This is a genomic window from Streptacidiphilus rugosus AM-16 (assembly GCF_000744655.1).
GTDB lineage: Bacteria > Actinomycetota > Actinomycetes > Streptomycetales > Streptomycetaceae > Streptacidiphilus > Streptacidiphilus rugosus.
Genome location: NZ_JQMJ01000004.1, coordinates 5,438,015 through 5,493,388 on the forward strand (window position 1 = coordinate 5,438,015; position 55,374 = coordinate 5,493,388).

Annotated in this window: 54 protein-coding genes (2 of these 54 only partly in view); 23 read left to right on the top strand and 31 right to left on the bottom strand. The window is 73.0% G+C overall.

What is annotated here, in order from left to right; all coding sequences use genetic code 11:
* The 4 genes in view from BS83_RS33870 to BS83_RS33885 are tightly spaced (each overlapping or abutting the next) and all read right to left on the bottom strand, a layout consistent with a single transcriptional unit that may run on beyond the window.
* Positions 1–370: the start of a glycosyltransferase family 2 protein gene (locus BS83_RS33870; protein WP_269664879.1), read on the bottom strand. 530 nt of this gene lie to the left of the window's left edge; only the first 370 of its 900 coding nucleotides appear in the window; the start codon lies at positions 368–370; its stop codon lies beyond the left edge, outside the window.
* Entirely contained in the window at positions 367–1,716 is a 1,350-nt protein-coding gene (locus tag BS83_RS33875) for an O-antigen ligase family protein (RefSeq protein ID WP_037607217.1), read from the bottom strand. The genes BS83_RS33870 and BS83_RS33875 overlap by 4 nt, the downstream gene beginning before the upstream one ends.
* Entirely contained in the window at positions 1,709–2,785 is a 1,077-nt protein-coding gene (locus BS83_RS33880; RefSeq protein WP_037607218.1) for a GNAT family N-acetyltransferase, read from the bottom strand. Before BS83_RS33880 ends, BS83_RS33875 begins: the two co-directional genes overlap by 8 nt.
* Positions 2,782–3,948, bottom strand: a complete 1,167-nt coding sequence (locus BS83_RS33885; RefSeq protein ID WP_198035365.1) for a glycosyltransferase family 4 protein — start codon at positions 3,946–3,948, stop codon at positions 2,782–2,784. Before BS83_RS33885 ends, BS83_RS33880 begins: the two co-directional genes overlap by 4 nt.
* 134 nt (positions 3,949–4,082) lie before the next feature.
* Here BS83_RS33885 and BS83_RS33890 point away from each other — a divergent pair, with 134 nt between their 5' ends.
* Together BS83_RS33890 and BS83_RS33895 are read left to right on the top strand one after the other, a co-directional pair.
* The gene (locus BS83_RS33890) at positions 4,083–4,937 is read left to right on the top strand and encodes a class I SAM-dependent methyltransferase (RefSeq protein ID WP_037607219.1); all 855 of its coding nucleotides are present in this window, start codon (positions 4,083–4,085) and stop codon (positions 4,935–4,937) included.
* Positions 4,934–5,938 carry a polysaccharide deacetylase family protein gene (locus BS83_RS33895; RefSeq protein WP_051944508.1) on the top strand — a complete coding sequence of 335 codons (1,005 nt, stop codon included), beginning with the start codon at positions 4,934–4,936 and terminating at the stop codon, positions 5,936–5,938. The genes BS83_RS33890 and BS83_RS33895 overlap by 4 nt, the downstream gene beginning before the upstream one ends.
* Before the next feature lie 27 nt (positions 5,939–5,965).
* On the opposite strand, the gene BS83_RS33900 is transcribed toward BS83_RS33895, so the two are convergent.
* From BS83_RS33900 to BS83_RS33910, 3 genes are all read right to left on the bottom strand, one after another.
* Positions 5,966–6,580, bottom strand: a complete 615-nt coding sequence (locus tag BS83_RS33900) for an arsenate-mycothiol transferase ArsC (protein ID WP_037607220.1) — start codon at positions 6,578–6,580, stop codon at positions 5,966–5,968.
* Positions 6,577–8,034: a polysaccharide biosynthesis tyrosine autokinase gene (locus tag BS83_RS33905; RefSeq protein WP_051944509.1), complete on the bottom strand. Its 1,458-nt coding sequence runs from the start codon at positions 8,032–8,034 to the stop codon at positions 6,577–6,579. Before BS83_RS33905 ends, BS83_RS33900 begins: the two co-directional genes overlap by 4 nt.
* 79 nt (positions 8,035–8,113) lie before the next feature.
* Entirely contained in the window at positions 8,114–9,124 is a 1,011-nt protein-coding gene (locus BS83_RS33910; RefSeq protein WP_051944510.1) for an LCP family protein, read from the bottom strand.
* Positions 9,125–9,318: 194 nt separating this feature from the next.
* Here BS83_RS33910 and BS83_RS33915 point away from each other — a divergent pair, with 194 nt between their 5' ends.
* Entirely contained in the window at positions 9,319–9,894 is a 576-nt protein-coding gene (locus BS83_RS33915) for a sugar transferase (protein ID WP_232248582.1), read from the top strand.
* A 2-nt stretch (positions 9,895–9,896) separates the two neighbouring features.
* Here the strand turns inward: BS83_RS33915 and BS83_RS33920 are convergent, their stop codons facing one another.
* The 4 genes from BS83_RS33920 to BS83_RS33935 form a co-directional block, all read right to left on the bottom strand.
* Entirely contained in the window at positions 9,897–11,069 is a 1,173-nt protein-coding gene (locus BS83_RS33920; protein ID WP_051944511.1) for a glycosyltransferase, read from the bottom strand.
* A complete protein-coding gene (locus BS83_RS33925; protein ID WP_051944512.1) occupies positions 11,066–11,836 on the bottom strand; it encodes a WecB/TagA/CpsF family glycosyltransferase in 771 nt (256 codons plus the stop codon). Before BS83_RS33925 ends, BS83_RS33920 begins: the two co-directional genes overlap by 4 nt.
* Complete coding sequence (locus BS83_RS33930) at positions 11,836–12,831, bottom strand: NAD-dependent epimerase/dehydratase family protein (protein WP_037607222.1); 996 nt, start codon at positions 12,829–12,831, stop codon at positions 11,836–11,838. Before BS83_RS33930 ends, BS83_RS33925 begins: the two co-directional genes overlap by 1 nt.
* 108 nt (positions 12,832–12,939) lie before the next feature.
* Positions 12,940–13,566, bottom strand: coding sequence for a TetR/AcrR family transcriptional regulator (locus BS83_RS33935; protein WP_232248583.1), 627 nt, complete (start codon positions 13,564–13,566; stop codon positions 12,940–12,942).
* Between the two features lie 198 nt (positions 13,567–13,764).
* On the opposite strand from BS83_RS33935, the gene BS83_RS42495 reads away from it, so the two are divergent.
* The 5 genes from BS83_RS42495 (at position 13,765) to BS83_RS33960 (ending at position 20,880) form a co-directional block, all read left to right on the top strand.
* The gene (locus BS83_RS42495; protein ID WP_051944514.1) at positions 13,765–15,684 is read left to right on the top strand and encodes an anti-sigma factor RsbA family regulatory protein; all 1,920 of its coding nucleotides are present in this window, start codon (positions 13,765–13,767) and stop codon (positions 15,682–15,684) included.
* A gap of 277 nt (positions 15,685–15,961) precedes the next feature.
* A complete protein-coding gene (locus BS83_RS33945; RefSeq protein WP_037607224.1) occupies positions 15,962–17,380 on the top strand; it encodes an aldehyde dehydrogenase family protein in 1,419 nt (472 codons plus the stop codon).
* A gap of 44 nt (positions 17,381–17,424) precedes the next feature.
* Positions 17,425–18,510, top strand: a complete 1,086-nt coding sequence (locus tag BS83_RS33950; protein WP_037607225.1) for a Zn-dependent alcohol dehydrogenase — start codon at positions 17,425–17,427, stop codon at positions 18,508–18,510.
* A 94-nt stretch (positions 18,511–18,604) separates the two neighbouring features.
* Positions 18,605–19,153 carry a hypothetical protein gene (locus BS83_RS33955; RefSeq protein ID WP_037607226.1) on the top strand — a complete coding sequence of 183 codons (549 nt, stop codon included), beginning with the start codon at positions 18,605–18,607 and terminating at the stop codon, positions 19,151–19,153.
* A gap of 113 nt (positions 19,154–19,266) precedes the next feature.
* The gene (locus BS83_RS33960) at positions 19,267–20,880 is read left to right on the top strand and encodes a peptide chain release factor 3 (RefSeq protein ID WP_037607227.1); all 1,614 of its coding nucleotides are present in this window, start codon (positions 19,267–19,269) and stop codon (positions 20,878–20,880) included.
* An 83-nt stretch (positions 20,881–20,963) separates the two neighbouring features.
* Here the strand turns inward: BS83_RS33960 and BS83_RS33965 are convergent, their stop codons facing one another.
* A complete protein-coding gene (locus tag BS83_RS33965; RefSeq protein WP_037607228.1) occupies positions 20,964–21,818 on the bottom strand; it encodes an alpha/beta fold hydrolase in 855 nt (284 codons plus the stop codon).
* A gap of 57 nt (positions 21,819–21,875) precedes the next feature.
* The gene (locus BS83_RS33970) at positions 21,876–22,247 is read right to left on the bottom strand and encodes an ArsC/Spx/MgsR family protein (protein WP_037607229.1); all 372 of its coding nucleotides are present in this window, start codon (positions 22,245–22,247) and stop codon (positions 21,876–21,878) included.
* Between the two features lie 70 nt (positions 22,248–22,317).
* Between BS83_RS33970 and pnuC the strand changes: the two genes are divergently transcribed.
* From pnuC to BS83_RS33985, 3 genes are all read left to right on the top strand, one after another.
* Positions 22,318–22,980 carry a nicotinamide riboside transporter PnuC gene (gene pnuC / locus BS83_RS33975; protein WP_408641103.1) on the top strand — a complete coding sequence of 221 codons (663 nt, stop codon included), beginning with the start codon at positions 22,318–22,320 and terminating at the stop codon, positions 22,978–22,980.
* Entirely contained in the window at positions 22,977–24,092 is a 1,116-nt protein-coding gene (locus tag BS83_RS33980) for an AAA family ATPase (protein ID WP_037607230.1), read from the top strand. Before pnuC ends, BS83_RS33980 begins: the two co-directional genes overlap by 4 nt.
* Before the next feature lie 87 nt (positions 24,093–24,179).
* Entirely contained in the window at positions 24,180–24,494 is a 315-nt protein-coding gene (locus BS83_RS33985; RefSeq protein WP_037607231.1) for a putative quinol monooxygenase, read from the top strand.
* A gap of 7 nt (positions 24,495–24,501) precedes the next feature.
* Here BS83_RS33985 and BS83_RS33990 read toward each other — a convergent pair whose 3' ends face one another.
* The gene (locus tag BS83_RS33990) at positions 24,502–25,389 is read right to left on the bottom strand and encodes a LysR family transcriptional regulator (protein WP_037607232.1); all 888 of its coding nucleotides are present in this window, start codon (positions 25,387–25,389) and stop codon (positions 24,502–24,504) included.
* A 103-nt stretch (positions 25,390–25,492) separates the two neighbouring features.
* Between BS83_RS33990 and BS83_RS33995 the strand changes: the two genes are divergently transcribed.
* Positions 25,493–25,858 (top strand): YybH family protein, encoded by a 366-nt coding sequence (locus BS83_RS33995; protein ID WP_037607233.1) that lies wholly within the window; start codon positions 25,493–25,495, stop codon positions 25,856–25,858.
* Here the strand turns inward: BS83_RS33995 and BS83_RS34000 are convergent.
* The 5 genes from BS83_RS34000 to BS83_RS34015 form a co-directional block, all read right to left on the bottom strand.
* Entirely contained in the window at positions 25,842–28,466 is a 2,625-nt protein-coding gene (locus BS83_RS34000) for a bifunctional lysylphosphatidylglycerol flippase/synthetase MprF (RefSeq protein WP_051944516.1), read from the bottom strand. The two genes, BS83_RS33995 and BS83_RS34000, sit on opposite strands and share 17 nt — an antisense overlap.
* Complete coding sequence (locus BS83_RS34005; RefSeq protein ID WP_051944517.1) at positions 28,463–29,815, bottom strand: alpha/beta hydrolase-fold protein; 1,353 nt, start codon at positions 29,813–29,815, stop codon at positions 28,463–28,465. The genes BS83_RS34000 and BS83_RS34005 overlap by 4 nt, the downstream gene beginning before the upstream one ends.
* 237 nt (positions 29,816–30,052) lie before the next feature.
* Complete coding sequence (locus tag BS83_RS34010) at positions 30,053–30,577, bottom strand: SixA phosphatase family protein (protein ID WP_037607234.1); 525 nt, start codon at positions 30,575–30,577, stop codon at positions 30,053–30,055.
* A 40-nt stretch (positions 30,578–30,617) separates the two neighbouring features.
* Entirely contained in the window at positions 30,618–30,740 is a 123-nt protein-coding gene (locus tag BS83_RS48450) for an SGM_5486 family transporter-associated protein (RefSeq protein ID WP_269664880.1), read from the bottom strand.
* A gap of 17 nt (positions 30,741–30,757) precedes the next feature.
* Positions 30,758–32,029 carry an MFS transporter gene (locus BS83_RS34015; RefSeq protein ID WP_037607235.1) on the bottom strand — a complete coding sequence of 424 codons (1,272 nt, stop codon included), beginning with the start codon at positions 32,027–32,029 and terminating at the stop codon, positions 30,758–30,760.
* A 104-nt stretch (positions 32,030–32,133) separates the two neighbouring features.
* Between BS83_RS34015 and BS83_RS34020 the strand changes: the two genes are divergently transcribed.
* Positions 32,134–32,799, top strand: coding sequence for a FadR/GntR family transcriptional regulator (locus BS83_RS34020; RefSeq protein ID WP_037607236.1), 666 nt, complete (start codon positions 32,134–32,136; stop codon positions 32,797–32,799).
* Positions 32,800–33,109: 310 nt separating this feature from the next.
* On the opposite strand, the gene fabI is transcribed toward BS83_RS34020, so the two are convergent.
* Together fabI and fabG are read right to left on the bottom strand one after the other, a co-directional pair.
* Entirely contained in the window at positions 33,110–33,877 is a 768-nt protein-coding gene (fabI, locus tag BS83_RS34025; RefSeq protein WP_037607237.1) for an enoyl-ACP reductase FabI, read from the bottom strand.
* 5 nt (positions 33,878–33,882) lie between these two features.
* The gene (gene fabG / locus BS83_RS34030; protein WP_037607238.1) at positions 33,883–34,587 is read right to left on the bottom strand and encodes a 3-oxoacyl-[acyl-carrier-protein] reductase; all 705 of its coding nucleotides are present in this window, start codon (positions 34,585–34,587) and stop codon (positions 33,883–33,885) included.
* Between the two features lie 201 nt (positions 34,588–34,788).
* Here fabG and BS83_RS34035 point away from each other — a divergent pair, with 201 nt between their 5' ends.
* Positions 34,789–36,309 (top strand): TldD/PmbA family protein, encoded by a 1,521-nt coding sequence (locus tag BS83_RS34035; RefSeq protein ID WP_037607239.1) that lies wholly within the window; start codon positions 34,789–34,791, stop codon positions 36,307–36,309.
* Positions 36,310–36,324: 15 nt separating this feature from the next.
* On the opposite strand, the gene BS83_RS34040 is transcribed toward BS83_RS34035, so the two are convergent.
* Genes BS83_RS34040 through BS83_RS34060 form a run of 5 tightly spaced genes read right to left on the bottom strand, consistent with a single transcriptional unit; the run spans position 36,325 to position 39,707 of the window.
* A complete protein-coding gene (locus tag BS83_RS34040) occupies positions 36,325–36,753 on the bottom strand; it encodes a hypothetical protein (protein WP_051944518.1) in 429 nt (142 codons plus the stop codon).
* Positions 36,750–37,499 (bottom strand): methyltransferase domain-containing protein, encoded by a 750-nt coding sequence (locus tag BS83_RS34045; RefSeq protein WP_198035366.1) that lies wholly within the window; start codon positions 37,497–37,499, stop codon positions 36,750–36,752. The genes BS83_RS34040 and BS83_RS34045 overlap by 4 nt, the downstream gene beginning before the upstream one ends.
* On the bottom strand, positions 37,496–38,356 hold the full coding sequence (locus tag BS83_RS34050; RefSeq protein WP_198035367.1) for a DUF2071 domain-containing protein: 861 nt from the start codon (positions 38,354–38,356) through the stop codon (positions 37,496–37,498). The genes BS83_RS34045 and BS83_RS34050 overlap by 4 nt, the downstream gene beginning before the upstream one ends.
* Positions 38,335–39,291, bottom strand: a complete 957-nt coding sequence (locus BS83_RS34055; RefSeq protein ID WP_051944519.1) for a hypothetical protein — start codon at positions 39,289–39,291, stop codon at positions 38,335–38,337. The genes BS83_RS34050 and BS83_RS34055 overlap by 22 nt, the downstream gene beginning before the upstream one ends.
* The gene (locus BS83_RS34060) at positions 39,288–39,707 is read right to left on the bottom strand and encodes a DoxX-like family protein (RefSeq protein ID WP_051944520.1); all 420 of its coding nucleotides are present in this window, start codon (positions 39,705–39,707) and stop codon (positions 39,288–39,290) included. The genes BS83_RS34055 and BS83_RS34060 overlap by 4 nt, the downstream gene beginning before the upstream one ends.
* A 313-nt stretch (positions 39,708–40,020) precedes the next feature.
* Here BS83_RS34060 and BS83_RS34065 point away from each other — a divergent pair, with 313 nt between their 5' ends.
* From BS83_RS34065 to BS83_RS34075, 3 genes are all read left to right on the top strand, one after another.
* The gene (locus tag BS83_RS34065; protein WP_037607240.1) at positions 40,021–41,427 is read left to right on the top strand and encodes a TldD/PmbA family protein; all 1,407 of its coding nucleotides are present in this window, start codon (positions 40,021–40,023) and stop codon (positions 41,425–41,427) included.
* Positions 41,428–41,537: 110 nt separating this feature from the next.
* On the top strand, positions 41,538–41,852 hold the full coding sequence (locus BS83_RS34070) for a DUF3099 domain-containing protein (RefSeq protein ID WP_037607241.1): 315 nt from the start codon (positions 41,538–41,540) through the stop codon (positions 41,850–41,852).
* Positions 41,853–42,056: 204 nt separating this feature from the next.
* The gene (locus tag BS83_RS34075; RefSeq protein WP_408641054.1) at positions 42,057–42,302 is read left to right on the top strand and encodes a hypothetical protein; all 246 of its coding nucleotides are present in this window, start codon (positions 42,057–42,059) and stop codon (positions 42,300–42,302) included.
* A gap of 33 nt (positions 42,303–42,335) precedes the next feature.
* Here BS83_RS34075 and moaA read toward each other — a convergent pair whose 3' ends face one another.
* Positions 42,336–43,397 carry a GTP 3',8-cyclase MoaA gene (gene moaA, locus BS83_RS34080; RefSeq protein WP_408641055.1) on the bottom strand — a complete coding sequence of 354 codons (1,062 nt, stop codon included), beginning with the start codon at positions 43,395–43,397 and terminating at the stop codon, positions 42,336–42,338.
* A gap of 152 nt (positions 43,398–43,549) precedes the next feature.
* Between moaA and BS83_RS34085 the strand changes: the two genes are divergently transcribed.
* Positions 43,550–44,758 carry a CaiB/BaiF CoA transferase family protein gene (locus BS83_RS34085; RefSeq protein ID WP_198035368.1) on the top strand — a complete coding sequence of 403 codons (1,209 nt, stop codon included), beginning with the start codon at positions 43,550–43,552 and terminating at the stop codon, positions 44,756–44,758.
* Positions 44,755–45,930, top strand: coding sequence for an acyl-CoA dehydrogenase family protein (locus tag BS83_RS34090; RefSeq protein WP_037607243.1), 1,176 nt, complete (start codon positions 44,755–44,757; stop codon positions 45,928–45,930). The genes BS83_RS34085 and BS83_RS34090 overlap by 4 nt, the downstream gene beginning before the upstream one ends.
* A 610-nt stretch (positions 45,931–46,540) precedes the next feature.
* On the opposite strand, the gene BS83_RS34095 is transcribed toward BS83_RS34090, so the two are convergent.
* Positions 46,541–47,584 carry a zinc-dependent alcohol dehydrogenase family protein gene (locus BS83_RS34095; RefSeq protein WP_037607244.1) on the bottom strand — a complete coding sequence of 348 codons (1,044 nt, stop codon included), beginning with the start codon at positions 47,582–47,584 and terminating at the stop codon, positions 46,541–46,543.
* An 87-nt stretch (positions 47,585–47,671) separates the two neighbouring features.
* On the opposite strand from BS83_RS34095, the gene BS83_RS34100 reads away from it, so the two are divergent.
* From BS83_RS34100 to BS83_RS34115, 4 genes are read left to right on the top strand one after another with little or no spacing between them, the layout of a single operon-like run.
* Positions 47,672–48,652, top strand: a complete 981-nt coding sequence (locus BS83_RS34100; protein WP_037607245.1) for a DEDDh family exonuclease — start codon at positions 47,672–47,674, stop codon at positions 48,650–48,652.
* Between the two features lie 23 nt (positions 48,653–48,675).
* Positions 48,676–49,464, top strand: a complete 789-nt coding sequence (locus tag BS83_RS34105) for an SURF1 family cytochrome oxidase biogenesis protein (protein WP_051944521.1) — start codon at positions 48,676–48,678, stop codon at positions 49,462–49,464.
* Positions 49,465–49,495: 31 nt separating this feature from the next.
* Entirely contained in the window at positions 49,496–51,292 is a 1,797-nt protein-coding gene (locus tag BS83_RS34110) for a glycoside hydrolase family 15 protein (protein WP_037607246.1), read from the top strand.
* Between the two features lie 10 nt (positions 51,293–51,302).
* Positions 51,303–52,064, top strand: coding sequence for an SDR family oxidoreductase (locus BS83_RS34115; protein WP_037607247.1), 762 nt, complete (start codon positions 51,303–51,305; stop codon positions 52,062–52,064).
* Positions 52,065–52,359: 295 nt separating this feature from the next.
* On the opposite strand, the gene BS83_RS34120 is transcribed toward BS83_RS34115, so the two are convergent.
* From BS83_RS34120 to BS83_RS34130, 3 genes are all read right to left on the bottom strand, one after another.
* Positions 52,360–53,154 (bottom strand): enoyl-CoA hydratase/isomerase family protein, encoded by a 795-nt coding sequence (locus BS83_RS34120; RefSeq protein ID WP_037607248.1) that lies wholly within the window; start codon positions 53,152–53,154, stop codon positions 52,360–52,362.
* Positions 53,155–53,316: 162 nt separating this feature from the next.
* On the bottom strand, positions 53,317–53,550 hold the full coding sequence (locus BS83_RS34125) for a helix-turn-helix domain-containing protein (protein WP_037607249.1): 234 nt from the start codon (positions 53,548–53,550) through the stop codon (positions 53,317–53,319).
* A 350-nt stretch (positions 53,551–53,900) separates the two neighbouring features.
* A protein-coding gene (locus BS83_RS34130) for an ABC-F family ATP-binding cassette domain-containing protein (RefSeq protein ID WP_037607250.1) crosses the window boundary here: on the bottom strand, positions 53,901–55,374 show its 3' portion. The gene runs 125 nt beyond the window's last position; the window shows 1,474 of its 1,599 coding nt (coding positions 126–1,599); its start codon lies beyond the right edge, outside the window; it ends in the stop codon at positions 53,901–53,903.

Here is a 55,374-nt window from a genome sequence, read left to right on the forward strand (position 1 = left end):
CCATCGTTCCCAGCAGTTGGGCGAGCGCGTCGGCCGCGAGCTCCACGTCGTCGTTGAGCCACAGCTGGTGGTCCCAGGTGGGCGCCCCGGCCCTCCTGCTGCTCAGGCTCGCCAGCCGCATTCCTTCGGCCCACATCACCTCGGGGCCCACCGTCGTCACCTCCACCCGGGGGAAGCGCTCCGCCACCGCCGCCGCCGTGCCGTCGCTGCTGCCCGCGTCCACGAGATGGACGGTGACCACGGTCCCCTCCGGCAGTCCGCGCTGCTCCGCCAGGCGCGCCAAGGCGGTGAGCGTCCTTTCCCGGCGGTTGTGACAGGTCATCAGCACGGCGATCCTGGGTGCCACCCTGGCTGCGTCGACAGCTGTCACGATCCACTCCTCAGAGGAAGCCGGTGGCCGCCCGGCGCGGAAAGAGGCCCGCTCGCGATCCGGACCGGCTCGGCCTCGACGCTCCTGGTCATCGTCAGCAGGAAGGCGACGTCCACGAGCACCAGCAGCAGGTACGGGGTGAACTCGACCCCGCGCAGCGGGGCCTCCGTCATGCAGGTGACCAGGGTGACGACCAGCAGCGCCCAGGACAGTCCGGCGCTGGCCCGCGCGGTGCGCGCCGCGGTGACCACCAAGAACAGCACGAACAGGACCAGCCCCACCAGGCCGACCAGCCCGGAGGTGGCCAGCGTCTGGTGCAGCTGACTGTGCGCGTGCGCGTACAGGCCGTGGACCGGGGACGAGGCGTCCGTGAAGAGCGTCGGGCCGTAGCCGAGCAGGATGTCGGACCGGAACGCAGTCATCGCCATGGCCCAGACCTCGGTGCGTCCGTGCAAGGAGGTGATCTCGGGATCGGACATGATCTGTCCGAACCGCCGCAGCAGGCTGGGGACGAGCACGCCCGCGCCGACCAGGATGCCCAGTACCAGGCCACGGGCCAGCAGCGGCGGGAACCTGTCCCTGCCGCCGCGGCGATAGAGCAGCGGAATCGCGAGCGCCGCCGCCATCCAGGCGGTGCGCGACTGCGCGAGCACCAGCACGGCGGCGGCGGCGCAGCTGTGGAGCGGCCAGAGCCGACCCCGGTGCAGCGGAGCCAGTTCGACGGCGAGGGCCGCCGCGGCCAGCACCCCGAGCAGGATCGGATGGTTCGTCAGACCGACGAGGCGCGAGATTCCGAGGCCGGGCAGTCGGAAGTTCACGATCTGGCTGGACGCCAGCGCCCAGTCGGGCGCGACGACCAGAGCGGCCAGGCTGCCCCAGGTGTAGACCCGCACCATGACGCGCAGCCGCCACAGCAGCTCGGCGGGCGGGATGTCCGGGGCCGCGTAGAGAGCCCCGATCATCAGTGGGGCGAGATAGAGCCGCCAGTCCCCCGCGCCGCCGTGCCCCCCGAGGAGTGCGGACACCATCGGCCCCGCGTACATGGCGAGGCCGGAGGCGACCAGTGCGGCGCCGGCAGGACGCCCTCTCCCCCGCGGCCGGGCCAGGTACGCGACCAGCACGCCGATCAGCAGAGCGGCCGTGGCCACCTGATAGGCCTCACCCACGCCCACGCGCCAGGGGGCCGGCGGCGCCTCGGCCGGTACGAGTCCGGCGATCGGGTCGTTGCCGGAAACCGCCTCGCTGCGGTCCCAGACGACGACGGCGAAGAAGGCGGGGCCCAGTCCGAGCGCCCACAGGGCGGCTGACGTCAGGCGTTCGGCCGCGACAGTCGGACGGTCACGCACAGGGACTCCTCGAGGGCCGCCGCGCCGCCCGCAACACCGCGCCGGCGAGTCGCGCGGACGCTCCGCGGGCCAGCAGCCACTGCTCGTCGAAGCGGTCCACGGCGCCGAAGCGCGCGCTCTTGTAGGACTCCGCGCCGCGGAGGAAGTCGTACCGGGTGACACCCGTCCTTGCGACCGTGCGCACGGCGATCGCATGGAGCACCGAGCCGAGGCTGAACGGCGCGAACTCGGCTTCCCAGCCGCCGTTGTAGTAGGCGAAGGTGCGCTCCCAGAGGAAGCCGTAGAGGGCGCCCACCGGGACGCCTTCGCGCTCGGCGAGCAGCGCGGCGGGGCCGCGGCCCGGTGCGGCGCGCCGCTGGAGCCCGAGGTGGAAGTCGCGTCGCGCGGGCGTGAAGGCGGTCGCCTCACCCTTGACCGCCAGCCGGCGGGCGTGCAGCAGCAGCACCGCGTCGAGTGTCGCCGCGTCCATCGACTCCGGCGGGACAAAGCGGAAGGAGACGCCGGCGCGCGCCAGCTGTCGCTCCTTCCTGCGCAGACCGCCGGACCCGGCTCGCGTCTCCGGACCGACGGTCAGGCGGGGGCAGGTGACCCTGGCGATCCTGCGGCTGCCCGGGGGCAGCAGTGCGGTGTCCGCGTCGGGGTCCATGGCCGGAAGCCACAGGGTGCGGCCCCCGGTGCGTTCCCGCAGCCGGGCGCTCAGCTCCGCGCGCCGCCACGGCCGCGCGGGCAGCATCCCGTGGTCCGCCGCGTCGGCGCCGGCCCCGAGCAGGCTCCAGCAGTCCACCGGGACCGGGATCCGCGGATGCAGCCGCTGCCGTGCGCGCAGCAGCGGCAGCACCGCCTCCACCTCGTGCTGCGGACCGGTCCACAGGACGATCTCGCCGTCCGCCCTGCGCCGCGCGGGCAGGTCCTCCCAGGAGGCGAGGATCCAGTCCGGGGTGCTGAAGTAGGAGGCCCCGGGGAGGGTCACCAGCAGCTCCCGCCAGCCGTCCTCGAAGGGCGCCAGGGTCTCCGGGGTGCGGTGCACCGAGCGGGCCGCCGGGGCCGCCAGGCGCGCCGAGCCGGTCACCGACGCATCTCCCGCAGCAGCCGGACCGTGCCCTCGGCGAAGCGGCGGCTCATCTCCTCGACGGTGTACCGCAGCGCGTCCTCGCGGCAGTGCCGCCGCAGCGTGTCCAGGCGGGCGGAGTCGCCGAGCAGCGCCACGACCTCGCGCGCGTACCCGGCCGGGTCGCCAGGGGCGATCCAGGCGTTCACGCCGTGCCTCAGGTACTCGAACTCGGGGGCGTGGTGCGGGAAGTCCGTGGTGACGAGCGGGGTCCCGAGCGCGAAGGAGTCGACGGCGCAGAGTCCGACCAGGCCGGGCATGAGCATCAGTTCCGAGGCGGCGCCGAGAATCCCCTTGTCGGGCCCGACGACCCGGCCGAGCGGCACCACCGCCTCCGATCGGGAGGCCGCCCGGTGCACCAGGTCCTCCTGCTCCCCCCGGCCCGCGATCAGCAGCCGGAACCCGGGGAGCAGCCGGGCTGCCTCCTCGGCCGCCTCCAGCAGCTCCGGGATCCGCTTGTCCCGGCTGAGCGCCCCGACGAAGAGGGCGGTCCGGCCCGGCGTCAGCCCGTGCCGCAGCCGGAAGGCGCGAAGCTGCTCCCGCGTGACCGCGGCGCGGGCGGCCCGCAGCGCCGTGGTGTCGACGGCGTTCTGCACGACGGTGGTCCGCTCGGCGGGGAATCCCTGCTCCACCACGCTGCGCGCGCCGCCCTCGGTGTAGGCGAAGAACCAGCGCGCCCGCCGGGTCAGCGCGAACTTGGCGGCCTGCTCCACGGCCGACTGCGCCTTGCAGTACGTCCGGCCGTGGTCCCACATCGCGATCGCCGGTCCCCTGCCCAGCCGCTGCCGCACGAGCTGCGGATAGAGCTCCAGGTTGCGCAGCGCCTGGTCCACGATCAACACGTCGGAGGAGTGCGCCAGCGGGCCGAGCTCCTTGTGGACCAGCGACCTGCCGCAGATCCGCAGGCTCCGCTGTCGGAGGGCGACGGCGCCCGTCACCGGCACGGTGTCCGCGCGCGCGGAAAGGTCCTGCGTCCAGGGGTGACCGTGGGCCACGACCGTCTCGATCCCGGCCGCGTCCAGGTCCGCGCGCAGCCGGGCGAAGAACGGCCGGCGGAACTCCGAGAGCACCGGCACCACCAGGGTGACCCTGGGGCGGGACCGGTTCGCTTGAGTCTCCCTCACGACCGGCACATCCCCCGCGCGCCGGGCACGGCAGCGGCAGGCCGGCGTTTTCCATCCGATCGGCCGAGCCATGGCACCGCGGCGTCGCCGCGTGCGCTGGCTAGATTGCTGGACAGGGCAACTGAGGAGTAGTCATGAACCACACGCGCTTTTCTCGGTACGTGGCCGCCAGCCGCCTCGCTCCGGCGGCCACCCTGCCGCTGCGCCTCGGCGCGGTGGCCCGGCACTGCTCCACCACGGTCCGGAGTTCGGCGTCCTGGCTGGTGCGCTCACGCGAGCACGTGCACTACAGCTACGACCTGGAGCCGCGCAACCAGGAGCATCTGGCCTGGTTCGTCGCCACCGCGACCGGCTGCCGGGTCGACGCGGCACGTGGATACATGGCGGAGCTGCGGGACGACGAGCAGCTGCGCCGGGTGATCACCGAGGGGCTGGTCCGCAGTCCGCGCCGGGCGACCATCGATCCGCTGCTCCGCTACGGCCGCCGCATCGGCTGGTACGCCTTCGTCCGCGCGCTGCGCCCGCAGTTCGTGGTGGAGACCGGGACCAACCGCGGCCTGGGCAGCGCCGTGATGGCGGCGGCGCTGCTGCGCAACGGCGGCGGCACCCTCAGCACTGTCGATCTCGACCCGCGCGGCGGCGAACTGATCCTGCCGCCCTACCGGCAGGTGGTCCGGCACACCGTCGGCGACTCGCTCTCCTTCCTGAACGGCCTGGCGGAGCGGCAGCAGCCGATCGACCTGCTGGTGGTCGACACCGGCTACACCGCGGAGCACGAACGCGCGGAACTGGCCGCGGCCACGCCGCTGCTGGCCGACCACGCGGTGGTGATCGCCACCAAGTCCTACTGCTGGCAGGAGCTGTCCGGCTGGTCCGAGGACCAGGGCCGGAACTTCCTGCACTTCGCCGAGGAACCGCGCGACCACTGGTACCCGGGGGTGGGGATCGGCGTCTCCTTCCCGTCCGTCGCCGCCCGGGCCGGTCGGTGAATCCGGAGCTCAGGGCCACGCTCGCGGGTCTCTACCAGCGCTGCGACGCCTGGCAGGGGGCGGACGCGCTGCTGCGCCGCTCGCCGGCCCAGCTCTGGTTCCGGCACCGGGCCCGGTCCCGGCTGGCGGTGCTCGGCTACCACGGGATCGAGGACCGCTCCTCCTTCGAGGCGCACCTCGACCGGCTGTGCGACAGGTCCGCGCCGGTCTCGCTGCGCCAGGTCGAGGAGGCCGCACGCGGCGGGCCGCCACTCCCGCCCCGCGCGGTGCTGGTCACCTTCGACGACGGCGACGTCAGCGTCCACCGGGACGCGTTGCCGGCGCTGAAAGCCCGCGGCATCCCCGCCGTCTGTTTCGTGGTGGCCGGACTGGTCGGCACCGACACGCCGTTCTGGTGGGACGAGGTCGAGCAGTTGGCCCGCGCCGGCGGGACCACGGATCTGGTGCCACCGGCCGCGCCGGAACTGCTGCCCCACACCCTGAAGCTGCTCCCCGAACGCCGACGTCGCGAGGCGCTGCGACAGCTGCGCGACTCCGCCCGGACGCCGGTGGCGAGGAAACCGCAGTTGACGGAGGTTCAGCTGCGCGAACTGGCCGCCGGGGGCGTGGACATCGGCAACCACACCCTCACCCATCCGTGCCTCGACCGTTGCGACGACCGGCAGGTGCGCGCCGAGGTGCTCGACGCCCACCGGCTGCTCACCGACTGCCTGGGCCGGCCCCCGACTGCCTTCGCCTACCCCAACGGCAACACCGACGCCCGGGTCCACCGTCTGCTGGGGGAGGCCGGCTACCGGTCGGGTTTCCTCTACAACCACCGGCTCGCCCACCCCGGCGCCCGTCATCCGTTGCGGATCGACCGCCTGGTGGTGAGCACCAGGGCCAGTGCGGACCGGCTGGAGACCATCCTGTCGGGGCTGCACTCCACGGTCTTCGCCCTGGCCCGGGGCGCGGCCCGGGCCGCCGTCCGCTCGGCCCAGGCGATCCGCCGCACCTCGTGAAGCCGGCCGGCGGAACCTCTCCCGGGCTCAGAACCTGACGGCCACCGGGGCTTCGGCCGTCAGCGCCGCCGCGACCGCGTCGACCGCACGGGCGATCCTGGCCGCGCAGTCCTCCAGCAGCCGGTCGGGCTGCGGCTCGGGATCGAGCACGTCCTCGGCGCCGGGACAGAGCGGCACGGCCTCCCGCCCCCGGGCCGAAGCAGCCCGCCGCACCGCGCCGAGCGGGCCCAGCATGCTGATCGGCACGGGGGCCCCTGGCTCGGGGACGGCCGGAGCCGCACGGCTGAGGCGGACGAACTCCTCGAGCACGAAGCAGCGCCGCAGCGCCGTCGGGCAGAGGCGGACCGCGGCCTCGCGGTGCTGCCTGGCCAGGCCCAGCACCAGGTCCGCTCCGGCGATCAGGTCGGTGGTCAGGCGTCGGCTGACGAAACCGTCCGGTGTGCCGCCCAGCTCCGTCACGACGGCGGCGGTCAGCGGATCCAGCCCGGCGCCCGGGCGGGCTCCGGTCCCGGCGCTGCCCACCGTGAACGCGACCGTGCCGGTGGCCGACGCGGCGGCCAGCCGAGCGGCCAGCAGCCGCTCCGCGATCGGGGACCGGTAGCGGTTCCCTGTGCAGACCACCAGGATCCGGCAGACGGTCAACTGCCGATCCTCAGCAGGGAGACCATCGCGGTGGCGCCGGACCGCAGCCGGGAGCCGCGGCTCGGCGGGACCGTCGTACCGGCGCCGGCGCCGGCGGTGCGCTCCTGCCCGTATCCGTAGCCGTAGCCGTATCCGTAGCCGGTGGCCCCGCGGAGCTGGACCATGCTGAGCACCGCGCCCAGCACCGGCACGCCGACCGCCCGCAGGGCCTCCACCGCGTGGCGCACCCGTTCGCTCGCGGTGCGGCCGGAGCGCACCACCAGGACGGCGCCGTCCACCAGCGAGCCGAGGCCGATCGTGTCGGCGACCGGGAGCAGCGGGGCGCTGTCGACGATCACGTGGTCGAAGCAGCGCGCCAGTTCGTCCAGCACGTCGCCCATCCGCTCCGAGGAGAGCAGCTCGGCCGGATTCGGCGGCATCTGTCCCGAGGTGAGCACGCAGAGGCCGGTGGTGCCGACCGGCTGCAGCACCTCGTCCAGGGTGGCCGCGTCGATCAGCACGGAGGTCAGCCCGGCGTCCTGGACCAGGCCGAAGGTACCGGCCACCGAGGGGCTGCGCAGGTCGGCGTCGACCAGGCAGACGCGGCTGCCGGTCTCCGCCATGGAGAGCGCCAGATTGGCCGCGATGCTGGTCTTCCCCTCGCTGGCCAGCGGGCTGGTGACGAGCAGCACCTTGGGTTTCTTGTCGACGTTGGCGAACTGGAGGTTCGTGCGCACCATCCGGATCGACTCCGCCCGGGCGCTGTGCACCGCGCCGACGGCCAGCGGCGCCTCCGGCGCGGTGCGGTCGAAGGGCACCGTGCCGAGCACCGGCAGGCCGGTGGCCTCCGCGAGCGCGGGGCCGGTGCGCAGGGTGGTGTCCATCATGTCCCGCAGCAGCGCCAGCCCGACGCCGCCCAGCAGTCCGGCGAGGAGACCGCCGGCCAGGTCGAGGGTGGGCCGCGGCGAGATCGGCGCGGTCGGCGGGGTGGCCGCACGGGTGAGCGAGATCCGCACCGGCGCGGTGGTGTCGTCCGTCGGGGTCTCCAGGCTGACGATCTGCCGGCTCGCCTCGTCGGCGACCGCGTTGGCGATGGTCGCCGCGAGTGCCGGGTTGCGGTCGACGACGCTGATGTCGATCAGCACCGTGTTCAGCTGCACCGTCGCGGTGATCTGCTGGGCGAGCTGGTCGGCCGAGAGCGGCAGCCCCAACTCCTGCACGACGACCCCGGTGACCCGCGGACTGGTGACGATGTCGGCGTAGGACTGCACCCTGGCCTGGGAGAAGGCGCTGCCCTGGTTCATGTCCGAGATGCTGGTGCTGACCCGGGCCGAGACGAAGACCTGGCTGTCGGCCTGGTACTGGGGTGTGGAGAGGGCCACGACGGAGACCGCGGCCGCGAGACCGGCCACCGTCACCAGGGCGACGGTCAGCCAACGCCTCGCCAGAACTCTGAGAAAGCCGCGGAGATCCACCCTGCGCCCCTTCCGATCGATGCGGAGCCCGGGACGGTTCGCCCGGCGGTCAAGAAGGACGGCCTTCGCCGTCCTGGGTTCAGCGGGCCTTCAGCAGCGCCGCCGAGGCGTCAGAGCTGTCCGCGCGCAGGGCGGTGAACAGCTCGCCCGCGGCCGGCTGCAGCAGCACGTCACGGTCCGGGTCGGGCGCGTAGGGCCGACGCGGGACCGTGCCGTAGAGCACCTGGTTCCCCGGGACCGCGCGCAGCTTCTCGACCAGGCCGTAGAGCTTGCCGATCGAGTTCAGCCCGGAGTCGGCGGTGATCGCCGAGGTCATCGCGTCGAGCACCGGGAAGAGGCGGGCCGGGTTGAGCAGCACGCCGTTGCTGCGCAGCTTGGTGGCCACCAGCCCGAGGAAGGCCTGCTGGCGTGACATCCGGTTGGTGTCGCTGCCGTCGCCGACGTACTCGCGCGCCCGCACGTAGGCGAGCGCGTTCGTGCCGTTCAGCACGTGCGGGCCGGCGCTGAGGTCGAGCCCCACGTTGGGGTCGCGCTCGGCGGTGGGCAGGTCCACCCTGATGCCGCCGACCGCGTCGATCATCCTGGCGAAGCCGGCGAACCCCAGCACCACGTAGTGGTCCACCCGGATGTCCGTCAGCTGCTCGAAGGTGCGGACCGTACAGGCGGCGCCGCCGAACTGGTAGCTCCAGTTGAACTGGGCGTACTGAGGCCGGCTGGTCCCGCCGCCGGACTCCTGGCAGCTCGGGATCGGCACCATCAGGTCGCGGGGGACGCTGACCACCCTGGCGTCGCGTCCGTCGGCGGACAGGTGCAGCAGCATCACCGTGTCCGAGCGGGCGCTGCCCAGCTCCGGCCGGTAGTCCGAGCCCATCAGCAGGATGTTCTCCGACGATCCGACGTGCGGCGGCCGCGAACCCGCCTGCGCGGCGAGGGCGCGTTCCGCCGCCGTGTCGGTGTGGATGTTCCCGTCGAGCTTCCGGTACACCAGCCAGCCGGCCAGCACCGAGCCGATCAGCCCGAGGGCTGCGATCCCGGCCAGCACACGCAGCACGGTCGTGCGGCGTGTCCGTGGCGGAGTCGTCTCGACCATGGGGAATCTCCGATTGCAGCAATAGCGCGTGGCGCACCCACTAAACGATTGTCAGTGTGGTGATGAATTGATGCCGATGCCCGCGACATGCATGGCCGGGCGGGATTTTTGGTCCAAAGGAGTGGCAGATGACGAGCTCCACGGCAGTACGGTCACCCGGACGATCCGCACCCGGAAGAGTCACCACCAAGAGGGTGATCGACCTGACGATGGGCACACTGCTGCTTCTGCTCACCCTGCCTGCCATGGCGGTGATCTGCCTGGCCATCATGTGCGAGGGCGGCGGTCCCGTCTTCCACCGGCAGGCGCGCGTGGGCCGCGGCGGACGCCCTTTCTCGATGTGGAAGTTTCGCACCATGCATATCGGGGCGCATGCCGCGCGGCACACGTTCTTCGACCTGAACGAGTCCGACGGCCATCTCTTCAAAATCAGCAGGGATCCGCGGGTCACGCCGGTCGGGAGATATCTGCGGCGCGCGTCGCTCGACGAACTGCCGCAGCTCTTCAACGTCGTCCGCGGCGAGATGTCCCTCGTCGGGCCGCGCCCGCTGCTGGTCGAGGACTCCGACTACACCGGCCCGGCCCTCGAACGGCTGCGGGTCCCCCCGGGAGTCACCGGTCTCTGGCAGGTGAGCGGCCGGTCGGACCTGCCCTGGGAGGAGATGCTCCGGCTGGATCTGCACTACGTGGTGCACCAGAGCACGCTGCTGGACCTGGCCATCCTCTGCCGGACCGTCCCCGCGGTGCTGACCGCGCGCGGCGCCAGGTGACGTCAGGGCGCGGCGGCGCGGGCGGCGCGGGCGGCGCGGTAGACGCTCTCGACGGCGTGGACCCAGGCGCGCGCGGTGTAGTGACGGTCGAACACCTCCCGGCAGTGGGCGCGCAGCGCGGGGAAGCGGGCCGAGGCGGCGGCGAGGGCCGGGGCCAGGGGTTCGTCCCAGCCGACCACCGCGCCGGTGCCGTGCCGGTGGACCGACTCGGCCACGGCGGAGCCGGCGAACGCCAGCACCGGGAGTCCGGCGGCCAGCGCCTCCAGCAGGGCCAGCGGCGCGTTCTCGTAGCAGCGGCTGGCGAAGACCAGTCCACGCCGGGCGCCCAGGCCGCGCCGGAGTTCGGTCCGGTCGAGACGGCCCAGGAAGCGGACCGAGGCCGGGGCCGCCGCCTGTGCCGCGGCGAGGAGCTCGCCGTCGCCGACGACGTCCAGCGGCTCGTCCTCGGGCCAGCGGCGCAGGAGTTCGAGGATGCCCTTCTCCGCGCTCAGCCGGCCGGCGAAGAGCCAGCGGTCCCCCTCGCCGGCGGGGTGGCCCCCTGGCGCCTCGTCCACGAAGTTGGGGACCAGCGCCAGGCGTTCGGCGGCGAGGCCGGCCCGTAGATAGGTGCGGCGGCTGAGTTCGGAGAGCACCACCAGCTGGTCCGCCCGGCGCAGCAGCGGGTCCGCGCCAGGGCCGCCGCGGTTGGCCCAGGCCAGCGGGGCGGTGGCCACACGGGACTCCCGGTAGCAGCCGTGCCGCAGCCCGGCCCAGCGGTCCCCGTCCGGGCAGGCGGTGCAGACGGCGCCGTCCCGGTAGAGGGTGGCCCCGGCGCACAGCGGACGGTAGTTGTGCAGGGTGGCGACGAGCGGCCCGGGCCAGGAGCGCACCCAGGAGCGGGTGAGGTTGGGGAAGAGGTTGTGCACGTGCACCACCTGCGGGTCCAGGGCGCGCAGGCGCGCGAGCGGGCTGGGGCCGCCCGCGCCCGCCACGGTCGCCGCGGCCCGCAGCGGGTACCAGCGCGAGCGGGCCGCCTCCTCGTCCGTGTGCGCCGCGACGAGGGTCACCTCGTGCCCCGCGGCGCGGAGCGCCCCGACCTGGTCGAGCACCGCCTCGTTCTCCCCGCTGGGCTGCCCCGAGGCGTAGAAGCTGTGCACGAAGGCGATCCGCAGCGGACCTGGCGTCCGGGCGGTCATCCGCGGCCGCCGGCCTCGGCCATCCGGGGCGGGTCGACCGCGATCCTGGCCAGGTAGGCGGGGTTGTTGCGCAGGTAGCGCCGCCACAGCCGGCGCGGCTCCCTGGCCAGCCGGTAGGACCACTCCAAGCCCCGGTCCTGCATCCACACCGGCGCGGAGGGCTTGAGCCCGGCCAGGAAGTCGAAGGCCGCGCCGACGCCGAACAGCACGGGGGCGGTCAGCCGCTCCCGGTGGTCGGCCATCCAGCGCTCCTGCTTCGGGGTGGAGAGGCCGACCCAGACGAGTTCGGCCCCAGTGGCGTTGATCCGCTCGACGATCTCCGCGTCCTCGCCCGGAGTGAGCGGGCGGAACGGCGGCGCGTGGGCGCCGACGACCCGCAGCCCCGGCAGCCGCTCGGTGAGGCGGCGGGCCAGCAGTTCGGGGACCCCGGGAGCGCCGCCGTACAGGAACGAGCGCCAGCCGCGCTCGGCGGCCAGGGCCAGGGTGTCCAGCATCAGCACCCGGCCCTGCACCTGGCTCATCCCGACCGCGCCGGCCCGGCGCCCGGCCCAGACCATGGGCATCCCGTCGGGGACGGTCAGGCCGGAGCGGTTGTGCACCGCGCGCAGCTCCGCGTCCCGCTGCGACTCCATCACCCCGTGCACGCCGGTGACGCAGACGTAGCGGCGGTCGCCCGCCTCGACCCACCCGGCGATCTCCTCCAGCGCGGTGCGCGGGTTGACCGCGCTGATCCCGACGCCGAGCACGTCGACCCGCGGCGCGGGCATCAGACGCGCACCGGGCCCGCCCGGTGCGCGGCCCGCACCTGGTCGTGGACCCAGGCGTAGGTGGCCGCCAGGCCGTCCCTCAGCTCGGTCGTGGGCGCCCAGCCGAGCTCCTTGACGATCCGGGTGTTGTCGCTGTTGCGGCCCCTGACACCGAGCGGCCCGGGGACGTGCCGATGCGCCAGCTCGACCCCGGCGATCTCCTCGACCAGCCGGTAGAGCTGATTGACGGTCACCAGCTGGTCCGAGCCCACGTTCAGCGGCTCCTCGACGTCGCTGCGGGTCAGCCGCAGCGTGCCGGTGAGGCAGTCGTCGATGTAGGTGAAGCTGCGGGTCTGCTCCCCGTCGCCCCAGATCTCGATCTCCGAGGCGCCGGTGAGCACGGCGGTGGCCACCTTGCGGCAGGCGGCGGCCGGGGCCTTCTCCCGGCCGCCGCGCCAGGTGCCGTGCGGGCCGTAGATGTTGTGGTAGCGGGCGACCCTGGTGGTGAGGCCGTAGTCCTCACGGAAGTGACGTGCCATCCGCTCGCCGAAGAGCTTCTCCCAGCCGTAGCCGTCCTCGGGCATGGCCGGGTAGGCGTCCTCCTCGCGCAGCGGGAGCACCGCCGCCTGCTGCTGCCGGTCGGCGGCGTAGACGCAGGCGGAGGAGGAGTAGAAGAAGCGGTCGACGCCGCCGTCGCGGGCCGCGAGCAGCATGTGCGTGTTGGTCAGGACCGACAGCATGCAGGCGGCCCTGTTGTTCTCGATGAAGCCCATGCCGCCCATGTCGGCGGCCAGTTGGTAGACCTCGCCGGCGCCGCCTGCCAGTACCTCGACGGCGGCGTCACGCAGCGAGACGTCCCGCACCAGGTTCTGCGCCGCGGGGTGGAGCTGCTGCCACTCGTCCAGCGGCTTGCAGTCGACGGCCCGGACCGAGCGGCCCTCGCGCAGCAACGCGGCCGTCAGGTGCCCTCCGATGAACCCGCCCGCCCCGGTGACCACGGCATCGACATGCGACATGCGGCACTCCCTCGCCATGAATCGGATATAACGAAAGAAACGTTAAAAATCCGCTTCCTGACGCCCCGTCCGGCACGCGCGGACGGGCCCCCACTCCAGCCTTTCGGCTCAGTCGCCGTAGCGGGCGCCCCGAAGGCGGGGTTCCAGGCCGATCCAGATGACCGACATCAGCCGGCGCGCCGTCTCCTCCGGCGGCTCCGGACCGGTGTCCAGCACCCAGCCGGCCAGGGCGTCGGCCGCACCGACGATGACCTGGGCCATCGCCGCCGCCTCGCCCCGGTCCGGGCCCTCCCCCGGACGCGGGCCGGGAAGGTCGGCCTCGCGGACGGCGCGGCGCAGCAGCGCGGTGACCGCGGAGACGACCTCGCGGCGGGCCGAGGCCACGTCCTCCACCACCGGCTCGCCCTGCGCGCGCGCCTGCTGGTAGAGCACGACCCAGCTGTCCCTGTGCTCGGCGACGAAGGCGAAGAACGCGGTCAGCCCGTGGAAGAGCTGGTCGCCGGGGGCCAGCCCGGGGTCGGCCGCACCGGCGAAGGCGGCGATCAGCCGGTCCGCCTCGCGGCGGATGCAGGCGGCGAAGAGCTCCTCCTTGGACCCGAGGTAGAGGTAGAGCATCGGCTTGGAGACCTCGCAGGCCTCGGCGATCTCGTCCATGGACGCGGCGTGGTAGCCGGAACGCGAGAAGATCATGACGGCCGCGTCCAGCATCTGCTGCTCGCGCTGTGCCCGCGGCACGCGTTTCGCCTTCACTGGGGCCGCCTGGTCCCTGGCATCCGATCGCATTCGTCGAGTCTATGTGCTCAGCGGCTTCACGCCGCCCACACAAGCAGGGCGATCGTCCGGCCAAAGCGCTGACCGCGCGGGCCCGCCCGTCCTATGTTGGTGACAGCCGCGCGTCCCCCCTCGCGCACCGCGTCACCGCAGGAGGCCCCGATGGCCGTCCAGCCCCACCCGGCCGTGCAGAGCGCCCTGTCGACCGCCGCGTCGAGCACGGTCCAGGTCGGCGAGATCAGGCCCAACGACCACCTCTGCTTCGTCTTCGGGGACGAGCGCGAACGGGCCGCCGTGACGACGACCTTCGTCCGCGACGGCCTCGGCAGCGGGGACAAGGTCCTCTACATCACCGAGGACGACGGACCCGCGCTGGCCAGGGTGCTCGCCACGCTCACCGCGGCGGGCATCGACGTCGCCGGTCACACCGCCGCCGGCCGGCTCGTGGTCGCCGGGGCCGAGCAGACGTACCTGGCCGACGGCCGCTTCGACGTCGACCGCACCGTGGCGATGATGGACGCCTTCATCCAGCAGACCGAGGCGGAGGGCTACCGCCTGCTGCGGGTGACCGGCGAGACGGGCTGGGTGGCCAGGCACGGCGTCAGCATCGGCGAGCTGATCGCCTACGAGCAGGCGGTCTCCCCGCTGGCGGTGGACGGGAAGGTCCTCGCGCTGTGCCAGTACGACCACCGCGCCTTCGCCGCCGCGGACATGGACGCCCTGGACCGCGCCCACGCGGGCCGCGCCGAGGAGAACGCCGTCTTCGAGGACGGCGAGCTGCTGATCCGCCGCCGCCACGGCGACTCCCCCGGCCTCGGCCTGACCGGCACGGTCGGCGAGACCGGCCACACCCCGCTGGCCAAGGCGCTGGACGCGGTCGTCGCCGAGAGCGCGGAGCACGCCACGGACGTCCATGTCGACATGTCAGGCCTGGACTTCGTCGACCTGGAGGGGCTGCGGCTGCTCGTCGCCGCCCGCCAGGAGCTGGGCGACGGCCGGGCCCTCCACCTCGAACGCCCCGCCCCGCACCTGCGCCGCCTGATCCGGATGGCGGGCTGGGACGCCGCCAGCGCGTTCCGCTCGCCGCATCCCGACTTCCGGCACCAGGCCTGTCTCTACGGCAGCGACGCGGAGTTCCTGGCCACCGCCCTGCCCTTCGTCGAGGAGGGCTTCCGGCTGGGCGAGCCGGTCCTGGCGGCGACCACCTCCGCCAATCTGGAGCTGCTGAGCGAGGCGCTGGGGGAGCGCGCCGAGCTGCTGGACTTCGCCGAGACGGCCTATTTCGGCCGCCGCCCGCCGCAGCGGATCGCCGCGTACGAGCGGTACTGGCGCAGCGCGTCCGCGGGGACGGCCGCCCGGCACGTCCGGATCCTGGCGGAGCCGGTCTGGGCGGGCCGCTCGGCCGCCGAGGCGGCGGCGTGGCGGCGGATGGAGGCGCTGCTGAACGCGCTGCTGGGCGACACCAACATCTGGATGGTCTGCCCCTACGACACCCGCGTCGCCCCGCCGGGCGTCCTCGCGGACGCCCGGCGCACCCACCCCGAGCTCCGGCAGGGCCTCGGGCTGACGCCCTCGGCCGACTACGTCGACCCGCGCACGCCCGCGGCGGGCCCGGTCGACAGCCCGGCGCTGATCCCGCCTCCGGCGCACGCTCCGGTCCTGCGCTGGGACTCGGTCACCCCGGCGACGACCCGGCTGCGGGACTTCGTGACCGAGCACGCCGCGCGGCTGGGGCTGACCGGCGACCGGACGGAACTGCTGGTCCTGGCCCTGACGGAGGTGGCCCGCCTGCTGGGCCACGCGGCGGTGGACGGGCCGGAGCCCGCCCCGGCGCCGGCCTCGCTCTGCCTGTGGGCGTGGGGCCGACGCATGGTGGTGGAGCTGGTCCAACCGGGCCTCAGGCCGAGCGACTCCGCGTTGGACGACCCCCTGCTGGGTTACCGCCTCCCGCGCCCGGACGGCCCCCGGCCCGGCGAGGGCCTGTGGCTCGCCCGCCAGATCTCCGAGAGCGTCGAGGTCCGCGCGACCGACGCGGGCTGCGTCGTCCGCCTCGAACTCACCGGAGCCCGCGCCCTGGCGTGAGATGCGGCACCTTGCCATCCGGGGAAGTTGCAGCCTGCTCAGGGGCGCGACACGTGTGCGACAGGGGAAGTCGCACCCTCGAGGGGCGCGGGGAACTGCGCGAAAAGCCACCGACATGCGGATGGTCCTCACCGAGCAGGGCCATCCGCACCGGGCGGTTTCTCGCGCAGTTCCCCGCGCCCCTCAGGCGGTGCCGAGGACCCCTCTTGCATGCGTGCACGTCTGCGCTTTAACTAGCATCGCTAGTTAACTGTTACCCGGCCCGGAGGGACACCCGGTGGAGACCTACACCGACCAGTACATCGGCGGCAGCTGGCAGCCCTCCCGCGGTGCGGAGGGGATCGAGGTGGTCAACCCGGCCACGGAGGAGATCCTGGCCGTCGTGCCCGCCGGGACGGCGGAGGACGTGGACGCCGCCGTCGCCGCCGCGCGCGGCGCCCAGCGGGGGTGGGGGGCGACCAGCCCCGAGACGCGGCTCGGGTATCTCACCGCGATCAGGGACGGCCTGGCCGCCCGCCAGGGCGAGATCGCCGAGACCGTCACCGCCGAGCTCGGCTCGCCCATCGGCTTCGCCACCGCCGTCCAGGCCGGGCTCCCGCTCGGCGTGGCCTCCGGCTACCTGGACATCCTCGCGAACTTCGAGTTCACCGAGCGGGTCGGCAACTCCACCGTCTACGCCGAGCCCGCCGGCGTCGTCGCCGCGATCACGCCGTGGAACTACCCGCTGCACCAGATCGTCGCAAAGGTCGTCCCCGCGCTGGCCGCGGGCTGCACCGTCGTGCTCAAGCCCGCCGAGGACACCCCGCTCGTCGCGCGGCTCTTCGCCCGGATCGTGCACGAGGCCGGGCTGCCGGCCGGGGTGTTCAACCTGGTCACCGGCGTCGGCGCGGTCGCCGGCGCCGCGCTCGCCGCACACCCCGACGTGGACCTGGTCTCCTTCACCGGCTCCACCGCCGTCGGCCGCTCCATCGCCGAGCAGGCCGGACGCGGCGTCAAGCGGGTCGCCCTGGAGCTGGGCGGCAAGTCCGCCAACGTCGTGCTGCCCGGCGCGGACCTCGCCCGGGCCGTCAACGTCAACATCGGCAACGTCTTCGCCAACTCCGGCCAGACCTGCAGCGCCTGGACCCGGCTGCTGGTCCACGAGGACCAGTACGAGGAGGCCGTCGCGATCGCCGCGAAGGCCGCCGCCAAGTACCTGCCCGGCGACCCGACCGCCGCCGAGACCCGGGTCGGTCCTGTCGTCAACGCCAAGCAGCGCGAGCGGGTGCTCGGCTACGTCCGGCAGGGCCTGGACGCCGGGGCGCGCCTGGTCGCCGGCGGCGTCGAGACGCCGGAGGGCTGCGAGCGGGGCTACTTCGTCCGGCCGACCGTGCTCGCCGACGTCACCGCGGAGATGACGGTGGCCCAGGAGGAGATCTTCGGACCGGTCCTGTGCCTGCTCGCCTACCGCGACGAGGAGCACGCGCTGGAGCTGGCCAACGGCACCGAGTACGGCCTGGCCGGCGGCGTCTGGGCGGCGGACGAGGAGACCGCCGTCGCCTTCGCCCGGCGGATGGACACCGGACAGATCGACATCAACGGCGGCCGGTTCAACCCGCTGGCCCCGTTCGGCGGCTACAAGGGCTCCGGCGTCGGCCGCGAGCTGGGCCGGCACGGCCTGGAGGAGTTCCTCCAGACGAAGTCCCTCCAGTTCTGACGCCCCCCCGCCTCCCCCGACCTCCCCAGAAAGGCCACACCACCGTGACGACGGTCCGCGCCGCCCTGCTCCCCGCCGTGGGAGCCCCGCTGGAACTCACCGAGATCGACCTGGCCGAGCCCGGCCCGGGCCAGGTCAGGGTCCGCCTCGCGGCGGCCGGGGTCTGCCACTCCGACCTGTCCCTCTCCAACGGCGTGCTGCGCGCCGCGACGCCGGTGGTGCTGGGCCACGAGGGCGCGGGCACCGTCGTCTCGGTCGGCGAGGGCGTCACCGCCGTCCGGCCGGGCGACTCCGTGGTGCTCAACTGGGCCCCGGCCTGTGGTCACTGCCATCTGTGCGTGATCGGTGAACCGTGGCTGTGCGAGAACTCCTACGCCGCCTCGGTGGAGACCTATGCGGCGCTCAAGGACGGCACCGGCGTCTACCCCGGCCTCGGGGTCGCCGCCTTCGCCGAGGAGACGCTGGTCTCCGCGAACGCGGTGATCCCACTGCCGGAGGGGGTGCCGCTCACCTCCGCCGCGCTGCTCGGCTGCGCGGTGCTGACCGGCTACGGCGCGGTCCACAACGCCGCCCACGTGCGCGTGGGCGAGTCCGCGGTCGTCTTCGGCCTGGGCGGGGTCGGCCTGGCCGTGCTGCAGTCGCTGCGGATCGCCGGGGCCGGGCCGATCGTCGCGGTGGACGTCACGCCCGAGAAGGAGGAGCTGGCCCGCCGCCACGGTGCGACGGACTTCGTCCTGGCCGACGAGCAGACCCCGAAGGCGGTCCGCAGGCTGACCGGCGGCCACGGCGCGGACCACGCCTTCGAGTGCGTGGGCCGCAGCAGCACCATCCGCGCGGCCTGGGGCTCGACCCGCCGCGGCGGCCGGACCACGGTGGTCGGCATCGGCGGCAAGGACGACCAGGTGTCGTTCTCGGCGCTGGAGGTGTTCCACTTCGCCCGCACCCTGACCGCCTGCGTCTACGGCAACGGCGTTCCCGAGCGCGACCTGCCGATCCTGGCCGAGCACGTCCGGGCGGGCCGCCTCGACCTGGAGGCGCTGATCACCGACAGGATCACCCTGGACGAGATCCCGGCCGCCTTCGACCGGATGGCCAAGGGCCAGGGCGGCCGTTCGCTGGTGGTGTTCTGACCCCCGGTGACGTGCGATGATCACGCGGCACCGTCTGCTGCGCCGCAGCGTCCGATCATCGCGCGTCCCTGGCGCGCCACGGGGGAATCGTTCCATGGCCTCACTCCGCGCCGCCGCACCCGCGCTCGCGCTCGCCGCCGCCCTGCTCACCGGCTGCTCCACAGCGGCCGGCTCCGCCCCCGCGAAGCCGGCCGCTTTGCCCTCGGCGTCCGCCGCGGTCGCGGCGCTGCCCACCTGCCGCCCCGCCGAGCTGGGGCTGACCGTGACCCCGCTCAGGGCGGCGTTCCCCGCGGGCGGCTTCGCCGTCTTCAAGCTGGTGCTCAGCCACCGGGGTGACGGGCTCTGCAAGGTCGACCTGAGCTTCCGCGGCGGTCCGGCCACCGTGCGCACCGCGGCCGGGGCCCGGGTCTGGTCCAACGGGGACTGCCCCGCCCGCACCGAGCCCGAGTGGCACCCGCTGGCCGCCCGCGGCACCGCGCCGTACCAGGTCTACGTGCTGTGGAACCACGACCGCTCCAAGCCCGACTGCTCCCCGGGCGCGGCCCCCTCGGTCCAGGCCCCGCCAGGCCGCTACACCCTCACCGTGACCGTGGCGGGGTCGGTGGTCTCGGCCCCGGCGGCGTTCGCGCTGAGCGCCTCGTAGGACCGTCCCGGAGATCGTCTTCCGGGTCGGGCCCGTCCGAACGGTAGAGTGGTGCGGTTGCCCCGATTGCCCCGCATCACCGCGGACGACCGCCGAAGGACCTGAGGACCGACGTGAGCACCGACTCCCCCGCCACCGCCGCCCACGTCCTGCAGGAGGCCTCGCGCCGCCGCACCTTCGCGGTGATCTCGCACCCCGACGCCGGTAAGTCGACGCTGACCGAGGCGCTGGCCCTGCACGCGCAGGCGATCACCTCCGCCGGCGCGGTCCACGGTAAGGGCGGCCGCCGCGGCGTCACCTCCGACTGGATGGAGCTGGAGCGCGACCGCGGCATCTCGGTCACCTCCGCCGCACTGCAGTTCGGGCACCGCGACCACGTGATGAACCTGGTCGACACCCCCGGTCACGCCGACTTCTCCGAGGACACCTACCGCGTCCTGTCGGCCGTCGACTGCGCGATCATGCTGGTCGACGCGGCCAAGGGCCTGGAGGAGCAGACCCGCAAGCTCTTCTCCGTCTGCCGCCACCGCGGCGTCCCGGTGATCACCTTCATCAACAAGTGGGACCGCCGGGGCCGCGAGGCGCTGGAGCTGCTGGACGACATCCAGAACATCCTGGAGATCACCCCGGTCCCGCAGGTCTGGCCGGTCGGCAACGCGGGCAACCTGCGCGGCCTGGTCCAGGCGGACAACACCGACGAGTACCTGAAGTACACCCGCGTCCCCGGCGGCACCCACGAGGCCGAGGAGGAGCGGATGGACGCCGCCGCGGCCGGGACCGTCGAGGGCGAGCTGTGGGACACCGCGCTGGAGGAGCTGGAGCTGGCGCTCGACTCCGGCCCCGGTTGGGACCCGCAGGCCTTCCGCGAGGGCAAGATCACCCCGGTCTTCTTCGGCTCCGCGCTGACCAACATCGGCGTCCGGCTGCTGCTGGACTCCGTGGTCGACCTGGCCCCCTCCCCCGACGCCCGCGAGCTGGCCAACGGCGGCTCGCGCCCGGTCGAGGACGAGTTCTCCGGCGTGGTCTTCAAGATCCAGGCCAACATGGACCCGGCGCACCGCGACCGGATCGCCTTCGTCCGCGTCTGCTCCGGCGTGTTCGAGCGCGGCATGAACGTCACCCGCGCGGCCAGCGGCCGCTCGCTGGCGACGAAGTACGCGCACACGGTCTTCGGCGCGGAGCGGACCGTCGCCGACACCTGCTACCCGGGCGACGTGGTCGGCCTGATCAACGCGACCGCGCTGCGCGTCGGCGACACCCTCTACGTGGGCAGGAAGGCCGAGTTCCCGCCGCTGCCCGCGTTCGCCCCCGAGCACTTCGCGGTCGCGCGGCCGAAGGACATCAGCCGCTCCAAGCAGTTCCGCAAGGGCATCTCGCAGCTGGACGAGGAGGGCGTCGTCCAGGTGCTCACCTCGGACCGACGCGGCGACCAGGCCCCCGTCCTGGCGGCCGTCGGCCCGATGCAGTTCGACGTCGTGCTGCACCGGATGGAGCACGAGTTCTCCTCCCCGATCGCCCTGGACCGGCTGCCCTACTCGCTCGCACGCGTCACCGACGCCGAGGGCGCGGCCGTGCTCGACAAGACCCGCCTGGTCACCGGCGAGCCGCTGACCCGCCGCTCGGACGGCGCGATCCTGGCGCTCTTCGGCGACAAGTGGCAGCTCAACAGCTTCCTGCGGGGCAACCCCGACGTGCACCTGGAGACCCTGATCGCCACGGCGGACTGAGCCACGCCGCCTCCGTCGCCGGCCCGGGGACCGGCGACGGAGGCGGAGGCGCGGGCGGAGCGAGCGCCGGGTCAGGACCGGGCTCAGCGGCCGTGGCGGTCCAGGAACTCGGCGACGGTGCGGGCGAAGAACGCCGGGTCGTCGATCCAGGGGTAGTGACCGGTGGCCGGCTGGACCACGTGCTCGCCGCGCGGGAAGACCGCCGCGACCTCCGCCGCCACCACCGGACGCGGGCCGCCGTCCAGCTCGCCGGAGAGCACCAGGACCGGGGCGTCGAGCTTCGCGAGCACCTCCCGCACCGCGGCCGCGTCGGCGAAGGCCTCGGGGGCCGGGTAGGCGTCGGCCGCCTCGTCGTTGCCCAACTCCTCGTTCTCTGCGTCGAAGGCCGCCGCCGCCTCGTCCCAGCGTCCGAAGCCGAGCCGGGAGAACAGCTCCCACTGCTCGTCCGTGGCCGTCCCCTCGACCACGGCGTCGAACGCCACCACGGCCTCGGGGTACCAGGGCTCGCGGCTGCGCAGCTCCAGCGCCTCGCGGCGGTGCTCGGGCGTGAAGTCGATCCCGACGGCACGGGCCCGCGAGGTCACCAGCACCAGGGCGCTGATCCGCTCCGGGTACCGCGCCGCGTAGAGCAGGGCGAGATCGCCGGCCGCGGAGTGCGCCAGCACGTCGAGGCGCTCCAGGCCCAGTGCGGCCCGGAGCGCCTCGACGTCGTCGACCTGGCGGTCGACGCGGTAACTGCCGGTGTCCGACGGCTCCTCGGAATCGCCCGTGCCGCGCAGGTCGAGCAGCACGAGCGAGCGTTGCGCGGTCAGACCGCCGAGGTCGCGCAGATAACTGGACGGCAGCATCGGTCCCCCGGGGAGGCAGACCAGGGGAGCTCCCCTGCCCTCGACGCGGTAGGAGAGGCGGGTTCCGTCGGATGCGGGAAACGTAGGCATGACGGTGATCGTTCCAGTGCGCGGACCGGGCCCGCCACGGATTATCGCCGCGTCGGCCTACTGCTTCGGCAGCACCTGCGCCAGCGCCTCCTCGGTGCGGCCCACGACCGTGGTGCCGTCGTCGGCCGTGATGATCGGACGCTGGATCAGCACCGGGTGCTCCGCGAGCGCGGCGATCCACCGGCCGCGCGCCGTCTCCTCGCGCGGCCATGCCTGACGGTCCTTCATGCCGAGCTCCCTGGCCACCTCCTCGTCGGTACGGGTGATGTCCCACGGCTCCAGACCGAGCCGTCCGAGCACCTCCTCCAGCTCCGCCTCGGTGGGCGGCTCCTCCAGGTAGCGGCGGACGGTGTACTCCGCTCCGGCCTCGTCCAGCGCGCCGACGGCGACGCGGCACTTGCTGCACCGGGGGTTGATCCAGATCTCCATGCGGCCAGCCTACGCGCGGCCCGACCAGGGACTTGCCCGTGGTCGCGGCGACCGTTATCGTCACTCTGACATTAATCGGAGGACCGTCATGGACGTGCTCAACCACGTGCTCTTTCATCTCGGACAGGACGCCGTCACCTGGGCCGAACTGCTCGGCTTCGTGACCGGCGCGGTCTGCGTCTGGCTCTGCGTCCGGGCCACGATCTGGAACTTCCCGATCGGCATCGCCAACAACGTCTTCTTCCTCGCGCTGTTCTGGAACGCCGCGCTCTACGCGGACGCGGTGCTGCAGATCGTCTACCTGCTGCTCGGGGCCATCGGCTGGTGGCAGTGGCTGCACGACGGCGGCCGGCGCACCCGCCGCGCCATGGGCCACGCCGCGCCGCGCACCCTGCTGGTGCTGCTCGCCCTGGTCGTCCCCGCCACCTGGGGACTGACCCTCGTCCTGGAACGGGCGCACGACATCGCGCCCTTCTGGGACGCCCTCACCACCGCGCTGTCGCTGGCCGCGCAGTGGCTGCTGAACGCCAAACAGCTGCAGAACTGGTACTTCTGGATCGCCGCCGACCTGGTCTACATCCCCCTCTACGCCGTCAAACGGCTCGACCTGACCGCCGTCGTCTACGTGCTCTTCCTGGCCCTGTGCCTGGTCGGGCTGCGCGACTGGCGGCGCGAGCTGCGCGGCGCGCCGGCGGCGGGCCTCGCGGCGACCGGAGCGGCGGTCCGGGCATGACCGAGCGCTTCCGGCACGGACTGGTCATCGGCAAGTTCTATCCCCCGCACGCGGGCCATCACTTCCTGATCCGCAGCGCCGCCGACTCCTGCGCGTCCGTGACCGTCGTGGTGATGGCCGCGGACGTCGAGTCGATCCCGCTGCACGAGCGCGTCTCCTGGATCGCCGAGCACTGGGCCGGGGAACCGCAGGTCCGGGTGGCAGGCGTGGTGGACAACCTCGACGTGGACTTCGACAGCGAGGAGATCTGGGCCGGGCACGTGGCGCTGATGCGGGAAGGGGTCCGGCTGGCCGGTCACCCCGCGCCGGTGGACGCCGTGTTCAGCTCGGAACCCTACGGGTCCGAACTCGCCGACCGCTTCGACGCCGCCGCCGTGCTGCTCGACACCGGCAGGGACACCTTCCCGGTCTCCGGCACCAAGGTGCGCGCCGACCCGGTCGCCGCCTGGGACCAGATCGAACCGCCGGTCCGGGCCTGGCTGGCCCGGCGCGTGGTGGTCCTGGGCGCGGAGTCGACCGGCACCACCACCCTCTCCCGCGACCTGGCCGCCGCGCTCAGGACCAGGGGCGGCGCCCACGGCGGCACCCGCTGGGTGCCCGAGTACGGCCGCGAACTGACCGCGGCCAAGCTGGCCTCGGCACGGGGGCGCGCCCGCGGCCTGGGCCTCCCCGAGCCCAGCGTCTTCGACATCGACTGGGACGACAGCGACTTCGACCTGGTCTGCCGCCGCCAACTGCAGGCCGAGCAACGGGCCGCCCGCGACGGCGGACCGGTGCTGGTCTGCGACACCGACGCGCTGGCCACCACGGTGTGGCAGGAGCGCTACCGCGGAGCGGTCACCGACTCCGTCCGGGCCTTCGCCGCCGCCGTGCCGCCCCGGGCGCTGTACCTGCTGACCTCGCCCGAGGGCGTCGCCTTCGACGACGACGGCCTGCGCGACGGCGAGGAACTGCGCCCGTGGATGACCGGCCGCTTCCGCGAGGTCCTGGCCGCGCAGGACGTCCCGTGGCTGGAGCTGACCGGCGACCGCGAGCAGCGGCTCACCGCCGCGCTGGCGGCCGTGGACCGGATCCTCGCGGACGGCCGGCGGCTGGCCGACCCGCTCGGCTGAGACGGGCCGGTGGCGGGCGTGGGAACAGCCGCGGTGCGGAGCCGGTTGCCAGAGGGCAGGAGAACCTGATCATCGAAGGAGCGTCAGATGTCCGTCGTCGTCACCGCCGTCGTCCACCCCAGGCCGGGGCTGCTGGAGGAGGCCCTGGCCACCTACGCCCGCCACATCGACGCGGTCCACGCCGAGCCCGGCTGCGAGCTGTACGCGCTGCACACCGACGGCGCCTCGATCGTCATCATCGAGAAGTGGGCGAGCCAGGCGGACCTGGACGCGCACGCCACCGGTGAGGTGATGGCGCAGCTGGGCCCTGAGCTGAACGCCCTGCGCGACCGGCCCGCCGACGTGGCCGTCCTGGAGCCGCGCCCGGCGGGCTCGGACGCCGGCGGCAAGGGCGCGCTGTAGGGCGGCCTCACACCCGGGCCGGTTCCCTGAGCGGGGCGCAGTGGCGCAGCAGTTCGCGCAGGGCCGGGCCGACGGTGGTGGGCCAGAGGAGCGCCAGCAGGGCGGGCGTGTCCGCGTCGGCGATCGGCAGGACCCTGAGTCTGCCCTCGCAGAGCCCGCTCAAGGACTCCGAGAGGACGGCCGCGCCGAGGCCCCGCTGGGCCAGGTCGGCGATCGCCGGGGGCGCGCTGGCCTGCATCGCGACGAGCGGGCGCAGGCCGCGGGCCGCGCAGGCCTCGTCCAGCGCGGCGCGGATGCCCGTCCCCTGCGGCATGCAGACCAGCGGGTAGCCGCAGAGTTCGTCGAGGGTCACCCCGTCGCGCTCCGCCAGCGGATGGCCCGGCGGGACGGCGGCGATCAGCCGTTCGTCGACGAGGGCGTGGCCGCCGAGGCCGGCCGGCAGCGCTCCCACCAGACCGGTCAGCGCCAGGTCCAGCTCCCCTGCTCTGACCCGTTCGACCAGGCGGTCGGAGGCGTCCTCCACGAGCGAGACCTCGATGCCCGGGTGCGCCCGGTGGAACGAGGCCAGCGCCTCGAAGAACGGCGTGATGGTGCAGCCGCCGACCATGCCGACCAGCAGGCGGCCCCGCAGCAGGCCGCTGACCTCGTCCACGGACTGCCGCAGCGCGTCCGCCCCGGCGAGCACGGCCCGCGCGTGGACGAGCGCGGCCCGACCGGCGTCGGTGAGCGCGGCCGCGCGGGCCGAGCGGTCGAAGAGCTGCGCGCCGAGGTCCTGCTCCAACTGCCGGATCTGCGCGCTCACGCCCGACTGGCTGATGTGGACGCGCTCGGCGGCCCGGGTGAAGTTGGCCTCCTCGGCGACCGCGACGAAGTACTCGAGCTGCCTCAGTTCCATGACTGAAGATTCTAGCTCTCACAACAACCAGCTGTTGGACTTCTGATCGACACCGCTCGAGAATGGAAGCAGAGCAAGAGACCCCAGTTCACAGGGAGTTGTGATGACCGACCGCGAGCGCGCCCACCGCCCCGAGGACCTGACCCGCCTCTTCGTCGAGCGGGCCAACGCCGGCGACGCGGCCGGCATCGCCGCCCTCTACGAGGAGGACGCCGTGATGGCCTACCCGGCCGGCAGCCTGACCGTGGGCCGCGCGGCGATCCAGGCGCTGTGGGAGAAGGTGCTGGCCCACGCCCCGACCTTCCAGCCGGAGACGCCCCTGCCCACCCTGGTGAGCGGCGACCTCGCGCTCACCTCCACGCCGCCGCGCGACGGCAGCGGGGCCCGCGCCCAGGTGGTGCGCCGGCAGCCGGACGGCACCTGGCTCCGGGTGCTCGACCAGCCGGAGTTCGTCACCCCGCAGCGGTGAACTGCCGACTGAGGCGCAGCATCTGGCTCGGCGTGGTGTGCGGCAGATAGGCCTTGCCGATCGCCGAGCCGATCGCCGGCAGCTGCGCCGGGTCCGGGTAGGCCATGTAGAGCGGCAGGTACTCCGGCTGGAACTTGGCCTTGAAGGCCAGCAGCGAACGGAAGCCGTAGACCGGCTCCAGTGCCTTGCCGGCGATGTCGAGGACGCGCTGCAGCGGCACCGCCTGCTCGCCCCGGTCGATCCTGGCCAGCGGCGCGCCGGAGAGGCTGAGGAACTCCGCGCCCTCCTCCTTGAAGCCGAGCGCCGCCGTGGCGATCAGGAACTCCATGACGCCGCGGAAGCCCTCGCCGCTGCGCCGCATGAAGTCGAGGGTCCAGCCCACCGGTTCGCCGTCGCGGTAGCAGGGCAGCCAGCTGGTGATGCCGTGCAGGCCCCCCTCCTCGTCCACGGCCGCCAGGATGCGCACCCTGGCGTCGTCCAGTTCCTTCAGGCCGCCGAGGGTGAAGCCCATCTCCGGCAGGCCCTTGTCCGCGACCCACTCCTCCGACAGCGCCCGCACCTGCTCCTGGATCGCGACGGGCGCGGTGGGCCAGGTGTACCAGTGGGCGGTGATCCCCGCCTTGCCGGCCTTGTTCAGCGCGGTCCTGACGTCCTGCCACTTCTTGCCGGTGAAGGCGAGGTCGGGCAGGAGCAGCAGGGTGTCCTCGGCCACCTGCACGGCGGACCAGTCGAGCCGGTCGCAGGCCTGCTTGGTCTCGCCGGTCACGCTGTAGAAGCAGGGCGACCAGCCCTGGGCGTCGCAGTACTCGGTGAACTCCGCGACGGCGGCGTGCCGGGCGTCGGGCTCGCCGTAGGGGTCGCCCATGGTCAGCGCGGTGGTGCCGATGACGCGGTAGGCCACCGCCGCGCGCCCGTCCGGGCTGATCCAGTACTCGTTGCCGGGCCAGGTCGTCATGTAGGCGAGCGTCGACCCGCCGTTCTTCAGCAGCAGGGCCTCCGCCTGCCCGGAGTTGTCCACCTTGCGGCGTGCGCCCGCCTGCCAGAAGGCGACGAAGAGGCCGCCGAGCACGATCAGCCAGAACACCGGCCCGGTCAGCTCGTACAGCGCCTTCGCCCAGCCGCCGACGGGGACGAAGTCGGCGGTCGTGGTGCCGAAGACCGCCAGGTAGGGCGCGGGCACCAGCCGCTTGGGATAGTCGGCGACGATCTGCTGGAAGGTCGGCTCCGGGGCGAACTGGTCCCTGGCGTCGTAGCCGAGCTTGATGTAGGCCGCGCCGACGATGAGGAAGGCCAGCACGGCGATGGTCCAGAAGGTCAGCGCGGTGCCCTTCTCGGCGCGGACCTGGAAGTGGCTGCGCGTCAGGAACAGTGCCGCCAGCACGGCGACGGGTACCAGCAGCAGCCCGACGGAGTAGACCGTCAAGGCCGTGACCACGTCCCTGGAGGTCGGGTCGTTCACGAAGATGTGCCGGGTGTAGAGGAAGTAGCGCAACGTCATCGCGAAAAGGCAGACCTCGAACAGCACCGCCGCCCACCAGGCCATCCGCCGCCCGCGCCACAGTCCCACCGCGACGACGGCCAGGATCAGCACCGGGACGAAGAGGACCACCACCCCGACACTGTTGTTGATCAGGTACTCGGCGCGGAACTGGTGGCACAGAACCGGGGTGGACTGCGGCCCGCTGCACGCGCCGCTGACGTCGTCCGCGGTGATGGTGTCGCCGACGAAGAGATCCTTGTAGATCGCCAGCGGCCCGCTCTGCGAGTCGGTGAACCAGGTGATGGCCGGGCCCAGCGCCGAGGTGGCGGCGAAGATCGCGACCAGGACCCTGGTCTCGGCATGGGACGAGGGCCTGATCCTGACGTCCCTCAGCGACCTGCGGCCGCCGATGACCACCGCCCCGCCGACCAGGCCGACGAAGGCCGCCCCGGCCCGCATGATGTCGAGCACCTCGCCCGCGTAGAAGAGGAAAAGCACCGTGCCGATGAGCAGCAGCAGCCTGGTCCGCCGCCGCCACAGCGCGGTCAGCGAGGCGCTCATCGCCAGGCCGACGCCGGTCAGCCCCACGCTCGGACCGACGGAGAGGCCGTCGACCGCGGTCCGCGTCACCGTGGTGACCGCCTCCTGCAACCAGAGGTCTCCGGCGGTCGCGCCGATCTCCATCGCCGCGATCCCCAGCAGCGCTCCGAGTACCTGACTGCCGAGGAAGAACACGGCGGTCCGCAGCGCGCCGATGCGCCGCTCCGCGGGCAGCATGGTCACCATCGCCAGCAGGGTGCTGACGACGTAGGGGGTCCATCCCGAGGCCCAGAACCCGTAGCTGAACAGGGTCCACCAGCGCCCCGCGGTCACCGAGGCGGTGCCCGCCCCCACGTCGACCAGCAACCGGTTGCTCGGACCGTGCGTGACGCTCCCCGTGGTCAGCCCGACCACCCAGAACACCACCAGAAAGGTCACCGTCAGCGGCGCCTTGGCCAGCAGCCGCGGCACGGTCGCCAGTCCCGCCAGCCAGGCCCGCACCCGGTCCAGCGACCGGCGGCTCCAGCCGGGTTCGCGCGGAGCGGCGGGTTCGGCGGTGGTCGAGGGCGGGGCGGCGGGCGACGTCATGAGGTGAGTCCGTCCTGCTTGGCGATCCACGGAAGCTCCTGCTGCAGGCCGACCTTCCACACTCCCCAGCTGTGCCCGCCGGGGATGGTGACGAAGGTGACGTTCATGCCGGCGGCCTGGCAGGCGGCGAAGACCTGACGCTGCTCCGGGCCGTAGGTGCCGTCGCTGTCCCCGACCAGGATCACCCCCGCGGTGTCGGGGAACTTCTTGCGCGCCATCACACTGAGCGGGTTCACCGCCTCGAAGGCGGCCGTGCTGCCGCCGAAGACGTCGTTCACGGTCTTGCTCCGGCTGCCGAGCGTCGGCTCCACCTGGCCGGACATGTCCACGAAGGACGCGAACTCGTTCGGCGCGTTGACCGCGAACTGGAGCGCGCAGGTTCCGCCGAAGGAGAGACCGGCCACCGTCCACGCCTTGCGCCCCGAGCCGACCTGCAGATTGGTCTGGATCCAGGTGGGCACGTCCTTGGTGACGTAGGTCTGCACCTTGCCCAGCTGGGAGTCGACGCAGAGCGTGTTGGCGAACTGCGAGCCGAGCGTGTCGATGGAGACGACGACCGGGGCGAGCCCGTCGTGGGCCGAGGCGTAGGCGTTCATCGTGGACTCGAGCTGGCCGCCGGTCGTCCAGTCCTCCGGACCGCCGGGCTGGCCGGGGAGCAGCACCAGCACCGGCAGCAGCGGCCGTTGCTTGGCCGCGTAGGCCGGCGGCAGCCAGATGTAGGCGTCCCTGGTGGTGAAGCCGCTCAGCTTGCCCGGGATGTTCGCCTTGGCGAGGGTGCCGCGGGCCGGCAGGTTGGCCGGCTTGTGCCAGACCTCCGCGATGGTCTTGCCCTCGGGCACGTGCAGCGTCGGCTCCTTCTGGCCGATCGCCAGCGCGCCCGGCTGGGCCTGCCACGGGCCGGGCAACGTGCTCAGCGTCGGGTACTCCTGGAACTCCTGGTTCACCTTGTTGCCCGCGTAGGCGAAGACCAGCGCCGCGCAGACCAGCCCGAGGATCCATCCGCGCCAGCGCAGGAACGGCAGCCGGAAGAGGAAGAGCACCACGCCCAGGACCGCGACGCCGATCCAGATCGCCGAGGTCGTCGGCAGTCCGTCGGGGAACGGCTGCCACCAGTCGTCGACCCAGACGGTGATCAGGTAGGCCAGCCCCGCGCTGACGAGCAGCGCGAGCGGCAGCCAGCGCAGCCACCAGGTACGGCGACGCGAGAACAGCAGCCAGGCCAGCGACAGCACACCGAGGACGGTCAGCACGATCGGCAGCGGTCCGGTCAGCAGCGACCAGTCACCGGGCCCCGCGAGCTGGCGCGGCCCTGCTCCCGGGGGCCGGACGCCCACGGCCCGGAATCCCATATCGGCGCCCCCTTTCGTGATCAATCCCTGCTGGCGATTCCAGGACAGATCCGGGGGGTGCGCATGTCGATCTTCATTCCGGAGGCGGTTCCCGGCGACGCCCGCCAAGGGGGGCGCGGCCTCGGACGACGTCACCCGTTCGCGCGGCGCGTCGCCCACGTCGGGCCGGTCGGGGGCGGAACGCCGCGACCCCCGGCCGGGGGCCGGGGGTCGCGGGGTGGCTGCGGGAGGGACCGGTCAGGCCTGGTCCTTCGGGGTGTAGAAGGCCTTGAGCCGGCCGACGCCGGGCTCCAGCGCCTTCCACGGTCCGGTGAAGTCGATCAGCGCGATCGCCGCGGTCGGGAAGCCCGTGGACCGCAGGCGGGTCAGGGTGTCGCCTTCGGACTCGCCGGAGACGATCTCGGCCAGGCCCTGCACGCCGGGGTTGTGCCCGACCAGCAGGACGGTGCGGACCTCCTCGGGCAGCTCCTGGAGCACCTCGATCAGCTGACCGGGGGCGGCCTCGTAGAGCCGGTCCTCGTAGACCGTGCGCGGGCGCTCCGGCAGCTCGTGGGCGAAGAGCTTCCAGGTCTCGCGGGTCCGCGCGGCGGTCGAGCAGAGGGTCAGGTCGGGGACGACACCGGCGACGGCCAGCCAGCGGCCGGCGTTCGGGGCGTCCCTACGGCCCCGGTCGGCGAGCGGCCGCTCATGGTCGGGCACGGAGGGCCAGTCGGCCTTGGCGTGCCGGAGAACGATGATCGTGCGGGACGTGTCGACGCTCATGCCTGCCAGCTTCGCAGAATCCGGACGAAGTGGCAGGAGCTCACCCGAAGTTCGCGCCGATCGTGGCGACGATCGCGATCACGACCAGGATCGCGCCGATCAGCGCGAACATCTGGAGCAGCTTCTTGTTGCCGTCGGTGGGGTTCGGTTCAAGTACGGGCATGGACCGAAGTCTGCCACTCACATGTCGTCCTCGATCTGGCGGGGTCGCCCGGCCCGCAGGCCGACCACCAGCTGGATGGTCATCAGCGCGGCCAGCAGGGCCAGCGGCCCGTACCAGCCGTGCTCGCGCTGGTAGAGCACACCGATCAGGACCGGCCCCGGCACCGAGATCAGGTAGCCCAGGCCCTGCACGAAGGCGGAGAGCTTGGCGACGCCCTCGCTGGTGCGGGAACGCAGCCCGATCATGGTCAGCACCAGCGGGAAGGCGCAGTTCGCGACGCCGAGCAGCAGCGCCCAGGCCCAGGGCGCGGCGGCCGGCGCGAAGGCCAGGCCCCCGTAGGCCACCAGTCCGCAGGCGGCGAGCACCGCGGCGACCGGCCCCTGGTGCGGCAGCCGGGCGGCGAGCGAGGGGATGACGAAGCCGAGCGGCGCGCTGACCGCCATCGTCACGGCGAGCAGCACCCCCGACCGGGCGGCGGAGACGCCCGCGTCCTGGAAGATCTGCGGGATCCAGCCCAGGGTGGCGTAGGCGGCGGTGGCCTGCAGGCCGAAGAAGACTCCGAGCAGCCAGGCGGTCCGACTGCGGGTGATCCGGATCCGGCTGCGCCCGGCGGCCGGGGCGCCGGCGCCGTCCCTGCGCAGCGTCGCGGCCTGGACCAGCCACAGCGCCAGCGCGAGCGCGCCTGCCCCCGCCCAGACCCCGAGCCCGACCCGCCAGCCGCCGCCGAGCGCGGTGGTCAGCGGCACGGCGACGGCCGCGGCGACGGAGGTGCCGAGGGCCAGCGACATCGAGTAGAGGCCGGTGATCGGGCCGATTTTGTCCGGGAAGTAGCGCTTGACCAGCACCGGCATCAGCACGTTCGACACCGCGATGCCGGCCAGGGCGAGCGCGCTGAGCAGCAGGAAGACGGCGCTGTTCGGGGCGAACGAGCGGGCCGCGACACCAAGGGTGATCGCCGCCATGCCCAGGCACACGGTGATCGCCGGACCGAGCCGCCGCGCCAGCCCCGGCGCGGCGAAGCCGACCAGCGCGAAGCAGAGCGAGGGCAGCGCGGTGAGCAGGCCCGCGACGGCGGCGTTCATGTGCAGGGTCTGCCTGACCTGCTCCAGCTGCGGCCCCAGCGCGGCCACGGCCGGCCGCAGGTTGAAGGCGGCGACGGCGAGGGCCACGGCCAGCAGCCAGCGCGCGCGGACGCGGGTGCGGCCGTCGGAGGCGGCGACTTCGGCGGGGGCGGGGGCGCGAAGGTCCGTGGCGGATTCCCGGGTCTCGGTGGCATGGTCGGCAGGCATGAGGGGATCATACAATGATGGGATGAATTAAGGGAGAGGTTTTCCCCGTCCCGCGGACGCGGGATGATGTTCGGCAACCGAGACACGGCAGGAGCGACAACCACATGGCACTCACCTCGCCCCGGCGCGAGCCGCTGGCCGATCAGGTGATCGCGCAGCTGCGCACCCAGATCACCTCGGGCGAGTGGCCGGTCGGCTCACGCATCCCGACCGAGGCGGAGCTGGTGGAACGCCTCGGCGTCGCCCGCAACACCGTCCGAGAGGCGGTGCGGGCGCTGGCCCACAACGGGCTGCTGGACATCCGTCAGGGCTCGGGCACCTACGTGCTCGCCACGAGCGAGCTGGCGGGCGTCATGCACCGCCGCTTCGCGGAGGCGGACAAGTCGGAGGTGACCGAACTCCGCCTGGCCCTGGAGGCGGCGGCGGCCCGCCTGGCGGCGACCCGCCGGACGGCACAGGACCTGCGCCTGCTGCAGACGGCGCTGGCGCGCCGCGAGGACGCCTGGCACTCGGGCGACGCGGAGGCGTTCGTCCTGAACGACGCGGCGTTCCACCAGGCGGTGATGGCCGCCTCCCACAACGCGGTCCTGGCCGCGCTCTACGCCGACCTCGGCGAGGTCATGCGCGCGGAGCTCCGCGAGGTGGTCGGGCCGGTCCTGGAACAGCACAAGTACGTGAGCCACGACGGCATCCTCACCGCCATCCGCGACCACGACCCCGACACCGCCGCCCGCGAAGCCGCCGACGCCCTGACGGGCTGCCGCAGCTGAGCCTGCCGACAGCGGGTCACTTGCAGCACGCAAAGGGGCGCGGGGCTCTGCTGATATGCGCCTCCGGCGCGTGGGCGCGAGCCTGCCGACGGCGGGTCACTTGCAACACGCAAAGGGGCGCGGGGCTCTGCTGATATGCGCCTCCGGCGCGTGGGCGCGAGCCTGCCGACAGCGGGTCACTTGCAACACGCAAAGGGGCGCGGGGAACTGCGCGACAAGCCACCCGCGCAGGTGGTTCGCCGAACGAGCAGGGCCATCCGCACTGGGTGGTTGCTCGCGCAGTTCCTCGCGCCCCTGGAGCGCTACGCGCTCAGGCGCCGATGGCGTGGAGGCCGCCGTCGACGTGGATGATCTCGCCGGAGGTCTTCGGGAACCAGTCGGACAGCAGGGCGACGACGCCGCGGCCGGCCGGCTCGGGGTCCGTCACGTCCCAGGAGAGGGGCGAGCGGTGGTTCCAGGTGTCCGCCAGCTGGTCGAAGCCCGGGATCGACTTCGCGGCCATGGACTTGATCGGGCCCGCCGAGATCAGGTTGCAGCGGATGCCCTGCTTGCCCAGGTCGCGGGCCAGGTAGCGCGACGTCGCCTCGAGCGCGGCCTTCGCCGGGCCCATCCAGTCGTACTGCGGCCAGGCCAGCTGCGCGTCGAAGGTCAGACCGACGATCGCGCCGCCCTCGGACATCATCGGCAGGCAGGCCATCGACAGCGACTTCAGCGAGAACGCGCTGACGTGCATCGCCGTGCCGACCGACTCCCACGGCGTGTTGAGGAAGTTGCCGCCGAGCGCGTCCTGCGGGGCGAAGCCGATCGAGTGGACGACGCCGTCGAGGCCGCCCAGCTCGGCGCGGACCTGCTCCTCCAGGCCGGCCAGGTGCTCGGCGTTGGTGACGTCCAGCTCCAGGACCTTCGCCGGCTTCGGCAGCTTCTTCGCGATGCGCTCGGTCAGGCTGGGGCGGGGGAACGCGGTCAGGATGACCTCGGCGCCCTGCTCCTGGGCCAGCTTCGCGGTGTGGAAGGCGATGGAGGACTCCATCAGCACGCCGGTGACCAGGACGCGCTTTCCGTCGAGGATTCCACTCATGGTGATCAGTGACCCATTCCCAATCCGCCGTCCACGGGGATGACGGCTCCGGTGATGTATGCGGCCTCGTCCGAGGAGAGGAAGCGCACGGCGGAGGCGATCTCCTCCGGCGCGGCGTACCGCGCGAGCGGCACCTGCGAGACGATCTGGGCGCGGCGCTCCTCGCTGAGCACCCCGGTCATGTCGGTGTCGACGAAGCCGGGCGCCACCACGTTGACGGTGATGTTGCGCGAGCCGAGCTCACGCGCCAGCGAGCGGGCGAAGCCGACCAGGCCGGCCTTGGAGGCGGCGTAGTTGGCCTGGCCCGCCGAGCCCAGCAGGCCGACGACCGAGGAGATCAGCACGACGCGGCCCTTGCGGGCCCGCAGCATCGCCTTGCTGGCGCGCTTGACGACCCGGAAGGTGCCGGTGAGGTTGGTGTCGAGGACGGAGGTGAAGTCCTCCTCGGACATGCGCAGCAGCAGCGTGTCGCGGGTGATGCCGGCGTTGGCGACCAGGACCTCGACGGGACCGTGGGCCGCCTCGACCTCCTTGAACGCCTGCTCGACCTGCTCGGCGTCGGTGATGTCGCACTTGACGCCCAGCAGCCCCTCCGGCGGCTCGCCGGAGCGGTAGGTGACGGCGACCTTGTCGCCCGCCTCGGCGAAGGACCGGGCGATGGCGAGGCCGATGCCCCGATTGCCTCCGGTGACCAGAACCGACCGGCTCACAGGCGTACCTCTCTCAACTGCTGCGATCTCCTCAGGACGGACAGTGCGACGCTATCCGCTGTAAAGGGGACTGGGCGAATCGACCCTCCACAGCGAGGCGGGGGTGTATCTGTCGGGTCCGGACAGTTTCGCGCGTCGGCCGCCCTCTTCAGGGCAGGATGCTGACCAGCACCTCTCTCACGATCCCCTCCAAGGAGACCGATGTCGCCGTCAGCGCCAGAAGTGGACGCCACCTTCCTCGCCCTGCCGCTGCGCCTGCTGGCCGACGCGGCACTCGGCCGCGCCCAGGCCCTCGGCGCGGGCCACGCCGACTTCCGCCTGGAGCGGGTGCGCAGCGCCTCGCTGCGGCTGCGGGACGCGCGGCCCGCCGGGGGCTCGGACTCGCTGCAGCTCGGGTACGCGGTGCGGGTCGTCGTGAACGGCGCCTGGGGCTTCGCCGCCGGGGTCGATCTGACGGCCGAGGCGGTGGCCCGGGTCGCCGAGCAGGCCGTTGCCGTGGCCCGGTTGTCCGGCGGCCTCAGCGAGGAGGTCGTCGAGCTGGCCGAGGAGCCGTCCTACGGCGAGGTCACCTGGGTCTCCTCGTACCGGGAGAACCCGTTCGACGTGCCGGACGCGGAGAAGGCCGCGCTGCTCGCCGACTGGAGCCGCAGGCTGCTGGACGCGCAGGGCGTCTCGCACGTGACCGCCTCCCTGCTGTCGGTCCAGGAGAACAAGTTCTACGCGGACACCGCGGGCACCGTCACGACGCAGCAGCGGGTCCGGCTCCACCCGGAGCTTGAGGCCGTCTCCGTCGACGAGGCGAGCGGCGCGTTCGACTCGATGCGCACCCTGGCCCCGCCGGTCGGCCGCGGTTTCGAGTACCTGCGCGGCACTGGCTGGGACTGGGACGCGGAGCTCGCCGAGCTGCCGGAGCTGCTCGCCGAGAAGATGAAGGCCCCCGGCGTCGAGGCGGGCCGCTTCGACCTGGTCATCGACCCGTCGAACCTCTGGCTCACCATCCACGAGTCGATCGGCCACGCCACCGAGCTGGACCGGGCCCTGGGCTACGAGGCCGCTTACGCGGGCACCTCCTTCGCGACCTTCGACAAGCTCGGCTCGCTGCGCTACGGCTCCGACCTGATGCATGTCACCGGCGACCGCACGGTCGAGCACGGACTGGCCACCATCGGCTACGACGACGAGGGCGTGCAGACCCAGCAGTGGGACCTGGTCAAGGACGGCACCCTGGTCGGCTACCAGCTGGACCGGCGGATCGCGAAGCTCAAGGGTCTGGGCCGCTCCAACGGCTGCGCCTTCGCCGACTCCCCCGCGCACGTGCCGGTGCAGCGGATGGCCAACGTCTCGCTCCAGCCGTCCGCGGCCGGCCCGGACACGGACGGGCTGATCGCCGGGGTCGAGGACGGCCTCTACATCGTCGGCGACCGCTCCTGGTCCATCGACATGCAGCGGTACAACTTCCAGTTCACCGGGCAGCGCGCCTACCGGATCCGCTCGGGGAAGCTGGCCGGTCAGGTGAAGGACTTCGCCTACCAGGGCACCACCACGGACTTCTGGGGCTCCATGGAGGCCGTAGGCGGCCCGCAGACCTACGTCCTCGGTGGTGCCTTCAACTGCGGCAAGGCCCAGCCCGGCCAGGTCGCGGCCGTCTCCCACGGCTGCCCCTCGGCCCTGTTCCGCGGCGTCAACGTCCTCAACACCACGGAGGAGTCCGGCCGCTCCTGAGCGGGGCCGGGGCCTTCAGCGGGTCAGGACGTGGACCAGGGCGGCGAGGAAGACGCCCGTCACCCAGGTCCACAGCAGGGAGAAGGCGACGTGCCCGGCCGTGCGGAAGCGGTCGCCGCGCCAGAGGCGGGGGGAGAAGACCGCGAACTGGAAGAGCCAGCGGGCGCCCCAGAAAAGCGTCTGGCCGACCAGCAGGGCGGTGGCGAGCGGGCCGCCGGCCAGCAGTTGCGGAGCCAGGGTCAACGGCAGCAGGCCCAGCAGGACGCAGGTCAGGGCGATGAAGAAGAGGTGCGCGAAGGAGACCTGACGGGTGAGCAGCGTGGTGCCCGCCAGGTCCTTCGGCCAGCCGATCAACCGGGGCAGCAGCGCGTGGAACAGCCCCACGCCGATCAGGGCTGCGCCGACCAGCGGCAGTTGGAGGTCCAGGGCGAGCAGGCCGTTCACGGGAGCTCCTTGTGGAAGGCGAAGGCGGTGACCAGTCCGGCGATCCGCCGCTCGGGGCCGTGGCGCAGGCCCGCCCGCTCCGCGAGGCGCAGCCACTCGGCGCGCGGCAGGAAGTGCCAGGCACCCGGGCCGTAGGCGGCGGTGTTCGCGGCGTCGCGCAGGTGCTCGACGAGTACCAGGGTGCCGCCGGGGCGCAGCACCCGGGCACACTCGGCGAAGAGCGCCTCCCGGTCGGCCGCGCGCCGCAGTTCGTGCGCCGCGAAGACCGCGAAGACCGTGTCGTGCGCGCCGGACCGAGCCGGCAGGGCGTCGGGCCGGGCGGGCAGCGTGCCCGGCGCGGGGGCGACCCGCCGTCGGGCGCGGCGGATCGAACCCTCGGTCATGAGCCGCGGATCGTAGAGGTCGACGACCCGCTGCGCCACGTCCGGATGGCGGGCCGCGAGAGGTCGGCTGACCTCGTCGAGTCCGGCCGAGACGACGAGGTGATCCCCCGGCCCCGCGGGCAGCAGCGCGCCGAGCCAGCCGAGGGCGAAGGGCCGCCCGCGGTCGTAGACCCACCAGGTGGCCGCGCTGCTGCCCAGCAGCAGGCCCGCCGCCGCCAGCCCTCCCGCGCGGGCGAGCAGCGCCGGTCCCCCGTGCAGCCGCCGCGAGAGCGCCCAACCCGCGGCCGCCGCACCACAGCCCGCGGCGTACATCGGCCAGTTGAAGAGGGCGACCTCACGCACCCCTGACGGTCGGTCGGTCACCGCTCGGCCCCGTTCCTGGCGCGGCGGCTGCCGGCCTCCCAGCCGTACTGCACGCCCGCGACGTGGAAGGCGTTGGCGAGGCGGGGCCGGGCGCCCGCGAAGGGCCCGTGGTCGAAGAAGGTCAGCGTGGGGACCTCCACGGCGACGGGCACCGGGTCCCAGGTCGTCCTGGTGGCCTTGACGACGATCACGGAGTCCGTCTGCGGCTCGTAGTCGAAGGTGTAGGGCAGCGGGCCGGCGAAGCGCCGGGCGTCCTTGGCGTTCGCGAACGAGCTGCCGTGCGGCAGCGGGGCCGGCGTTCCGTCACCGATCGCGGCCCGGACGGCCAGGTCGGCCCTGCCGTCGGCGCTGTCCACGCGGAAGGAGAGGGTGTCGCCCTCGACGCCGGTGGCGATCCGCGCCCGGCGGTAGTGGTAGCGGGTGAGCAGGTTCCCGCCCAGCACCATGAGCCGGTCGTCGGTGTCGCTGCGCAGGATCTGCAGGCCGCGCATGGTGCGGCCGCCCGGGGTCGGGAAGCGGGTGAAGATCCGGTACCCGGTCAGCACGTGGTCCGCGCCGAGCCGTGCGGGGAGGAAGGAGGGACGCAGCGCCCTGGCGTCCACGACGGCCACCGCGACGAAGCCGTGCTCGACGCCGTCCGCGTCGGTGTAGGTGTCCAGCGCCAGGCCGGGCAGCACGAGCGGGGCGAGCACGCTCGGCGGCAGCGCGTAGGTGAGGACGAGCGAGTGCGCGAACCAGGTCCGCATCGGCAGCGGATGCCGCTGCAACCGGTGACGCGGCGACAGCCGGCTGAGGGCGGACAGACCCGGGGTCCGGCGATTCGGGGCCGGACGGTTCACGGTGTGACGGATCGGCATGACGGTGCTCCCTTCCCGGCGTCGCCGAGTCGGAGGACCCGGACCACGCCCCACAGCATCGATCGGTCGTCGGCCGCCGAGCCGGGCCCGGCGGGGCCCGGTCGGCGGACGCTGCGCAGCACGGCCACCCCGCCCGGCCGCACCGCGTGGTCGACGGCGGCGCGCAACCGGCGGGCGAACGCCGGTCCCGGGCCGTCGACGACGTTGGACAGGGTGACCGCGTCGTAGGCGCCGCGCGGTGCCCGCTCCAGGTGCTCGACGACGTCACCGAGCACCAGTCGCACGCGGGCGCCGGCCGCGGGCAGGCCGCCCCCGGCGGTTCCCTGCGGCTCCGTGCCTGCGAGCAGCCGCCAGGCCCAGGGGTTCGCGGAGTTGGGATGGCGACTCACCGTCCGCTCGATCCTGCGGCGCAGGACGACGTCGAACCCGCTGGGCACGACGCCGCGGAAGGCCGGCCGCAGGGCGAGCGCGAGTGCGCCGGCCGGGCGCAGCATCAGGGCCATCAGTCGCCGCAGTGCGGCGCTGTCGAGTTCGTCCCGCCACCGGCGGGCCTGCTCGGCGGGATCGTCCAGCCGCAGGAAGCGGCCGAGCTCCGGGGCACGCCAGGCGGGCGTGACGCCGCGCGCGGCGGAGCGGCCCAGCGCGAGCAGGCGTTCGGCGGAGCCCGCCACGGCCGGTGCGCCGTCCTCCAGCCGACCGCGGGCGTAGGCGAGTTGTACGGGGTTCAGGTCCACGGCGGTGACCTCGTACCCGGCGGCGGCCAGGGCGGCGGCCGTGTCCCCGGCCGAGGCGATGCACAGCACCCGCGCACCGGGCGGCGGAAACGCCGCCAGCTCGATTCCCGTGTCCTCGTACATCCGGCCGAAGAGCACGCCGGGCCGCCGGGACGGTCCGACGGACAGCAGGCGTCCCTCGGCCCAGGGGGTGCCGCTCATGCCGCGGCCGCCGGACGCGGGCCCGCCGCCGGGACACCGCTGCCGCGCCGCGCCGTCGCCACCGTCCAGACCAGGGCGATCAGTGCGAGGTCCTGGACGACCAGACGACCCGGCTCGGGGATCCGGCCGGAGGCGAAGAGCAGGCCACCGGTGTTGAAGCCGACGATCAGCCCGGTCTGCACGGCCGCCGCGAGCAGCGGCCTGTGACCGCTGAGCACCCACAGCCCGACGGCGATCTCGACCAGCCCGATGCCGACGAGCACCGCGGCGACGGCCCCGGCGGGCAGCAGCGGCACGCTTCCGACGATGGCGTGCTGATCCGCCCGCCCCGGCCAGATCTTGCACCACAGGCCCTCGTAGAACCAGGTCGCCGCGACCGCCGCAGCCGGCGCGGCGGTCCGCCAGGAACGTGCCATCGGATCGTCCTCTCCCCCGGCCCGCGGGCGAAGGACGCCGCGCGGACGGCATGACGGAGTACCCCCGGTCGACGCCGTGCGCCCCGGGCTTCCCTCTGTGCGCCTCATCATGGCGCACATTTTGAACATGTTCAATACTTGCTTCGCCGCTGGTCACAGCCTTGGCGCCATTCCACGGGCCGAACAGGGAAGCAGCCGGACCCCGGTCGGGGCGGGCGCGGCGACGGCGCGGTCGTGGTTACGTCGCACCCGGGTCGGGCCCTACCTTTGATCCCATGACGACCGATACGGGCCAGCAGGAAGCGGGCCGCTGATGAGCAACCAGAACACCGGGCCCCACGAGCTCGTCGAGCGTGCCCTGGAGCTGTCCCGCGCGGACGGGTGCGTCGTCATCGCCGACGAGGAGTCGACCGCCAACCTCCGGTGGGCCGGGAACAGCCTGACCACCAACGGCGTCACCCGCGGGCGCACGCTCACCGTGATCGCCACCGTCGACGGCCAGGAGGGCACCGCCGCCGGGGTCGTCTCGCGGGAGGCGGTGACCGCCGACGACATCGAGTCGCTGGTGCGCGCGGCCGAGGCCGCCGCGCGGGCGGCGGGTCCGGCCGAGGACGCACAGCCGCTGCTCGCCCCGAGCGGGCCGGTCTCCGCCGACTTCACCGATGCCCCGGCCGAGACCTCCGTCGAGGTCTTCTCCGCCTTCGCGCCCGCGCTCGGGGAGGCCCTCGGCCTGTCCCGCAAGAGCGGCCGGCTGCTCTACGGCTTCGCCAACCACATGGTGACCTCCAGTTACCTGGGCACCTCCACCGGCGTCCGGCTCCGGCACGACCAGCCGACCGGCACGCTGGAGCTGAACGCCAAGACCGCGGACCTTTCCGCCTCCGCCTGGGCGGGCGCGGCCACCCGCGACTTCCGCGACGTGGACCCCGAGGCGCTGGAGGCGCAGCTCGCGCAGCGTCTGGCCTGGGCCGAGCGGAAGGTCGACCTGCCGGCCGGGCGCTACGAGACGCTTCTCCCGCCCTCGGCGCTGGCCGACCTGATGATCAACCTGGCCTGGTCGGCGGGCGGCCGGGACGCCAAGGAGGGACGCTCGGTCTTCTCCAGGCCCGGCGGGAAGACCCGTCTCGGCGAGCGGCTCTCGCCGCTGCCGCTGACGCTGCGCAGCGACCCGGCCCACCCGGGCCTGGAGTGCGCGCCCTTCGCCCTCGCGCACGCCTCGGGCGGCGACAGCTCCGTCTTCGACAACGGCCTGCCGCTGGCTCCCACCGACTGGATCCGTGACGGCGAGCTCACCAACCTGCTGACCACGCGTCACTCGGCGGGACTGACCGGTCTTCCGGTCCGGCCCGAGATCGACAACCTGGTCCTCGAGGGCGCGGACCCGACGTCGGGCCCGACGTTGGAGGAGATGGTCGCCCGCACCGAGCGCGGGCTGCTGCTCACCTGCCTCTGGTACATCCGCGAGGTCGACCCGGCGACGCTGCTGCTGACCGGCCTCACCAGGGACGGCGTCTATCTGGTGGAGAACGGCGAGGTCACCGGGGCGGTGAACAACTTCCGCTTCAACGAGTCCCCGGTCGACCTGCTCGGCCGGATCACCGAGGTGGGACGCACCGAGCGCTGCCTGCCGCGCGAGTGGAGCGACTGGTTCACCCGGGCCGCCATGCCGCCGGTGCGGGTCGCCGACTTCCACATGAGCTCGGTGAGCCAGGCCTCCTGAGCGAACCGGCCGAAGCCGGACGACACGGCGTCTTCGCGGGCACCCCCCTCTCCTCGGCGGGGTGCCCGCGGCGTACCGTGGTCGGAGAGCTGGGTTGAGGGCGGTGGAGTGTGGGCAAAGCGAAGGCGGTTCGGATCACCGGCGCACGGTCGAGCCTGACCGAGGACGTCAGGGGCCGGCAACGCCGCTACATGATCTCGATGGCGGTCCGGACGGTCTGCGTCATCCTGGCCGTGGTGCTCTGGCAGGAGTCACGGATAGCGGCGATCATCGCCCTCGTCGGCGGGACGGTCATCCCCTATTTCGCGGTGCTGTTCGCCAACGCGGGCCGCGAGGGGGCGCCGACGATGCCGGAGACCTTCGTCGGCTACCAGCCGCCGCCTGCTCTCGGTCCCGGCGGCAACGCCCCGGCCGAGGAAAGTTAGGGCAGCCTTAACCAAGGATCAAGACGATTCGCCGGATCCCTGGACGTGGGCACAGGCTCGCATGCCATACTGCAGACGCGCTCCGCATCCCCCGTCGGAGCGACGGACTGATGCCGGGCGGCTCCCCCCGTGGCTGCCCGGCATCGCCCTGTGCACCGGGCACCGCCGGTCCGTCCGAGGGGACCGGCGCTTAGGGTGGCCGGTATGAGCTGGATGAGCACCGAAGAAGCCGCAGACGCCCCCGAGACCCCCATCTGTTCGGGCAAGGGCTGTCGCGCCGCCGCCGTCTGGGTCCTCGCGTGGAACAACCCGAAGATCCACACCCCCGAGCGCCGCAAGACCTGGCTCGCCTGCGACGAGCACCGCGACCATCTGACGCTCTTTCTGGACGCCCGCGGCTTCCTCAAGGACGTCGTCAAGCTCGAGGACTGGGAGGAGCCGGGCTCCTGAGCGTTCGGCCGCGGAGGCTCCGCCGCGGGGCGGTCAGCCGCCGATCGCCGACATCGGGCGGTCGGGCTGGTGGAAGCCGGGCGCGTCGATCCCGGCCGGGGCGTCGACGCCCGCGCCGGCCTTCTTGCCCCACATCGCCTTGCGCCACAGCTCCGCGATCTCCGCGTCGGAGCCGCCGCCGCGCAGGGCGCCACGCAGGTCCGTCTCGCCGGTGGCGAAGAGGCAGTTGCGGACCTGGCCGTCGGCGGTGAGCCGGGTGCGGTCGCAGGCGCGGCAGAACGGGCGGGTGACACTGGCGATCACGCCGACCTTGGCCGGGCCGCCGTCGACCAGCCAGCGCTCGGCCGGGGCCGCACCGCGGCGGGCGTCGGGCTCGGGGGTCAGCGAGAAGCGGGCGGAGAGCCGGTCGAGGATCTCCTCCGCGGTGATCATCGAGGCGCGGTCCCAGCCGTGCTGGGCGTCGAGCGGCATCTGCTCGATGAAGCGGAGCTCGTAGCCGCGCTCCAGCGACCACTCCAGCAGGTCGGCCGCCTCGTGGTCGTTGACGCCGCGCATCAGCACCGCGTTCAGCTTGACCGGCAGCAGGCCCGCCGCGTCGGCCGCGGCGAGCCCGGCCTGCACGTCGGCGAGCCGGTCGCGGCGGGTGAGGGTGCGGAAGGTCTCCGGGTCGAGGGTGTCGACGGAGACGTTCACCCGGTCCAGGCCCGCGTCGCTCAGCGCGGCGGCCGTACGGGCCAGGCCGATGCCGTTGGTGGTCAGCGACAGCTCCGGGCGCGGCGCGAGCGCGGCGCAGGCGGCGACGATGCCCACGACGCCGGGGCGCAGCAGCGGCTCGCCGCCGGTGAACCTGACCTCACGCACCCCGAGGTCGGTGACCGCGATCCGCACCAGGCGGACGATCTCCTCGTCGGTGAGCAGCGTCTCCTTGCCCAGCCACTGCATGCCCTCCTCGGGCATGCAGTAGGTGCAGCGCAGATTGCACCGGTCGGTCAGCGAGACGCGCAGGTCGACGGCTCGCCGCCCGAAGGTGTCGAGCAGACCGTTCTCCGCCGCCGTCACACGTACCGCCTTCCCGCTGTGCCTGTCCTCACTCACCAGACTAGTGCCCCGCTCCGACAATCCGAGGAGACCGAGGTCCCGGGCCCGCCGTCGGCGCGGAGGGGCCGCCGCCATGGACACTGAGGAGTGTCCAGGTGGGCGATCTCACCACCGGGGCCACTTCCTCGTCCTGTTTGGATCTTGCAAGCATGGCTGACATGCCACCCACACCACCGCCCGCCGCAGCACCCCTGGACGGCGTGCTCGTGGCCGACTTCAGCCGCGTGCTGGCCGGTCCGCTGGCCGCGGCGACGCTCGCCGACCTCGGCGCGACCGTGGTCAAGGTCGAACGGCCGGGGGCCGGGGACGACACCCGCGCCTGGGGACCCCCCTTCGTCGAGGGGACCGCCGCCTACTTCGACGCCGCCAACCGCTCCAAGCAGGGCGTCACCCTGGACCTCGGCGACCCGGACGACGCCGCGCTCGCCAGGGAGCTCGCCGCCCGCGCCGACATCCTGATCGAGAACTTCAAGCCGGGCTCCCTCGGCCGCTACGGGCTGGACCACGGCACGGCCCTGGCCGCCAATCCCGGCCTGGTCTACTGCTCGATCACCGGCTTCGGCACCGGCAGCGCGCTGCCCGGCTACGACTTCGTGGTCCAGGCCGTGGGCGGCCTGATGAGCATCACCGGCGATCCCGACGGGGAGCCGCACAAGGTCGGCGTCGCCCTCGTCGACGTGCTCACCGCGAAGGACGCCGTGGCCGCGATCCTCGCCGCGCTGCGGCACCGCGACCGCACCGGCCAGGGCCAGCACGTCGAGGTCAACCTGCTCTCCAGCCTGCTCGGCTCGCTGGCCAACCAGGCCTCCGGCTACCTCGCGACCGGCCGCCCGCCGGGCCGGATGGGCAACCAGCACCCGAGCATCGCCCCCTACGAGACCCTGCACTGCGGCCCGGAGGGCACCGACCTGCTCGCCGTGGCCTGCGGCAACGACGGCCAGTTCGGCGCGCTGACCAAGACCCTCGGCGTCCCCGCCCTCGCCGAGGACCCCCGCTTCGCCACCAACGCCGCCCGGGTCCGCAACCGGCCCGCGCTGATCACCGCGCTGGAGACCGCGCTGGACAGCCGCTCCGCGGCGGAGTGGCAGACCCTGCTGACCGCGGCCGGCGTCCCCTGCGGCCAGGTCAACGACCTCGCGGGCGCGCTCGCGCTGGCCACCGGGCTCGGCCTCGACCCGGTGGCGGACGTCGGCGCGGGCCGGGTCCCGCAGGTTCGCAGCCCGCTCACACTCACCGCGACTCCGGTCCGCCCGCCCGTCGCGCCGCCGCGCCTGGGCGAGCACAATGACGCCGTGCGCGCCTGGCTTTCCCTGCCCCGCTCCACTCCCCTCCCACGCACCGACGAGGAATCTGCATGAGCCCCGCACTCGACCCCCGCGACCCCCTCGGCATCGACGACCTGCTCAGCCCCGAGGATCTCGCTGTCCGCGACACCGTCCGCGACTGGTGCGCGGACCGCGTCCTTCCGCACATCGCCGACTGGTACGAGGCCGGCGAGCTGCCGACCGTCCGCGAGCTGGCCCGCGAGCTCGGCTCGATCGGCGCGCTCGGCATGCACCTGGAGGGCTACGGCTGCGCGGGCGCGTCCGCGGTGCAGTACGGCCTGGCCTGCCTGGAGCTGGAGGCGGCCGACTCGGGCCTGCGCTCGCTGGTCTCGGTACAGGGCTCGCTGGCGATGTACGCGATCCACCGCTGGGGCTCGGAGGAGCAGAAGCAGACCTGGCTGCCGCGGATGGCCGCGGGCGAGGTCATCGGCTGCTTCGGCCTGACCGAGCCTGACCACGGCTCGGACCCGGCGTCGATGCGGACCACCGCGAAGCGGGACGGCTCCGACTGGGTGCTGAACGGCCGCAAGATGTGGATCACCAACGGCTCGGTGGCCGGCGTCGCGGTGGTCTGGGCGCAGACGGAGGACGGCATCCGGGGCTTCGTCGTCCCGACGGACACGCCGGGCTTCTCCGCCCCGGAGATCAAGCACAAGGGCTCGCTGCGGGCCTCGGTCACCTCGGAGCTGGTCCTGGACGAGGTCCGGCTTCCCGCCGACGCGGTCTTCCCCGAGGCCCGCGGCCTGGGCGGCCCGCTGTCCTGCCTGAACCAGGCCCGCTACGGCATCGTCTGGGGCGCGCTGGGCGCTGCGCGCAGCTGCCTGGAGACGGCGCGGGAGTACAGCATCACCCGCGAGCAGTTCGGCCGCCCCCTGGGCGGGTTCCAACTCACCCAGGCGAAGCTCGCCGACATGTCGCTGGAGCTCAACAAGGGCCTGCTGCTGGCCTGGCACCTGGGCAACCGGATGGACGCGGGGACGCTCCGTCCCGAGCAGGTCAGCTACGGCAAGCTCAACAACGTCCGCGAAGCGATCGAGATCGCGCGGACCTCGCGGACGATCCTGGGGGCGAACGGGATCAGCTTCGAGTACCCGATCATGCGTCACGCCAACAACCTGGAATCGGTGTTGACGTACGAGGGCACGGTCGAGATGCACCAACTCGTCATCGGCAAGGCCCTCACCGGGCAGGACGCCTTCCGCTAGTCGCCCCCGGCGCGGGGTTTCCGCAGGCGGGCAACCCGGCAGTGCCTCGGGGGCGCGGGGTCTCTGCAGGCGAGCAACCCGGCAGTGCCTCAGGGGCGCGGGGAACTGCGCGGGCAATCACCGTGTGCGGATGGCCCTGTTCAGAGAGGACCATCCGCTCATCGGTGGCTTGTCGCGCAGTTCCTCGCGCCCCTGGGAGAGTGCACCTCACCTCTGCTCCGAGGTGTCGCGCCCACGCGCCGGAGGCGCAAATCAGCAGAGCCTCGCGCCCCTGGGAGAGTGCACCTCACCCTCTGCTCCGAGGTGTCGCGCCCACGCGCCGGAGGCGCAAATCAGCAGAGCCTCGCGCCCCTGGGAGAGTGCACCTCACCCTCTGCTCCGAGGTGTCGCGCCCACGCGCCGGAGGCGCAAATCAGCAGAGCCTCGCGCCCCTGGGAGAGTGCACCTCACCCTCTGCTCCGAGGTGTCGCGCCCACGCGCCGGAGGCGCAAATCAGCAGAGCCTCGCGCCCCTGGGAGAGTGCACCTCACCCTCTGCTCCGAGGTGTCGCGCCCACGCGCCGGAGGCGCGCAGTTCCTCGCGCCCCCAGATGGTGCAACTGCTCCTGCGACTAGAACTTGATCTTGACCTTGAGGGCGGTGCGGTCGTCCATCGACTTGTAGCCGGCCGGGACGCCGTCGAGGGCGACCTCGGCGTCGAAGACCGGGGAGGGGTCGATGGTGCCGTTGAGGACGTCCGCGAGGAGCGCGGGGATGTAGGCGCGGGCCGGGGCGACGCCGCCGCGGAGGGCGACGTTGCGGTTGAACATCTGGCCGATGTCGACGCCCGCGCTGCCGCCGTGGGGGACGCCCACGTAGCCGACCGCGCCGCCGTCGCGCGCGACGGAGAGCGCCGTGCGCATGGACTGCTCCGTGCCGACGGCCTCCAGGACCGCGTGCGCGCCCACGCCGCCGGTCAGCTCGCGGACCGCCTCCACCGCCTCGTCGCCGCGCTGCGCCACCACGTCCGTCGCACCGAAGGTGCGGGCGATGGCCGTGCGGGCCTCGTGCCGGCCGAGGGCGATGATGCGCTCCGCGCCGAGCCGCTTCGCGGCGAGCACGCCGCACAGGCCGACCGCGCCGTCGCCGACCACGGCGACCGTCGCGCCAGGGCGCACGCCCGCCGCGACCGCGGCGTGGTGGCCGGTGGACATGACGTCGGAGAGCGCGAGGAGCGCGGTCAGCAGGCGCTGATCCGACGCCGCGTCAGCGGGGAGCTTGACCAGGGTGCCGTCGGCGAAGGGGACCCTGACCGCCTCGCCCTGGCCGCCGTCGGAGCCGGGCTCGCCCCAGAAGCCGCCGTGCGGGCAGGAGGTCTGCAGGCCCTCGGCGCAGAACTCGCAGACGCCGTCCGACCAGACGAAGGGCGCGACCACCAGGTCGCCCGGCTTCACGTCGCGGACGTCAGCACCGACCGCCTCGACCACGCCCAGGAACTCGTGCCCGATCCGCTGCCCGGGCTCGCGCGCGGCGACGCCGCGATAGGCCCACAGGTCGCTGCCGCAGATGCAGGCGAGGACGGTGCGGACCACGGCGTCGGTGGACTTGCGGACGACCGGGTCTGGAACCTCCTCGACGCGGATGTCGTTCGGACCGTGGATCACTGTGGCGCGCATGGATGTCTCTCTCTGTCAGGCGCCCCCGGGTGTCGGGCGCCTCTCGCGGTCAGGCACTGTCAGCCTCTCACCGTATTGTGGTCCACCGTGCTTCCTGGGACTGACATCGACGACTGGCCACGCGAGTACCCGGACGCCGGCTGGGCCGTCGTCGACGTGGAGACCACCGGGCTCGGGCGCAGCGACCGGGTGATCTCGGTGGGCGTCTACCGGCTCGACCCCCGGGGCGCCGTCCAGGACCACTGGTACACGACCGTCAATCCCGAGCGGGACCCCGGTCCGACCTGGATCCACGGGCTCACCAGCGAGGTGCTGGAGGGGTCGCCCACCTTCCCCGAGATCGCCGGGGAGCTGACCCGGCGTCTGGACGGCAGGGTGCTGGTCGCGCACAACGCGCTCTTCGACTGGTCGATGATCTCCCGCGAGTACGCCCGGATGGAGGACCGGGCCCCGATCGAGCAGCGGCTGTGCACCATCGTGCTCTCCCGCGATCTGGGCCTGCCGCTCCCCAACCACAAGCTCGGCACCCTCGCCGCGCACTTCGGCGTCGAGACCCGGCAGGCGCACCACGCCCTCGACGACGCCCGGGTGCTGGCGGAGATCTTCCGGCCCAGTCTGCACCTGGCAGCGGAGGCGGGCCTGCGGCTGCCGCTGGTCACCTGCGTGCCGATAAGCGACCTCGGGACGGAGAGCCACGCCGTGATCCCGTCGCAGACCACCCGGCGCGCCGGGAGCTGGGGCGGCTACCGCCCGGCCAGGAAGCGGCCCGCCTGCCCGTACCCGAACCCGGGTCGGTGGGAGCCGGAAGGCCCGCTGGTCCAGGGGATGCGGGTGGCGATCACCGGGGACACCGCCACCGAGCGCGAGGTGCTGGAGGACCGGCTCACCGAAGCCGGCCTGCACGTGGCGAGCTCGGTCAGCAGCAGGACCAGCCTGCTGGTCACCAACGATCCGGCCGGCTGGTCGTCCAAGGCGCGCAAGGCCCGCGAGGTCGGCACGCCGGTCGTGGACGAGGCCGCGTTCCTGCAGCTGCTGCAGCGGGTGGCACCCCCGGGCGGGGAGCGCTGAGACGGCGGAGGTACCGTCATGGGGTGTTCCGCATCCTGCTCACCCGGCGCTGGCTGGTACTGACCCTGGTCTTCCTCGCCCTGATCCCCGCCATGATCTGGCTGGGCTCCTGGCAGTACCACCGCTACCAGCAGACCAACGCGGGCAACGCGGTCACCGACGCCAACCTGCGGGCCGGGGCCGTCGCCATGGAGACGCTGTCGCGGCCCGGCGGGTCGGTCCCGCAGGGCGAGACCTACCGGACGGTGACGGCCAGCGGCCACTTCGATCCGGCGCACGAGTTCGTGGTCCGGCACCGCACCGACGCCTCCGGCGACAACATCGGCTTCTACCTGGTGACCCCGCTGATCACGGACAGCGGCAAGGCGGTGCTGGTCAACCGGGGCTGGATCTCCCCCGGCAACACCAGCGGCACCGCCTTCCCCGCCGTGCCCAGCACACCCACCGGTGAGATCACCGTCACGGGGCGGCTCCGTCCCGACGAGACCACCGCCCTGACCGGCATCCGCAACCCCGGCGGCATGCCCGACCGGCAGTTCATGCTGATCAACAGTCAGGAGCAGGCCAAGCGGCTGACCGAGCCGGTCCTGGCCGGCTACCTGGAGCTGACCGGCTCCTCCCCCGCGCTGCCCGCCGCAGCCCAGGCCGAACCGGTGCCGAACCCGAACGACAGCTCCAACGGCGGCATGGCCGTGGTCGGCAAGGGCGTGCACCTGCCCTACGCGATCCAGTGGTGGCTCTTCGCCGCGCTGATCCCGGTCGCCTGGTGGTTCCTGTTCCGACGCGAAGCGAAGCAGGCCCGAAAGGCCTGATTTCGTTCGGCGGTGCGGGCAGGATGGCCCCATGCCCGGACGCATCGAGGACTACGCCCTCATCGGAGACCTGCAGACCGCCGCTCTGGTGGGCAGGGACGGTTCGATCGACTGGCTCTGCCTGCCCCGCTTCGACTCGGCCAGCTGCTTCGCCGCACTGCTCGGCGGCGAGGAGCACGGCCACTGGCGGATCGCCCCCGCCTCAGACGGTCAGGCCCCGCGCCGCTCCTACGTCGGCGACAGCCTGGTGCTGCAGACGGAGTGGACCACCTCGACGGGGACCGTCCGCGTGATCGACTTCATGCCGCAGCGCGATCGCACCCCGGACGTGATGCGGATCGTGGAGGGCGTCAGCGGCCACGTGAAGATGACCGGCGAACTGCGGCTGCGCTTCGACTACGCCCGGATCATCCCGTGGATGCGCCGCACCGACCACCACCGCGTCGCGGTCGCCGGGCCCGACGCCGTGTGGTTGCGCTGCGGCGAGGGGGTGCGCACCTTCGGGCGGGACTTCGCGACGGTCTCGGAGTTCACCGTCCACGCCGGCGACCGGGTGCCCTTCGTGCTGAGCTGGGCCCCCTCGCACCACAAGCAGCCGCCGCGCCAGGACGCCGAGGCGGCGCTCAAGGCGACGCTGGCCGACTGGGAGGCCTGGTCCGCGCGCTGCTCGACCCAGATGGCCGACCGGGACCGGGCCGCCGTACGACGCTCGCTGATCACCCTCAAGGCGCTGACCTACCAGCCGACCGGTGGCATCGTCGCGGCCGCGACGGCGGGCCTGCCCGAGCAGATCGGCGGCGCACGGAACTGGGACTACCGCTTCTGCTGGCTGCGCGACTCGACGATGACGCTCTCGGCGCTGCTGGGCGCGGGCTACCGTGCGGAGGCCGAGGCCTGGCACGGCTGGCTGCTGCGGGCGATCGCCGGGGACCCGGCCGACCTGCAGACCATGTACGCGGTCGGCGGCGAACGGCGGCTGCCGGAGACGGTCGCCGACTGGCTGCCGGGCTACGAGGCCTCGCGGCCGGTCCGCTTCGGCAACGCCGCGGTGGACCAGCTCCAGCTGGACGTCTACGGCGAGGTCCTGGACACCCTCTACCTCGCCCACCAGCACGGCATCCGGATAGAGCGCCACGTCTGGGGTCTGCTGCGCAAGTTCCTCGAGTACCTGGAGGAGCACTGGTCCGACCCGGACGAGGGCCTGTGGGAGGTGCGCGGCCCGCGCCGGCACTTCGTCCACTCGAAGATCATGTGCTGGGTCGCCTTCGACCGTGCGGTCAAGCTCGCGGACGACACCGGGATGCCCGGCCCCACGGAGCGCTGGCGCGAACTGCGGGACCTGATCCACGCCGACGTCTGCGCCCGCGGCGTGGACCCGAGGACCGGCGTCTTCACCCAGTACTACGGCGGAGCCGCGCTGGACGCCTCGGCGCTGTTCGTGGTGAAGACCGGCTTCCTGCCGCCGGAGGACGTGCGGGTCGTGGCCACCGTCGAGGCGATCCAGCGCGAGCTGGACCACAACGGCTTCGTGCGCCGCTACTCCACACCGGACGCGGCGGACGCCACCGACGCGGTCGACGGCCTGGCCGGCACCGAGGGCGCGTTCCTGGCCTGCTCGTACTGGCTGGCCGACGCGCTGCTCGCGATCGGAAGGAGCGAGGAGGCGCGGGCCCTCTTCGACCGGGTCTCCGCCCTGGCGAACGACCTCGGCCTGATCTCGGAGGAGTGGGATCCGCACAGCGGCCGCCAGCTCGGCAACACCCCCCAGGCGTTCACCCACGTCGCCCTGGTGAACACCGCGTTCCAGCTCGCACGAGCAGAAGGCTGAGGCCGAACCGATGGATCTGGGACTGGACGGCCGCGTCTACGTCGTCACCGCCGCCACCCGCGGCCTGGGCCTCGCCGCGGCGAAGGAGCTGGTCTCCGACGGGGCGCGGGTGGTGGTCACCGGCCGCGCGAAGGAGTCGGTGGCCGAGGCCGTGGACGCGCTGGGCGGCCCGGAGCGCGCGGAGGGCGTGGTCGCCGACAACGCCGCGCCGGACACGGCCGCGCGACTGGTCGGCGCCGCGCTGGAGCGCTTCGGCCGTCTGGACGGCGTCCTGATCAGTGTCGGCGGCCCGGCCGCCGGCACCGCGCTGGGCACGCCGGAGTCGGCGTGGCGGGAGGCGTTCGAGTCGGTCTTCCTCGGCGCGCTGCGGATCGCCCGCGCGGCGGCGGACGTGCTGGGGGAGGGCGGTGCGATCGGCTTCGTGCTGTCGGGCTCCGCGCGCGAGCCGATCGCCGGTCTGGCGGTCTCGAACGGCCTGCGGCCCGGGCTGGCGATGGCGGCCAAGACGCTGGCGAACGAGCTGGGCCCGGAGGGCATCCGGGTCTTCGGCCTGCTGCCGGCCAGGATCGAGACGGAACGTGTCCGCCACCTGGACTCCCTGGCAAAGGACCCGGACGCGGCGCGGGCCGCCGCGGAGGCGGCGATCCCGCTGCGCCGCTACGGCCTGGCGGAGGAGTTCGGCAGGGTCGCGGCGTTCCTGCTGTCGCCCGCGGCGTCGTACCTCACCGGCGTGATGATCCCGGTGGACGGCGGCGCGCTGCACGGCCTGTAGGCCGGACCTCCGGGAGCCGCATGCATTTTTTCGTCTAACCGGTCAGGGCGCAGAACCGGATAGACGAAGAAATGCATGCCCTCCCGGACAGCGAGCGGGTTCGGTGTGGAGATCGCGGCTCGGAGGCTGTCGACAGGGGCCGAGGCGTGATTCTGCGCGGAGCCGCAGCGGATGAGCCGCGGAAAAGCCCTGCATGGAGAGCGTGAGGCGGGGCGGCCTGCGGGCGGCCGGTCCGGGTCGGCCGAACCGACGCCCGGACCGGACCGCGCCGGCAGCGCACCGGAGTTCGGCGCGGCTACTCCCCGACGCCCGCGAGGTCCTTCAGGCGGCGCAGCTGGGCCGCGCGCTCGGTGGCGCGCTGCTCCTCGAGGGTGCGTGCGGACGCGCCCTGGAGCAGGGCCTTCGTTTCGATCAGGGCGTTGCGCGGCGACGCCAGCAGGGCGGCGGCCAGGTCGGATGCGGCCGCGTCGAGCTCCGCGGCGGGGACGACCAGGTTGGCCAGGCCGAGGCGGGCGGACTCCTCCGCGCCGACCCAGCGGCCGGTGCCGCAGATCTCCAGGGCGCGGGCCGGGCCGACCAGGTCGACCAGCGGCTTGGTGCCGGTCAGGTCGGGGACCAGGCCCAGCGCGGTCTCCTTCATCGCGAACTGGACGTCCTCGGCCACGACCCGCAGGTCACAGGCCAGCGCCAGCTGGAACCCGGCGCCGACGGCGTGGCCCTGGACAGCGGCGATGCTGACCAGGTCGGGGCGGCGCCACCAGAGGAAGCCCTCCTGGTACTCGGCGATGACCTCGTCCGCGTCCTCGCTCTTGGCCAGGTCGACGAAGGAACGCTCGCCGGGGATGCCCTCCAGGGTGAACGCCTGCCGGTTCAGGCCGGCGGAGAAGGAGACGCCGTCGGCGCGCAGCAGCACGACCCTGACCGCGCCAGGCAGCTCACGGCCGATCGCCGCGAGGGCGCGCCACATCGCGGGCGACTGCGCGTTGCGCCGCTCGGGGCGGCAGAGCGTCACCGTGGCGAGCTCGCCCGCCACCTCCAGGCTGACTCCGGCCTCGGCCCATTCGGCGGCGTTGTCGGCATTGGCAGTCACAGGTACCTCCGGCGATCGCAGAACTTAGCTACCGAAGAGTAACCTCACCGCACCGCCAGGGCCAGACACGGGCCGGAGCGGGGCCGGACGTGCCCGGACGCGACGAACGACGGTCGGGGGGAGGTGACCCGGACCGCCGTGTCGTCAAGAGCAGGTGGTGTGTCAGGAACCGGTTGCGGCGACGGCCTTGGCCTTGCCGCGAGTGGCTCCGCCACGGCCGCGCAGGGAAACTCCGGACTCGCTGAGCATGCGGTGAACGAAGCCGTAGGAACGACCCGTCTCCTCCGCCAGCGCGCGGATACTCGCACCGGAGTCGTACTTCTTCTTGAGCTCGGTCGCGAGCTTCTCCCGTGCGGCACCAGTCACCCGGCTGCCCTTTTTCAGAGTCTCGGCCACCCGTGCCTCCTCGTAGCAGTGCTCTGTCGGAATCCCATGATCACCCATGGGGGGCTCCATGGCCACCCATTCGACAAGGTCGATACCGGGAATCCCGGGATGAAGTGGTGCTGCCGCGCACACGGGGAGCGTGCGCCACCTGGCCGCACGCCCCCGGCAAGGGACTGCCGTTCTCGCGAAAATGCTGATCAGCAGCGGTAATTGAGCAATGCGACGGAATCCGGAATCCGGAGAATCCAGCCGGTCACCAGGGCAGGACGAAGCGCCACGCGATATGAACTCTTCTGGTCCAGATGCATGATCCCCCGCCTAGTCCAACAGTTCCGACGACGGGCTTTGCTACTGATATTTCACGCCAGCGTCACGAGATCCGCGTATCCCTCGTTCCACAGGTCCTCGACGCCGTCCGGAAGCAGAATGATCCGCTCGGGCTGGAGGGCCGTGACGGCCCCCTCGTCGTGGGTGACCAGGACCACCGCACCGGCGAAGGACCGCAGCGCGCCGAGGATCTCCTCGCGGCTGGCCGGGTCGAGGTTGTTGGTCGGCTCGTCCAGCAGCAGCACGTTCGCGCTGGAGACGACCAGGGTGGCCAGCGCCAGCCGGGTCTTCTCGCCGCCGGAGAGGACCCCGGCGGGCTTGTCGACGTCGTCGCCGGTGAAGAGGAAGGATCCGAGGATCTTGCGGACCTCCACCAGGTCCATGTCCGGCGCGGCCGAGCGCATGTTCTCCAGGATCGTCCGGTCCGCGTCCAGGGTCTCGTGCTCCTGGGCGTAGTAGCCGATCTTCAGCCCGTGGCCGGGGACGACCGAGCCGGTGTCCGGCTCCTCGACGCCCGCCAGCATCCGCAGCAGCGTGGTCTTGCCCGCGCCGTTGAGGCCCAGCACGACGACGCGCGAGCCCTTGTCGATGGCCAGGTCGACGTCGGTGAAGATCTCCAGCGAGCCGTAGGACTTCGACAGGCCCTCCGCCGTCAGGGGGGTCTTGCCGCAGGGGGCCGGCTCGGGGAAGCGCAGCCGGGCGACGCGGTCGTTCTGGCGGACCGCCTCCAGGCCGGAGAGCAGCTTCTCTGCGCGGCGGGCCATGTTCTGCGCGGCCACGGTCTTGGTCGCCTTGGCACGCATCTTGTCGGCCTGGGCGTTGAGCTGCGAGGCCTTCTTCTCGGCGTTCGCGCGCTCGCGCTTGCGGCGCTTCTCGTCGGCCTCGCGCTGCTGGAGGTAGAGCCGCCAGCCCATGTTGTAGACGTCGATGCAGGTGCGGTTGGCGTCCAGGTAGAAGACCTTGTTGACGACCTCGTCGACCAGGTTGATGTCGTGCGAGATGACGATGAAGCCGCCCTTGTAAGACTTCAGGTAGTCGCGCAGCCACAGGATCGAGTCGGCGTCGAGGTGGTTGGTCGGCTCGTCCAGCAGCAGCGTGTCCGAGTCGGAGAAGAGAATGCGGGCGAGCTCGACACGGCGGCGCTGACCGCCGGAGAGGGTGTGCAGCGGCTGCCCGAGGACCCGGTCCGGCAGGCCCAGGCTGGCGGCGATCGTCGCGGCCTCGGCCTCGGCGGCGTAGCCGCCCTTGGTGAGGAAGGTGGTCTCCAGGTTGGAGTACTTCTTCATGGCCTGCTCGCGGGTCGCCCCCTTGCCGTTGGCCATCTTCTCCTCGTTGATGCGCATCTTGCGCAGCACCTCGTCGAGGCCACGGGCGGAGAGGATGCGATCCCTGGCGAGCACGTCGAGGTCGCCGGTGCGCGGGTCCTGCGGGAGGTAGCCGATCTCGCCGCTGCGGGTGACCGTGCCGCCGGCCGGCTGGCCCTCGCCCGCGAGGACCTTGGTGAGC

Coding starts and splice junctions, on each gene's coding strand:
- BS83_RS33910 (WP_051944510.1), bottom strand. CDS start 9,124: ATGGTCGAGACGACTCCGCCACGGACACGCCGCACGACCGTGCTGCGT.
- BS83_RS33995 (WP_037607233.1), top strand. CDS start 25,493: ATGACCGACCGCGAGCGCGCCCACCGCCCCGAGGACCTGACCCGCCTC.
- BS83_RS33920 (WP_051944511.1), bottom strand. CDS start 11,069: ATGACCGCCCGGACGCCAGGTCCGCTGCGGATCGCCTTCGTGCACAGC.
- BS83_RS34050 (WP_198035367.1), bottom strand. CDS start 38,356: ATGCCGATCCGTCACACCGTGAACCGTCCGGCCCCGAATCGCCGGACC.
- BS83_RS34075 (WP_408641054.1), top strand. CDS start 42,057: ATGAGCTGGATGAGCACCGAAGAAGCCGCAGACGCCCCCGAGACCCCC.
- BS83_RS33990 (WP_037607232.1), bottom strand. CDS start 25,389: ATGGAACTGAGGCAGCTCGAGTACTTCGTCGCGGTCGCCGAGGAGGCC.
- BS83_RS34090 (WP_037607243.1), top strand. CDS start 44,755: ATGAGCCCCGCACTCGACCCCCGCGACCCCCTCGGCATCGACGACCTG.
- BS83_RS33980 (WP_037607230.1), top strand. CDS start 22,977: ATGACCGAGCGCTTCCGGCACGGACTGGTCATCGGCAAGTTCTATCCC.
- BS83_RS33965 (WP_037607228.1), bottom strand. CDS start 21,818: ATGCCTACGTTTCCCGCATCCGACGGAACCCGCCTCTCCTACCGCGTC.
- BS83_RS34035 (WP_037607239.1), top strand. CDS start 34,789: ATGTCGCCGTCAGCGCCAGAAGTGGACGCCACCTTCCTCGCCCTGCCG.
- BS83_RS34110 (WP_037607246.1), top strand. CDS start 49,496: ATGCCCGGACGCATCGAGGACTACGCCCTCATCGGAGACCTGCAGACC.
- BS83_RS34095 (WP_037607244.1), bottom strand. CDS start 47,584: ATGCGCGCCACAGTGATCCACGGTCCGAACGACATCCGCGTCGAGGAG.
- BS83_RS34085 (WP_198035368.1), top strand. CDS start 43,550: ATGGCTGACATGCCACCCACACCACCGCCCGCCGCAGCACCCCTGGAC.
- BS83_RS48450 (WP_269664880.1), bottom strand. CDS start 30,740: ATGCCCGTACTTGAACCGAACCCCACCGACGGCAACAAGAAGCTGCTC.
- BS83_RS33925 (WP_051944512.1), bottom strand. CDS start 11,836: ATGCCCGCGCCGCGGGTCGACGTGCTCGGCGTCGGGATCAGCGCGGTC.
- BS83_RS34010 (WP_037607234.1), bottom strand. CDS start 30,577: ATGAGCGTCGACACGTCCCGCACGATCATCGTTCTCCGGCACGCCAAG.
- BS83_RS33930 (WP_037607222.1), bottom strand. CDS start 12,831: ATGTCGCATGTCGATGCCGTGGTCACCGGGGCGGGCGGGTTCATCGGA.
- BS83_RS33970 (WP_037607229.1), bottom strand. CDS start 22,247: ATGGAGATCTGGATCAACCCCCGGTGCAGCAAGTGCCGCGTCGCCGTC.
- BS83_RS34000 (WP_051944516.1), bottom strand. CDS start 28,466: ATGACGTCGCCCGCCGCCCCGCCCTCGACCACCGCCGAACCCGCCGCT.
- BS83_RS33890 (WP_037607219.1), top strand. CDS start 4,083: ATGAACCACACGCGCTTTTCTCGGTACGTGGCCGCCAGCCGCCTCGCT.
- BS83_RS42495 (WP_051944514.1), top strand. CDS start 13,765: ATGGCCGTCCAGCCCCACCCGGCCGTGCAGAGCGCCCTGTCGACCGCC.
- BS83_RS34065 (WP_037607240.1), top strand. CDS start 40,021: ATGAGCAACCAGAACACCGGGCCCCACGAGCTCGTCGAGCGTGCCCTG.
- BS83_RS34060 (WP_051944520.1), bottom strand. CDS start 39,707: ATGGCACGTTCCTGGCGGACCGCCGCGCCGGCTGCGGCGGTCGCGGCG.
- BS83_RS34015 (WP_037607235.1), bottom strand. CDS start 32,029: ATGCCTGCCGACCATGCCACCGAGACCCGGGAATCCGCCACGGACCTT.
- BS83_RS34115 (WP_037607247.1), top strand. CDS start 51,303: ATGGATCTGGGACTGGACGGCCGCGTCTACGTCGTCACCGCCGCCACC.
- BS83_RS33955 (WP_037607226.1), top strand. CDS start 18,605: ATGGCCTCACTCCGCGCCGCCGCACCCGCGCTCGCGCTCGCCGCCGCC.
- BS83_RS34055 (WP_051944519.1), bottom strand. CDS start 39,291: ATGAGCGGCACCCCCTGGGCCGAGGGACGCCTGCTGTCCGTCGGACCG.
- BS83_RS34005 (WP_051944517.1), bottom strand. CDS start 29,815: ATGGGATTCCGGGCCGTGGGCGTCCGGCCCCCGGGAGCAGGGCCGCGC.
- BS83_RS33985 (WP_037607231.1), top strand. CDS start 24,180: ATGTCCGTCGTCGTCACCGCCGTCGTCCACCCCAGGCCGGGGCTGCTG.
- BS83_RS34020 (WP_037607236.1), top strand. CDS start 32,134: ATGGCACTCACCTCGCCCCGGCGCGAGCCGCTGGCCGATCAGGTGATC.
- fabI (WP_037607237.1), bottom strand. CDS start 33,877: ATGAGTGGAATCCTCGACGGAAAGCGCGTCCTGGTCACCGGCGTGCTG.